General features: G+C 45.2%; 62 protein-coding genes and 4 tRNA genes (2 of these 66 only partly in view). 35 read left to right on the top strand and 31 right to left on the bottom strand.

From position 1 onward, the window contains the following. The 10 genes from phrB to OX890_RS16560 form a co-directional block, all read left to right on the top strand. On the top strand, positions 1-1453 hold the 3' portion of the coding sequence (gene phrB, locus OX890_RS16605; protein WP_126492462.1) for a deoxyribodipyrimidine photo-lyase. It extends 50 nt beyond the left edge of the window; 1453 of the gene's 1503 nt are visible here — the last part of the coding sequence; the start codon falls outside the window, past its left edge; it ends in the stop codon at positions 1451-1453. Positions 1454-1476: 23 nt separating this feature from the next. Beyond that, positions 1477-1923: a nuclear transport factor 2 family protein gene (locus OX890_RS16600; protein WP_126492461.1), complete on the top strand. Its 447-nt coding sequence runs from the start codon at positions 1477-1479 to the stop codon at positions 1921-1923. After that, positions 1923-2723 (top strand): SDR family NAD(P)-dependent oxidoreductase, encoded by an 801-nt coding sequence (locus OX890_RS16595; protein WP_126492460.1) that lies wholly within the window; start codon positions 1923-1925, stop codon positions 2721-2723. The genes OX890_RS16600 and OX890_RS16595 overlap by 1 nt, the downstream gene beginning before the upstream one ends. Next, positions 2720-3970, top strand: a complete 1251-nt coding sequence (locus OX890_RS16590; protein ID WP_115334179.1) for an NAD(P)/FAD-dependent oxidoreductase — start codon at positions 2720-2722, stop codon at positions 3968-3970. Before OX890_RS16595 ends, OX890_RS16590 begins: the two co-directional genes overlap by 4 nt. Continuing rightward, positions 3967-4791: a DUF1365 domain-containing protein gene (locus OX890_RS16585; protein ID WP_172599599.1), complete on the top strand. Its 825-nt coding sequence runs from the start codon at positions 3967-3969 to the stop codon at positions 4789-4791. The genes OX890_RS16590 and OX890_RS16585 overlap by 4 nt, the downstream gene beginning before the upstream one ends. Before the next feature lies 1 nt (position 4792). Beyond that, on the top strand, positions 4793-6079 hold the full coding sequence (locus OX890_RS16580; protein WP_012587152.1) for an SAM-dependent methyltransferase: 1287 nt from the start codon (positions 4793-4795) through the stop codon (positions 6077-6079). An 81-nt stretch (positions 6080-6160) separates the two neighbouring features. Continuing rightward, positions 6161-6742: a DUF2878 domain-containing protein gene (locus tag OX890_RS16575; protein WP_063884581.1), complete on the top strand. Its 582-nt coding sequence runs from the start codon at positions 6161-6163 to the stop codon at positions 6740-6742. 84 nt (positions 6743-6826) lie between these two features. Further along, on the top strand, positions 6827-7441 hold the full coding sequence (locus OX890_RS16570; protein ID WP_126492459.1) for a chalcone isomerase family protein: 615 nt from the start codon (positions 6827-6829) through the stop codon (positions 7439-7441). Further along, the gene (locus tag OX890_RS16565; protein WP_107402331.1) at positions 7429-7974 is read left to right on the top strand and encodes a DUF3833 domain-containing protein; all 546 of its coding nucleotides are present in this window, start codon (positions 7429-7431) and stop codon (positions 7972-7974) included. Before OX890_RS16570 ends, OX890_RS16565 begins: the two co-directional genes overlap by 13 nt. Before the next feature lie 311 nt (positions 7975-8285). Beyond that, positions 8286-8516 carry a hypothetical protein gene (locus OX890_RS16560; protein ID WP_126492458.1) on the top strand — a complete coding sequence of 77 codons (231 nt, stop codon included), beginning with the start codon at positions 8286-8288 and terminating at the stop codon, positions 8514-8516. 95 nt (positions 8517-8611) lie between these two features. On the opposite strand, the gene OX890_RS16555 is transcribed toward OX890_RS16560, so the two are convergent. Further along, complete coding sequence (locus OX890_RS16555; RefSeq protein ID WP_006082536.1) at positions 8612-8956, bottom strand: DUF3634 family protein; 345 nt, start codon at positions 8954-8956, stop codon at positions 8612-8614. A 153-nt stretch (positions 8957-9109) separates the two neighbouring features. Between OX890_RS16555 and OX890_RS16550 the strand changes: the two genes are divergently transcribed. Beyond that, positions 9110-9295 (top strand): hypothetical protein, encoded by a 186-nt coding sequence (locus OX890_RS16550; RefSeq protein ID WP_006082535.1) that lies wholly within the window; start codon positions 9110-9112, stop codon positions 9293-9295. 511 nt (positions 9296-9806) lie between these two features. Here OX890_RS16550 and OX890_RS16545 read toward each other — a convergent pair. From OX890_RS16545 to OX890_RS16530, 4 genes are all read right to left on the bottom strand, one after another. Further along, positions 9807-9882 (bottom strand) — tRNA-Thr (locus OX890_RS16545). Positions 9883-9889: 7 nt separating this feature from the next. Next, positions 9890-9965, bottom strand: a tRNA-Phe gene (locus OX890_RS16540). A gap of 532 nt (positions 9966-10497) precedes the next feature. Continuing rightward, positions 10498-10573: transfer RNA gene (locus OX890_RS16535), tRNA-Thr, on the bottom strand. 21 nt (positions 10574-10594) lie between these two features. After that, positions 10595-10670 (bottom strand) — tRNA-Phe (locus tag OX890_RS16530). A 389-nt stretch (positions 10671-11059) separates the two neighbouring features. Here OX890_RS16530 and OX890_RS16525 point away from each other — a divergent pair. Beyond that, on the top strand, positions 11060-11611 hold the full coding sequence (locus OX890_RS16525; protein WP_006082534.1) for a cytochrome b: 552 nt from the start codon (positions 11060-11062) through the stop codon (positions 11609-11611). 4 nt (positions 11612-11615) lie between these two features. Beyond that, positions 11616-12191: a YceI family protein gene (locus OX890_RS16520; RefSeq protein WP_268649597.1), complete on the top strand. Its 576-nt coding sequence runs from the start codon at positions 11616-11618 to the stop codon at positions 12189-12191. 88 nt (positions 12192-12279) lie between these two features. Here OX890_RS16520 and OX890_RS16515 read toward each other — a convergent pair whose 3' ends face one another. Together OX890_RS16515 and mutY are read right to left on the bottom strand one after the other, a co-directional pair. Next, the gene (locus OX890_RS16515) at positions 12280-12558 is read right to left on the bottom strand and encodes an oxidative damage protection protein (RefSeq protein WP_006082532.1); all 279 of its coding nucleotides are present in this window, start codon (positions 12556-12558) and stop codon (positions 12280-12282) included. A 2-nt stretch (positions 12559-12560) separates the two neighbouring features. Next, positions 12561-13652: an A/G-specific adenine glycosylase gene (gene mutY / locus OX890_RS16510; RefSeq protein WP_006085713.1), complete on the bottom strand. Its 1092-nt coding sequence runs from the start codon at positions 13650-13652 to the stop codon at positions 12561-12563. A gap of 199 nt (positions 13653-13851) precedes the next feature. Between mutY and trmB the strand changes: the two genes are divergently transcribed. The 5 genes from trmB to OX890_RS16485 all read left to right on the top strand — a co-directional run bounded on the left by trmB (position 13852) and on the right by OX890_RS16485 (position 18259). Further along, positions 13852-14568: a tRNA (guanosine(46)-N7)-methyltransferase TrmB gene (trmB, locus tag OX890_RS16505; RefSeq protein WP_011847376.1), complete on the top strand. Its 717-nt coding sequence runs from the start codon at positions 13852-13854 to the stop codon at positions 14566-14568. A 53-nt stretch (positions 14569-14621) separates the two neighbouring features. Then, the gene (locus tag OX890_RS16500; protein WP_006082529.1) at positions 14622-14948 is read left to right on the top strand and encodes a YggL family protein; all 327 of its coding nucleotides are present in this window, start codon (positions 14622-14624) and stop codon (positions 14946-14948) included. Then, the gene (glsB, locus tag OX890_RS16495) at positions 14948-15862 is read left to right on the top strand and encodes a glutaminase B (protein ID WP_268649596.1); all 915 of its coding nucleotides are present in this window, start codon (positions 14948-14950) and stop codon (positions 15860-15862) included. The genes OX890_RS16500 and glsB overlap by 1 nt, the downstream gene beginning before the upstream one ends. A gap of 182 nt (positions 15863-16044) precedes the next feature. Next, positions 16045-16866, top strand: coding sequence for a YggN family protein (locus tag OX890_RS16490; RefSeq protein ID WP_006085710.1), 822 nt, complete (start codon positions 16045-16047; stop codon positions 16864-16866). Between the two features lie 451 nt (positions 16867-17317). Further along, positions 17318-18259 carry a LysR family transcriptional regulator gene (locus tag OX890_RS16485; protein ID WP_006082526.1) on the top strand — a complete coding sequence of 314 codons (942 nt, stop codon included), beginning with the start codon at positions 17318-17320 and terminating at the stop codon, positions 18257-18259. Positions 18260-19033: 774 nt separating this feature from the next. On the opposite strand, the gene dxs is transcribed toward OX890_RS16485, so the two are convergent. The 3 genes from dxs to xseB are packed head-to-tail and all read right to left on the bottom strand — an operon-like array spanning position 19034 to position 22047. Further along, entirely contained in the window at positions 19034-20902 is a 1869-nt protein-coding gene (gene dxs, locus OX890_RS16480; protein WP_126492454.1) for a 1-deoxy-D-xylulose-5-phosphate synthase, read from the bottom strand. Positions 20903-20923: 21 nt separating this feature from the next. Beyond that, positions 20924-21805 carry a (2E,6E)-farnesyl diphosphate synthase gene (ispA, locus tag OX890_RS16475; RefSeq protein WP_006080883.1) on the bottom strand — a complete coding sequence of 294 codons (882 nt, stop codon included), beginning with the start codon at positions 21803-21805 and terminating at the stop codon, positions 20924-20926. Positions 21806-21807: 2 nt separating this feature from the next. Further along, positions 21808-22047 (bottom strand): exodeoxyribonuclease VII small subunit, encoded by a 240-nt coding sequence (gene xseB / locus OX890_RS16470; RefSeq protein WP_006080884.1) that lies wholly within the window; start codon positions 22045-22047, stop codon positions 21808-21810. Positions 22048-22362: 315 nt separating this feature from the next. On the opposite strand from xseB, the gene pomA reads away from it, so the two are divergent. The 3 genes from pomA (at position 22363) to thiI (ending at position 26005) form a co-directional block, all read left to right on the top strand. After that, positions 22363-23130: a flagellar motor protein PomA gene (gene pomA / locus OX890_RS16465; protein ID WP_006080885.1), complete on the top strand. Its 768-nt coding sequence runs from the start codon at positions 22363-22365 to the stop codon at positions 23128-23130. Between the two features lie 3 nt (positions 23131-23133). Then, entirely contained in the window at positions 23134-24066 is a 933-nt protein-coding gene (locus OX890_RS16460; RefSeq protein ID WP_006080886.1) for a flagellar motor protein MotB, read from the top strand. Between the two features lie 484 nt (positions 24067-24550). Continuing rightward, on the top strand, positions 24551-26005 hold the full coding sequence (gene thiI / locus OX890_RS16455) for a tRNA uracil 4-sulfurtransferase ThiI (RefSeq protein ID WP_126492453.1): 1455 nt from the start codon (positions 24551-24553) through the stop codon (positions 26003-26005). Positions 26006-26195: 190 nt separating this feature from the next. On the opposite strand, the gene OX890_RS16450 is transcribed toward thiI, so the two are convergent. From OX890_RS16450 to OX890_RS16415, 8 genes are all read right to left on the bottom strand, one after another. After that, the gene (locus OX890_RS16450) at positions 26196-28046 is read right to left on the bottom strand and encodes a DUF885 domain-containing protein (RefSeq protein ID WP_268649595.1); all 1851 of its coding nucleotides are present in this window, start codon (positions 28044-28046) and stop codon (positions 26196-26198) included. A gap of 152 nt (positions 28047-28198) precedes the next feature. After that, the gene (gene hemW / locus OX890_RS16445) at positions 28199-29365 is read right to left on the bottom strand and encodes a radical SAM family heme chaperone HemW (protein WP_268649594.1); all 1167 of its coding nucleotides are present in this window, start codon (positions 29363-29365) and stop codon (positions 28199-28201) included. Beyond that, a complete protein-coding gene (gene rdgB, locus OX890_RS16440; protein ID WP_012089754.1) occupies positions 29365-29982 on the bottom strand; it encodes an RdgB/HAM1 family non-canonical purine NTP pyrophosphatase in 618 nt (205 codons plus the stop codon). The genes hemW and rdgB overlap by 1 nt, the downstream gene beginning before the upstream one ends. Before the next feature lie 139 nt (positions 29983-30121). Continuing rightward, on the bottom strand, positions 30122-30556 hold the full coding sequence (locus OX890_RS16435) for a DUF4426 domain-containing protein (RefSeq protein WP_006082522.1): 435 nt from the start codon (positions 30554-30556) through the stop codon (positions 30122-30124). Between the two features lie 131 nt (positions 30557-30687). Beyond that, a complete protein-coding gene (gene yggU, locus OX890_RS16430; RefSeq protein ID WP_012587167.1) occupies positions 30688-30987 on the bottom strand; it encodes a DUF167 family protein YggU in 300 nt (99 codons plus the stop codon). Continuing rightward, a complete protein-coding gene (locus tag OX890_RS16425; RefSeq protein WP_006082520.1) occupies positions 30987-31535 on the bottom strand; it encodes a YggT family protein in 549 nt (182 codons plus the stop codon). The genes yggU and OX890_RS16425 overlap by 1 nt, the downstream gene beginning before the upstream one ends. 48 nt (positions 31536-31583) lie before the next feature. Continuing rightward, positions 31584-32402: a pyrroline-5-carboxylate reductase gene (gene proC / locus OX890_RS16420; protein WP_006082519.1), complete on the bottom strand. Its 819-nt coding sequence runs from the start codon at positions 32400-32402 to the stop codon at positions 31584-31586. Between the two features lie 215 nt (positions 32403-32617). Beyond that, positions 32618-33316, bottom strand: coding sequence for a YggS family pyridoxal phosphate-dependent enzyme (locus OX890_RS16415; RefSeq protein ID WP_268649593.1), 699 nt, complete (start codon positions 33314-33316; stop codon positions 32618-32620). 35 nt (positions 33317-33351) lie between these two features. On the opposite strand from OX890_RS16415, the gene OX890_RS16410 reads away from it, so the two are divergent. The 4 genes from OX890_RS16410 (at position 33352) to hemH (ending at position 37284) form a co-directional block, all read left to right on the top strand. Further along, positions 33352-34389, top strand: a complete 1038-nt coding sequence (locus OX890_RS16410) for a type IV pilus twitching motility protein PilT (RefSeq protein ID WP_006082517.1) — start codon at positions 33352-33354, stop codon at positions 34387-34389. A gap of 9 nt (positions 34390-34398) precedes the next feature. Then, positions 34399-35511 carry a PilT/PilU family type 4a pilus ATPase gene (locus OX890_RS16405; RefSeq protein ID WP_106649931.1) on the top strand — a complete coding sequence of 371 codons (1113 nt, stop codon included), beginning with the start codon at positions 34399-34401 and terminating at the stop codon, positions 35509-35511. Between the two features lie 187 nt (positions 35512-35698). Further along, positions 35699-36238, top strand: a complete 540-nt coding sequence (locus OX890_RS16400; RefSeq protein ID WP_037392614.1) for a glutathione peroxidase — start codon at positions 35699-35701, stop codon at positions 36236-36238. 32 nt (positions 36239-36270) lie between these two features. Further along, positions 36271-37284, top strand: coding sequence for a ferrochelatase (hemH, locus tag OX890_RS16395; RefSeq protein WP_268649592.1), 1014 nt, complete (start codon positions 36271-36273; stop codon positions 37282-37284). A gap of 85 nt (positions 37285-37369) precedes the next feature. Here hemH and ruvX read toward each other — a convergent pair whose 3' ends face one another. The 4 genes from ruvX to OX890_RS16375 all read right to left on the bottom strand — a co-directional run bounded on the left by ruvX (position 37370) and on the right by OX890_RS16375 (position 39280). After that, the gene (ruvX, locus tag OX890_RS16390) at positions 37370-37795 is read right to left on the bottom strand and encodes a Holliday junction resolvase RuvX (protein ID WP_006082513.1); all 426 of its coding nucleotides are present in this window, start codon (positions 37793-37795) and stop codon (positions 37370-37372) included. A 29-nt stretch (positions 37796-37824) separates the two neighbouring features. Further along, on the bottom strand, positions 37825-38388 hold the full coding sequence (locus OX890_RS16385; RefSeq protein ID WP_006082512.1) for a YqgE/AlgH family protein: 564 nt from the start codon (positions 38386-38388) through the stop codon (positions 37825-37827). A gap of 66 nt (positions 38389-38454) precedes the next feature. Continuing rightward, complete coding sequence (gene yciH, locus OX890_RS16380; RefSeq protein ID WP_219253466.1) at positions 38455-38784, bottom strand: stress response translation initiation inhibitor YciH; 330 nt, start codon at positions 38782-38784, stop codon at positions 38455-38457. Positions 38785-38962: 178 nt separating this feature from the next. Continuing rightward, positions 38963-39280, bottom strand: coding sequence for a hypothetical protein (locus OX890_RS16375; RefSeq protein ID WP_268649591.1), 318 nt, complete (start codon positions 39278-39280; stop codon positions 38963-38965). A 178-nt stretch (positions 39281-39458) separates the two neighbouring features. Here OX890_RS16375 and OX890_RS16370 point away from each other — a divergent pair, with 178 nt between their 5' ends. Both OX890_RS16370 and OX890_RS16365 read left to right on the top strand, forming a co-directional pair. Next, entirely contained in the window at positions 39459-40019 is a 561-nt protein-coding gene (locus OX890_RS16370; protein ID WP_006082509.1) for a DUF4136 domain-containing protein, read from the top strand. Between the two features lie 361 nt (positions 40020-40380). Then, entirely contained in the window at positions 40381-41022 is a 642-nt protein-coding gene (locus tag OX890_RS16365) for a trimeric intracellular cation channel family protein (protein ID WP_006082508.1), read from the top strand. Between the two features lie 75 nt (positions 41023-41097). On the opposite strand, the gene tpx is transcribed toward OX890_RS16365, so the two are convergent. The 3 genes from tpx to OX890_RS16350 form a co-directional block, all read right to left on the bottom strand. Then, a complete protein-coding gene (tpx, locus tag OX890_RS16360) occupies positions 41098-41691 on the bottom strand; it encodes a thiol peroxidase (protein WP_115334188.1) in 594 nt (197 codons plus the stop codon). A 123-nt stretch (positions 41692-41814) separates the two neighbouring features. Next, the gene (locus OX890_RS16355) at positions 41815-42642 is read right to left on the bottom strand and encodes a mechanosensitive ion channel family protein (RefSeq protein WP_006082505.1); all 828 of its coding nucleotides are present in this window, start codon (positions 42640-42642) and stop codon (positions 41815-41817) included. 32 nt (positions 42643-42674) lie between these two features. Beyond that, positions 42675-43265 carry an OmpA family protein gene (locus OX890_RS16350; protein WP_268649590.1) on the bottom strand — a complete coding sequence of 197 codons (591 nt, stop codon included), beginning with the start codon at positions 43263-43265 and terminating at the stop codon, positions 42675-42677. A 64-nt stretch (positions 43266-43329) separates the two neighbouring features. On the opposite strand from OX890_RS16350, the gene OX890_RS16345 reads away from it, so the two are divergent. The 3 genes from OX890_RS16345 to OX890_RS16335 all read left to right on the top strand — a co-directional run bounded on the left by OX890_RS16345 (position 43330) and on the right by OX890_RS16335 (position 46290). After that, positions 43330-43515: a hypothetical protein gene (locus tag OX890_RS16345; protein WP_259585090.1), complete on the top strand. Its 186-nt coding sequence runs from the start codon at positions 43330-43332 to the stop codon at positions 43513-43515. Positions 43516-43609: 94 nt separating this feature from the next. Beyond that, positions 43610-44623 carry a low-specificity L-threonine aldolase gene (ltaE, locus tag OX890_RS16340; RefSeq protein WP_268649589.1) on the top strand — a complete coding sequence of 338 codons (1014 nt, stop codon included), beginning with the start codon at positions 43610-43612 and terminating at the stop codon, positions 44621-44623. 191 nt (positions 44624-44814) lie between these two features. Continuing rightward, positions 44815-46290: an HDOD domain-containing protein gene (locus OX890_RS16335; protein WP_268649588.1), complete on the top strand. Its 1476-nt coding sequence runs from the start codon at positions 44815-44817 to the stop codon at positions 46288-46290. A 143-nt stretch (positions 46291-46433) separates the two neighbouring features. On the opposite strand, the gene OX890_RS16330 is transcribed toward OX890_RS16335, so the two are convergent. The 6 genes from OX890_RS16330 to OX890_RS16305 form a co-directional block, all read right to left on the bottom strand. Then, a complete protein-coding gene (locus OX890_RS16330) occupies positions 46434-47084 on the bottom strand; it encodes a nuclear transport factor 2 family protein (RefSeq protein ID WP_268649587.1) in 651 nt (216 codons plus the stop codon). Positions 47085-47108: 24 nt separating this feature from the next. Then, a complete protein-coding gene (locus OX890_RS16325; RefSeq protein ID WP_006082500.1) occupies positions 47109-47933 on the bottom strand; it encodes a zinc-dependent peptidase in 825 nt (274 codons plus the stop codon). 111 nt (positions 47934-48044) lie between these two features. Beyond that, positions 48045-49784, bottom strand: coding sequence for a GGDEF domain-containing protein (locus tag OX890_RS16320; RefSeq protein ID WP_126492438.1), 1740 nt, complete (start codon positions 49782-49784; stop codon positions 48045-48047). Next, a complete protein-coding gene (locus OX890_RS16315; protein WP_126492437.1) occupies positions 49771-51174 on the bottom strand; it encodes an ABC transporter substrate-binding protein in 1404 nt (467 codons plus the stop codon). Before OX890_RS16315 ends, OX890_RS16320 begins: the two co-directional genes overlap by 14 nt. A gap of 249 nt (positions 51175-51423) precedes the next feature. After that, complete coding sequence (locus OX890_RS16310) at positions 51424-51891, bottom strand: CopG family transcriptional regulator (protein WP_126492436.1); 468 nt, start codon at positions 51889-51891, stop codon at positions 51424-51426. Further along, positions 51851-52693 carry an AAA family ATPase gene (locus OX890_RS16305; protein WP_126492435.1) on the bottom strand — a complete coding sequence of 281 codons (843 nt, stop codon included), beginning with the start codon at positions 52691-52693 and terminating at the stop codon, positions 51851-51853. The genes OX890_RS16310 and OX890_RS16305 overlap by 41 nt, the downstream gene beginning before the upstream one ends. A gap of 528 nt (positions 52694-53221) precedes the next feature. Between OX890_RS16305 and OX890_RS16300 the strand changes: the two genes are divergently transcribed. The 5 genes from OX890_RS16300 to OX890_RS16280 form a co-directional block, all read left to right on the top strand. Continuing rightward, positions 53222-53692, top strand: coding sequence for a GNAT family N-acetyltransferase (locus OX890_RS16300; RefSeq protein WP_268649586.1), 471 nt, complete (start codon positions 53222-53224; stop codon positions 53690-53692). Positions 53693-53853: 161 nt separating this feature from the next. Beyond that, positions 53854-54063 (top strand): DUF3820 family protein, encoded by a 210-nt coding sequence (locus OX890_RS16295; RefSeq protein ID WP_006082494.1) that lies wholly within the window; start codon positions 53854-53856, stop codon positions 54061-54063. Between the two features lie 126 nt (positions 54064-54189). After that, on the top strand, positions 54190-54492 hold the full coding sequence (locus OX890_RS16290) for a hypothetical protein (RefSeq protein ID WP_006082493.1): 303 nt from the start codon (positions 54190-54192) through the stop codon (positions 54490-54492). A gap of 172 nt (positions 54493-54664) precedes the next feature. Beyond that, entirely contained in the window at positions 54665-55186 is a 522-nt protein-coding gene (locus OX890_RS16285; protein WP_126492433.1) for a GNAT family N-acetyltransferase, read from the top strand. Positions 55187-55353: 167 nt separating this feature from the next. Continuing rightward, positions 55354-55393, top strand: partial view of a GNAT family N-acetyltransferase gene (locus OX890_RS16280; protein ID WP_006082491.1) — the start only. The gene runs 485 nt beyond the window's last position; the window shows 40 of its 525 coding nt (coding positions 1-40); the start codon lies at positions 55354-55356; the stop codon falls past the right edge of the window.

Below are 55393 nucleotides of genomic sequence, written 5' to 3'. Positions count from 1 at the left end.
GCAGGGCAATAATGCACTGATGTGGTTTCGCCAAGATTTACGTCTTGCCGATAATCAAGCGCTAAGTGCAGCCTGTGATTGGGCGCGGGAGAATGGCGTGGCACTTAAGGCGATTTATATCGCTACGCCAACCCAGTGGCAACGCCATGATGTGGCGCCCATTCAGTTAGATTTTATCGAACGTCACATTAATTTACTTGCCCAAGGGCTGGCGAGTTTGGGGATTGCATTCGAATTAATTCAGTTAGATACCTTTGCCGATGTGCCAGCGTTTATCAGTGATTACTGCCAGCAACAGGGGATTGGCCGTGTGTTTGCCGGCAGTGAGCCTGAGATTAACGAACAACAGCGCGACCAAGCCTGTATTCAGGCGGGCATCCCTCTAATGCTAACCGATGAGCATTGTTTGCTAAAGCCGGGCACAGTGCTGAATTTATCTGGCGACATGTACAAGGTTTTCACTCCTTTTAGCCGTAAGTGGCGAGAAATTGCCGCTCGCCATGCCATTTTGCCGCTTCCTGTTCCGGCGCCGCTTGGACCTGTGTTGGCCGAGCCAAAGCCGCTTTTGCTTCACCATGTCACTAAAGTGTCGAGTGAACTTTGGGCTGCGGGAGAAGGGCAGGCAAAGCGTTTGCTTTCTGCATTTATCCAACAGAAAGTGCAGGATTATAAGCAAGATAGGGATTTCCCTGCCATCGATGGTACCAGTTCAATTTCACCTTATCTGGCCATTGGCGTCATTAGCCCAAGACAATGCGTTGCCGCGTTGCTGCATGACTTCCCCGAGGTGATTGTCGACGATACTAGCCCAGCTCGTACTTGGTTAAATGAGCTTACCTGGCGTGAGTTTTATCGTCATTTGCTGGTGGCATTTCCTGACTTATCTAAAAATCATAATTTCAATCGACAAGCCGACCATGTGCAGTGGCGTAACAATCCGCAGGAGTTTGCCGCTTGGTGTGAAGGTCGTACTGGCTATCCGATTGTGGATGCGGCTATGCGCCAGCTCAATCAAACGGGTTGGATGCATAACCGTTTGCGTATGGTGGTGGCGAGTTTCCTGACTAAACATCTACTGATTGATTGGCGTTGGGGCGAGCGCTATTTTCGCCAAAAGCTCATCGATGGTGACTTGGCCGCGAATAATGGCGGCTGGCAGTGGTCCGCCGGTTGTGGCTGCGATGCCCAGCCTTATTTTCGCATTTTTAATCCTATGAGCCAGAGTGAAAAGTTTGATCCAGATGGCAGCTTCATCCGTAAGTACTTACCAGAGCTCGCATCTTGGGGAATTAAGCAATTACATCAACCCAGTACAGCGCAGACTCCGTCCTTGTTTGAACAGCCGTTATTCAACACTAAAACGGCTTATCCAAGTGCGATTGTCGAGCACAGTGCAGCAAGAGCAAGGGCGTTAACCGTACTAGGCGTATTGAAAAAGGCCGCGGCCCAATAAATAGGATCAGGAGCAATAACCAGATGACAAACCAAGCGACGACTGAGACTAATACGCTTGTTGATGATTTTATTCAGCTTTATCAAGCCTTGAATAAAGATAACTTGCACCTGTTGGGCCAAGTTTACGACGACAGTATTAGCTTTACCGATCCTATGCATCAAATCACAGGGCTAGAGTCGTTAACTCAGTACTTCGCGAAGTTATATAAGAATGTTATGCATATTCAGTTTGAGATCAAAGAAGTACAGCAGGATGCGAATCAAGCCGCGCTGTTTTGGCAGATGGAATATAGCCACCCTAAGTTGAATAAAGGCGAACTTATCCGTGTTGATGGCATGAGCCAACTTAAATTCAACGACAAGATTTATTTTCACAGGGATTACTTCGACTTAGGGCAAATGTTGTACGAGCATTTGCCTTGCATGGGCGGGCTTATCCGCTTGCTCAAAGACAGGGCGGCAAAATAATGAGCGCTGTTAAACCATTGAAAATTAATACCGTGCTGATTACAGGTGCAAGCTCAGGCATTGGGCTGCAACTGGCGCAGGATTATTTAGCCTTAGGTTGGCACGTCATTGCCTGTGGCCGCTCCCAAGAAAGATTAGATGCGTTAGCCTTGAATGAACTCGTCGGTGCCACCTTGTTAATTTTTGATATATCCCAGCGCGACCAAGTTCAACAAGCTGGCCAAGATTTAGCCGAGCTGTTGGCGAAAACCGATTGTCAGCTCGATTTGGTGGTTTTGAACGCAGGCAGTTGTGAGTATATAGACGATGCTAAGGCCTTCGATGATGTGTTATTCGAGCGCGTCGTCCATACCAATTTAATTGCGATGGGATATTGTCTCGGGGCATTTTTACCTTTAATGCCAAGGGGTTCACGTATTGGCTTAATGAGTTCCAGCGCTATTTATTTACCTTTCCCTCGCGCGCAAGCCTACGGCGCCTCTAAAGCTGGCGTGCAGTATCTCGCTTCGAGTCTCTCGCTTGATCTTGCTAAGAATGACATAGGTGTGAGCTTGATTTGCCCTGGTTTTGTGGCGACGCCACTGACCGCAAAAAATGATTTTTCCATGCCAATGCAAGTGAGTGTGCAAACCGCTTCTAAGGCAATCCGCAATGGGCTTAAAGGTGGCAAGCGCGAGATCCATTTTCCGCGACGCTTTACTTATCTATTGAAATTGATGTCGTTTTTACCTGCCTTTGTGTGGCAAAAAATGATTGCAAACGATACTCAAGCCAAGCCGCTTAAGGACAAGAGTTTATGAAAAATATCGCCATCGTCGGCACCGGCATTTCTGGATTAACCTGCGGCCATCTATTAAGCGAGTCGCACAAGGTCACAGTGTTTGAAGCCAATGACTATATCGGCGGCCACACGGCGACAGTCGATGTGGAGCACCAAGGCCAAACCTACGCTATAGACACAGGTTTTATCGTTTTTAATGACAGAACCTATCCACGATTTGAACGTTTATTGGCTCGCCTGAATGTCACCATATTACCGACTGAGATGAGTTTCAGCGTCCATAATGCGCTGACAGGGCTTGAATATAACGGCCACAATTTAGGGAGTTTGTTTGCCCAAAAGCGTAACCTGCTGAATCCGCGCTTTTGGGCCTTTTTAAAAGAAATTCTACGCTTCAATAAAGGCTGTAAGGCACTCTATCAACAGGATATTTACCCTGAAGGCAACTTAGGTGATTATTTAGACAGTGAAAACTTTTCGCGCTTTTTTGCCGAGCACTATATTTTGCCCATGGGCGCGGCAATTTGGTCTTCGAGCATAGAAGATATGCGTGCGTTTTCGTTGAAGTTTTTTATTCGCTTCTTCCAACACCATGGTTTATTAAATGTCAGTGATAGGCCCCAGTGGTATGTGCTAAAGGGCGGCTCGCGGAGCTATATTCCTGATCTTATTGCGCCATTTAAAGACAATATTCGCCTTAACTCTCCTGTGACAGGTATTGAACGTCATGGCAATGGGGTGAAGTTGCAGGTCCACGGTGAATGGTTGGAATTCGATGAGGTGATTTTAGCCTGTCATAGCGACCAAGCACTGCGGATGTTAAACGATCCCACGCCAACAGAACGCGCCATTTTAGGCGATCTCAGCTACCAGAATAACGATGTGGTGCTGCACATGGATACGCGTATCCTGCCTAAGCGAAAAGCGGCCTGGGCGAGTTGGAACTATCGATTAGATGGCAATCTAAAACGCCCTGCGTCAGTAACTTACAACATGAACATACTGCAACAGTTACCAGCCAATGCACCGACGTTTTGTGTCACTTTGAATCAGTCAGAGTTGATTGATGAGGCGAAAGTGATACGCCGCTTCAATTATGCCCACCCAGTGTTTAACGAAGCCAGCCTTAAGGCCCAGGGCCGCCGTGAGGAAATATCCGGTCAAAATCATACCCATTTTGCTGGAGCCTATTGGCACAATGGTTTCCATGAGGATGGCGTTCGCAGTGCACTGGATGTGTGCGCCCATTTTGGTGTCAGCCTATGACAGATGTAAATGTCACAAGCTTAAATATGACAGAGCTCAATAGCGGCATTTATTACGGCACAGTATCTCACAGCCGTTTTACGCCTATTAAACATAGCTTTAGTTATGCAATGGCGCTGCTGGCGATTGACTTAGATGAAGTCGACAAGATCAGTGCCATGGGGCGAATTTTTGCCAGCCAGCGCCGCGCTTTACTGAGATTTAATCCTAAAGACTATTTAACGTCTTTTACGACTAAATCCAATGATAACAGCGAAGTGGCCGTAGCCGATCCGAGCGCCGCGGCGCTTAAGAGTCGAGTATTGGCTCAAGTAGCGGAGTTAGGTGCTGATAAGCTGTGCGACAGAGTTCTGTTTGTGGGGCAGATCCGTCATTTTGGCGTGTATTTTAGCCCAGTAAATTTCTATTTTTGTTATCAAGATCAAACGCCTTTATACATGTTGGCCGAGGTGAGTAACACGCCTTGGGATCAACGCCATTGCTATTTAGTGGATGTAGCTGCGCCCAAACCTTCTGACAAAGTGTTTCATGTTTCCCCTTTTATGACCCTCGATATGCGTTATCTCTGGCATGTGGCTGCGCCGAGTGAAGACTTAAATATTGGTATTGAAAACAAGTCGATGCAAGGGAATGGTAAAAAACTGTTTAATGCCAATCTAATGATGAAACGCCAACCGATCACGGCGGCTAATTTACGGACGCTTTTATTTCGCTTTCCTTTTATGACTCTCAAGATCTTCTTCGGGATTTATTGGCAAGCGCTGAAACTCTTTTTCAAACGTGTGCCCTTTGTGCCGCATCCAGCTCAGATGGAGAAATAACATGGAAAATACTGCTTCGCAAACCTCAGTCGCCACAGGGAAACTGCCCGACAGTATTGCGCGTAAAGTCTTGCTCAAGGCGCTGGAAAGTCTGCCCCATGGTTGCTTGACCTTAGTTGAGGGCGATAAGAGTTATCGTTTTGGTGAGAGTCATACCGATTTACATGCCACGCTGGTGGTTAAACACCCCAGTTTTTATCGTCAAATAATGCTTTCAGGCTCCATTGGTGCAGGTGAAGGTTATATTCAAGGCCATTGGACGAGCCCAGATCTCACCAAAGTCGTGCAACTGTTTGCCCGCAATTTAGCCTTGCTCGATAGGATTGAAGCTAAGTTTTCTTGGTTAACCGGCACGATAAACCGTGTTAAGCATGTGCTGAATCGTAACTCGCAGGAAGGCTCGAAGCGCAACATTCTGGCCCACTACGATTTGGGAAATGCTATGTACGAGCAGTTCCTCGACCGTGAAATGTTGTACTCGAGTGCGCTTTATCCCCATGAGGAAGCCAGTTTGCAGGAAGCCCAGCTGTTTAAGCTGATGACTATCTGCGAGCGCCTCGATTTACAGCCAGGTCAAACCTTGCTTGAGATTGGTACTGGCTGGGGCGCACTGGCTATTTATGCGGCCAAGCACTATGGCGTGCACGTGACAACGACGACGATTTCAGATGCGCAATACGCCTATGCCAAAGCGCGCGTTGAAAGCGAAGGCCTGAGCGATAAAGTGACTCTGCTGACCGAGGATTATCGCAATCTGACGGGGGAATACGACAGGGTTGTTTCTATTGAAATGATTGAAGCGGTAGGGCATGAATATTTACCGGGTTTCTTTAAAAAGCTGGAATCACTGTTAAAGCCCCATGGGCGTATGCTGCTTCAGGCGATAACGATTGCCGATCAACGTTACGACAGCTATCGCAAAAGTGTGGATTTTATTCAGCGCTATATTTTCCCCGGTGGCTGCTTACCTTCTGTCAGTCAAATGGTCGGTCATATTGCCAAACAGACGGATATGGTGGTCTGGTCGCTCAATGATATGGGGCTCGATTACGCTAAAACGCTGAGGCATTGGCATGAGAATTTTGATCATGCTGTGGGTGAAATCCAAACCTTAGGTTATGGCGAAGACTTTATCCGCATGTGGAAATTCTACCTAAGTTATTGTGAAGGTGGATTTTTAGAACGCACCACAAGCACAGTGCATTTAGTTGCCGTACGTCCGGACTATCGCGTTCTAGGCAATAGTCAGCTTAGCCAAGCTGTTCCTGCAGCAATCCGGCTAGATTAGCCGTTGAGAGTAGTTCGTTTAGGTGCATCCGTTTAAATGAAATTGTCGCTGTAGTTGTAGCAAGATAAAAGTGAGGCAAAGATGAAGTCAATGTTAGCTAACTCTCGGCATCTGCCTAAACATCAGGGTTTTATTCTCTATAACGCCTTGAGTTTTCAGGCTGTGTGGTGGTCTAGTGTGCTTTGGCTTAACTTGTCACTGCTGCTAACTATACCTTTATTATTGCTTCACTTTATCCTGTTGTCCTCGTCGGGTAAGGGCCAATATCGCCAAGTGGATTTACGATTAATGCTCAAGGTTGCCGCCCTAGGGATCGGCATTGACACTGTGCTGTCGGTTTTAGGCCTGTTTGAGTTTGCTGCCTTCCCTTGGTGGCTTGGCTGTTTATGGCTGCACTTTGGCTTGAGTTTGAATCATAGCTTAGCGTTTATGCGACCCTTACCGCTGATATTGCAGGCGTTACTCGGAGGAATATTTGGCACGTTAAGCTATGTCGCGGGCGCGCAGTTTAATGCGGTGACTTTGCCCTACGGCAATGTCATTTCTGCTGTGGTGTTATTTTTTGTTTGGCTAGTCTTGCTGCCATTTTTAATCCAACTTGCTAATCCCTATGGATTTAATCGAAGCACTAAGGCTCGCTCTTTTACTGTGTTTGGGCGTTAATTATTGAAATCTAGGAATTGAGTCCGGTTAAGTCATTTTTAGTCAATACCTGTTGTAAGACATCATGCAGTCAAAGGGGATCCTATGTCGTCAGTTCGTAATCGCAGCTCAAATCTTGGTTTTTCATTTTTGAATTCAAGCTGCTTAAGTTTATTGGCGCTCAGTTTATTGGCCGCACCTCTAAAAGCATTAGAGGCGAAAACGCCAGATTTTGAAAACATTACTATCGAGCTGAATGATGCCGCCGATGTGACGCAGACTTTTCAGGAAGTAGGGCGCGGAGAAATGGATTGGCTGTGGTTTAGTTTGTATAAGGCGAGACTGCTGACGGTAAATGGCCGTTATCAACAGGGGCAATATCCTCTGCTGCTAGATATTGAATATTATCGAGATATAGAGTCAGAGGATTTACTCGAAGCGACAAAGGATCAATGGCAGCATCTAGCGTTTGCCGAAAATGATATCCAGCGTTGGTTGAGTTTATTAACCGCCACTTGGCCCGATGTGAAGCAGGGCGACCATTTAAGTTTTAAGGTTATGGATGGGCAAACAAGCCAGTTTTTCTTTAATCATCAACCACTCGACATTATCCACGATGCTAATTTTGCCGAGGCATTTTTAGCGATTTGGTTATCGAAAGACACTAGCCGTCCGAGTTTGCGGGCGCAATTACTCGGAGAAAAACCATGCGATTGTTAATACGACTTATCGGTCAAAAGTTATTGCTAGGCCTAATAATGATAGGTCTGCTATCGAGTTGCTCATCGGTGGAAGTGACGGATTATAAAGATACTCATCCTACACTGGTGTTGGAATCATTCTTTAATGGACCATTAAAAGCGTCTGGAATAGTGCATGATTTTAGTGGCAAAGTGATCCGCAAATTCAATGTCACTATGGAAGCCAGTTGGCAGGGAAACGAGGGCGTCATCAATGAATGGTTTGTTTATGATGATGGCGAAACTCAAACTCGTGTGTGGCGCATTAAAGCGCTAGGGGAAGGGCGATACTCGGGAACTGCAGGTGACATTATCGGCACCGCCGATGGTCAATCCAGTGGTAGCGCGCTACGTTGGAAATACGATATGTTATTACCCGTGGATGGCGATGAATACCAAGTTCATTTCGACGATTGGATGTTCTTAGTGAATGACAATACCATTATAAATCAGAGCGATATTATTAAGTTTGGCATCACAGTCGCTCAGGTGACTTTAGTGATCCAAAAATAACATGAGCCAATTTTTGCCTAGGTTGGCTTAGCTTGGCTTAATTACATTTATCTCAGTTTGTCTTGGATTAACTAGGCCTATTATGGCTTACATGTTTATTAAGGCTTAAATGTTGATTAAGACTTAACTTGAGTTAAACAGTATAGCTTGGCTAATAATCACCTTTTGTCTGCACTAAAGTATTTAGCTCAAACCAAAGTGGCAGCTAGGCATTTTTTGCTAGTGGCATAAAGTGATAAATATGAGAGTCATATTGGTGTAACTCATTGTTTATTATTTTAATTATTCCGAGTTTAAGTTGGTATAGATAAATGATTAAAAAACACTTAGTTCTATGGGGGGCCTTGTTGAGTTTGTCGTTAACGGCTTGTTCATCTTTTGACGTTAAGTTTGAGGATCATTCTGAGAAACAAGCTGACCCTCATCAACCTGCCAGCGACCCTATGGTGCAAGATAATGAACGTCGTATTCGAGATGCGAGGGCAGATGGTCGTTTAGAATCCGATTTTTTAAAACCTAGGTACCCGGTTAAGTTTAAATAAGCAAAGTGCTTTAGGGACTCGCTGCAACCTCAATACTTAACCTTCAACAAGCATTGAGGGTTAAGTATTGAGGTTGCTAGGGGAAAGGCGAAGAACTAGCCTGCTTGACGACTGTTATCTATCGACTTTTTGTCATAATATTCAAACGGAAACAGATTACGGATCCTTTGCTTCACATTGTCACTCACGTTGGCAGAAATATGTAAGCGTACATCTCCAGATTTTTCAGCCCTAACAGTACACGTTAGTTTTTCTGCTTTAGCAATGTGGCGGCATTCCCGCTCGAACCGTTCGGGGATTTTGCCTTTATGTTGAGTCATGCGGCCATCTTTAAAATGCATTTCAAAAATAGTCAGACCTTTCTTGCCACCAAATATCAGTTTGTAAACGAGAAATATACCAATAGCGACAAAAATGAGTTTGAAAATATCGGCTGTCATAACGCCTCCTATCTTATGTTTATAGGTCAAAGATACTCCTGAGTGATTTGTTTTAACAGTGCGCTAACACGCAATTTTGAATTGGCAATAAAATCATTCCCGCCTAGACTTAACTGGCTAAGGAAAAGTAACCCCTCAGTTAAGGAAAACGCCATGTACTTATCAAATGCAGATCGTTGGTCATTATTGTGTAAGAAGCAAATCGATGTTATCGAAAAACTTTCTGCGCAATTCCCCGAGAGAAAAGCACATCTTAGTGAGCTCACTCAAGGGTGGCGCCATGTTCAACATCAAGTTCAAGCCGGTGATAGGCCTATGCCACTCGAGCTAATTAAATAAGCGCGAGCTGCTTGAACTGATAGTTTGTATAAGAGCCCAAAGTCACTCAATGAGTGGCTTTTTTTATGCGGCGAATATTTACGCTCTGTTTACGCAATTTATCGAGTACTTGGGTAAGGCGGGGTTCGCTAGTAAGTTCTTTTCAGGATAAGCAACAAACAAACTGCTGGTGTTGACGTGAGTTAGTTGCGATTGACTACAAATTTCAGATACAAAAAAACCACTCATTGAGTGGCTTCGTTGTTTATATGGTGCCGGCACCAAGAGTCGAACTCGGGGCCTACTGGAATTATCGAGAGTAAGTCAGTTGCACTTTGCTTTGAACTAATTCAAATTTCAGATACAAAAAAACCACTCATTGAGTGGCTTCGTTGTTTATATGGTGCCGGCACTATGAGTCGAACTCGGGGCCTACTGGAATTATCGAGAGTAAGTCAGTTGCACTTTGCTTTAAACTAACGCAAATTTTAGATACAAAAAAACCACTCATTGAGTGGCTTCGTTGTTTATATGGTGCCGGCACCAAGAGTCGAACTCGGGACCTACTGATTACAAGTCAGTTGCTCTACCAACTGAGCTATGCCGGCTAAATAGTGGTGCCCGAACCCGGAATCGAACCAGGGACACGAGGATTTTCAATCCTCTGCTCTACCGACTGAGCTATTCGGGCAACTAACTAAGCGTTAGTTAACTACTTCAAACTAAGTCGTAAAGACCTTGTTCGTTCGAAGTGCGCGTATAATATAGTGCTCGCTTTGGCTGTGCAAGCCCTTTTTAAATGACTGATTAACTATTAAGCAAAAATCGAACATTTATTTGACTCTTCCACTTTACTCATATTGAGTCGCTGAAAGTTTCAGCATTTTAGTGACGATAGCATTGCCTTTAGACTGATAAGGTTAACTTCAGTGCTCGTTTAATCTGTGTTTTAAGAAAGAAAATTAACGCTTAAGGCATTTTATGTATGCGAAGGGGGAGGGATATCGTCTAATGGCGAAGTTTAGTGAGTGTTAGGTACTTTTATCGACGGCAGATTTTGGTAGATAAGTTTGTCCGCAACTATGATTTTGAACTGGCATGAATTGAACGACCAAAAGTCTATCTCAAAACCTACTGGAATTATCGAGAGTAAGTCAGTTTCACTTAGCACTTCAAATTTCAAATACAAAAAAGCCACTCATTGAGTGGCTTCGTTGTTTATATGGTGCCGGCACCAAGAGTCGAACTCGGGACCTACTGATTACAAGTCAGTTGCTCTACCAACTGAGCTATGCCGGCTAAACTTATACTGCAAAATAATGGTGCCCGAACCCGGAATCGAACCAGGGACACGAGGATTTTCAATCCTCTGCTCTACCGACTGAGCTATTCGGGCAACTAAACTAAGCGTTAGTTGACTACTTTGAACTCGCTAGCTGAGCCGTCTCGTTCGAAGTGCGGCTATATTAGCTAGTGAGTTTCACCTCTGCAAGTGCTTTTTCCTAATTAATAACTCGTTCGGCGGTTTAATGTGCATCTTGGCTGTTTTTTATCTCTTATTCTGTGAATTCAGGTCAATTTCATTCGTTGACTGTATTTTTCAAGTCAGGGGGATGCTGATGTTTACTATAGATTTGTGCTCATAAATCCTAATTTTCGGCTTACTTTCTAAAATTTAGAAAGATATGAGCGATTTTTACTGATTTTAGTTTTTAAAATTAGACTTATGATAATGAATATTATTTCATGGATGGCATGAAGAAAACGCGAATACGGAGTCGCAGTATGTTTCGAAATAGTAAGTTGGCTTATGGGATAACCGCAATTGTGACTCATTGGCTGAGTGCGATCGTCGTCATTGGGTTGTTTGCGGTAGGTGTGTGGATGGTGGAGTTAACCTACTACAGCGCGTGGTACAAGACAGCGCCACATCTACATAAGAGCGTCGGGATTTTACTCTTGGCAGTGACGTTATTCCGTCTGTTGTGGCGCTTAGTGAATCCTAAGCCCGTACCAGAGGCGAATCATAAGCCTTGGGAGAGGCTGGCTGCTCATATTGCGCATTTAGCTATTTATGTATTGCTGCTGGTGATCATGTGTGCCGGCATTCTTATTTCAACGGCAGAAGGCCGTGGAATTATGGTGTTTGACTGGTTTGAACTACCAGGATTTGGACCTTTTTTTGAAAACCAAGCTGATATAGCAGGCGATATCCACCAATACGCAGCTTATAGCTTAATCGCACTCGTGGTAATCCACGCTGCAGGTGCGTTAAAGCATCACTTTATCGATAAAGACGCAACTTTACTCAAAATGATTAAATTTAATCGAGGATAATACAATGAAAAAGCAACTGTTAAGCGCACTGATTGGTGCATATCTATTGGCTCCGATGGCGGCTTCAGCGGCGGACTATGTCATTGACCGTGAAGGAGCACATGCCTCTATTACTTTCAAAGTGAGTCACTTAGGTTATAGCTATGTCGTTGGTCGCTTTAATGATTTTAGCGGTGACTTTAGCTATGACGCGGCTAAACCCACTGCGGCTAAAGTGAATGTGAAAGTAAATACGCTTAGTGTGGATTCAAACCACGCCGAGCGTGACAAGCATATTCGTAGCGCCGATTTCCTAAACACGAGTAAGTTTGCGCAAGCGACGTTTACCTCAACCACAGTTGAAGATAAAGGTAATGGCGACTTAGTGATTAACGGCAACTTAACCTTAAATGGTGTCACTAAGCCATTAGCGATCAATGCCCATGCAGTGGGCGAAGGTCAAGATCCTTGGGGTGGCTACCGTGCAGGTTTTACGGGCACAACCACGTTTGCGATGAAAGATTTCGGTATCAAAATGGATTTAGGCCTAGCATCAAGCCATGTTGAGTTAGATCTTGTGGTTGAAGGCGTGCGTAAGTAACGCTCAGTTATTCTTCACGAGATGAATAAACAAAAAAGCGCCGAAAGGCGCTTTTTTGTAAGCTTTATCGTTAAGTGAACGACAAAAATTAATCTTGGTCTTTTTCAGGCACAAAACCTTCAATTTCTACTTCTTTACCTTCAAAGAGGAAAGAGGTCATTTGTTCTTCAAGAAACTTACGATCATCAACATTCATCATGTTGAGTTTCTTTTCGTTAATCAGCATGGTTTGCTTTTTTTGCCATAGGCCCCAAGCTTCTTTGCTGATGTTATCAAAAATGCGCTTACCTAAATCACCTGGATACAGTTGAAAGTCTAGGCCGTCGGCTTCTTTATTTAAATATACGCAATTGACTGTACGCGCCATGATTATTCCTTACTGACTGCGGATTGAACGAGTGATCCCAAATTGGCTAGCACGCGCTCGGTGGCGGCGGCGAGTCCCACTTTGGAAGGATGACTTATGTTATACCAGAGAGACTGGTTTTGTTCCATGACAGCGCCCACGCTCTCTTTATTGCCGTGGGTGTTATCTAAATTAAGCATCATGGGCTGAATATCTAAATGGAAGTGGCTAAACGTGTGCCTAAAGCCAGTTAGCCATTCGAGTGGCTGCGCAGCAAACCCTTGCTCTTCGAGGTGGGTTTCAAGTGCGGCTTGGGTGGCAAACTCAGGGAAACACCAAAGTCCGCCCCAAATTCCCGCTGGCGGACGTTTAGCTAAAAACACTTGGTTGTCTTGCATTAGCACTAACATCCACGCCGCTTTGGTCGGTATGGTTTTTTTAGGCTTCTTGCCGGGGAAATCGGTTTGTCTGCCAATCAGCTGAGCTTTGCAATCAATCGCCACAGGGCAAGCGGCGCAGTTAGGTTTACTACGAGTGCAAATACTGGCGCCGATATCCATCATGGCTTGATTATATTTCTGAATATCTTGCTGCGGCGTATACGTATCAGTTAGCTGCCAAAGTTGCGCTTCGACCGTTTTTTGCCCTGGCCAACCTGCTATAGCGCCGTGTCTTGCTAACACCCGTTTTACGTTACCGTCGAGGATCGGGTGATGCTGGCCAAGAGACAGTGACAATACCGCGCCTGCTGTCGAGCGACCAATGCCAGGCAGAGCAAGAACTTGCTCAAAATCCGTTGGAAATAATCCCTGATAATCGTCGCGGATCATCTTGGCTGCTTTATGCAGATTACGCGCCCTAGCGTAATACCCAAGGCCAGTCCAATGATGCAACACCTCATCATCTGGCGCGTTAGCAAGTGCTAACACATCGGGAAAGCGCGCCATAAATTTAAGGTAATAGGGAATAACAGTCGCAACCTGAGTTTGTTGCAGCATGATTTCAGAAACCCATACGCTATATGGGGTTTTATCTTGCTGCCAAGGGAGGGTTTTACGACCGTGATTGTCGTACCAAGAGACGATACGTGTAGCGAAGGAGGCTGTAGATTTCATCGGCGCAGTGTAGCGGCAGTTATCTTCTTAGACAAGCTCAAAGACAAGTGGATAAGGGCTAAAAAGCCGAAAATCACTGCTAAATTCGCACTCTCAAATAATCTTGGTATACTTTCGCCCCATTAGTGCTTGCACTGTATGTTGAACTTTGGATAATGCCCTTCTTTTATGATGGTGCTGTCCACTAGACGAGGCAAAAATGAGCGAAGTCACTACCGCTGAATTTAATGAAGAAGGCAAGTATCTGCGTAAGATCAGAAGCTTTGTCCTAAGAGAAGGTCGCTTAACTAAAGGCCAAGCCCAAGCTATTGAAAGCCAGTGGCCAACAATGGGCTTAGATTACAGCCCAACGCCATTGGTACTGAGCGACGTTTTTGGCCGTGAAGCCGATACTGTGCTGGAAATTGGCTTTGGCATGGGCGCCTCTTTAGTGCAAATGGCTAAAGACGCACCAGAGCAAAATTTTATTGGTATTGAAGTGCATAAACCGGGTGTCGGTTCTTGCTTAAGCGATGCCGCCATCGCGGGTGTGACTAATTTACGTGTGTATCATCATGATGCCATGGAAGTATTAGAACATGCGATTGCCGACGGTTCATTGGCCCGAGTGCAATTGTTTTTCCCCGATCCTTGGCATAAGAAACGTCATCATAAGCGTCGTATCGTACAAGCTGAATTTGCTGAACTGATCCGCCGCAAGCTAAAAATTGGCGGCGTGTTCCATATGGCAACCGATTGGGAAGAATACAGCGAGCACATGTTGGAAGTGATGCAAGCGGCTCCTGGTTATCAAAACCAGTCGAGTGATGGCACTGTGGTACCACGTCCTGATCATCGCCCACTGACAAAGTTTGAAGCCCGCGGCCATAGATTGGGTCACGGTGTATGGGATCTGATGTTTGAGCGTATCGCTTAATCTAGATATTTCAATTGATTAATTAGTTTTTTAACACAACGGGGAAAGTCACTATGGCAACTAATCGTAGCCGTCGTTTACGTAAGAAAATGCGCGTTGATGAATTCCAAGAGTTAGGTTTTGATATGGCTTGGACTTTTGATGCATCTGTATCAGAAGCCGATATCGATGCAACAGTGGATAAATTCATCGATGAAGTGATCGAAACCCGTAAGTTAGGTTTCCATGGCGGCGGTCACATCGAATGGGAAGGCATTATCGCAACCCAAACGATCGGCAAATGTACCGAAGAAGATATTGCTGCCGTTAAGGCATTCTGGGCGAACCAAAAAGTTTCTCAGGTTGAAGTTAGCGAACTGTACGACATTTGGTGGGGTTAATGCCCGAGTTGGCATTACTTGAGAAAGTGGTCGAGAAAGTTCGACCCTTGCTCGGCCAAGGAAAGGTTGCAGATTACATCCCCGCACTGGCCAGCGTTGATGCTGGCAAATTAGGCATTGCCGTCACAACCGTTGATGGTGAAACCTTAGGTGCGGGCGATTACCTTGAGCCGTTTTCGATTCAAAGTATCTCCAAAGTTTTCAGCTTAACCTTAGCGTTAACTTTATATGAAGAAGCCGAAATTTGGAGCCGAGTTGGCAAAGAACCTTCGGGCCATTCATTCAACTCTTTAGTACAAGTCGAGTTAGAACGTGGCAAGCCGCGCAACCCATTTATCAATGCTGGTGCGTTAGTGATTGCTGACTTATTGCAGAGTCGCTTAGGTGCACCTAAACACAGAATGCTCGAGTTAGTCAGGCAACTAAGCCAAAACGATAAAGTCAGTTTCGACAAACAAGTGGCCGACTCAGAATATCAGCATAGTGCGCGCAATGCGGCGATTGCTTATTTGATGAAGTCGTTTGGTAATTTTCAAGGCGATGTCGATACTGTGCTGCGCACGTATTTTCATTATTGCGCCTTGAAGATGAATTGTGCTGACTTGTCGAAAGCCATGTTGTACTTGGCTAATCGCGGCAAAAGTATCACGGGGACTGAGCTTATCTCTCAGGTGCAAACTCGGCAGCTTAATGCCCTGTTGGCGACCTCGGGCCTATACGATGGTGCAGGTGAGTTTGCCTATCGTGTTGGTATGCCAGGTAAAAGTGGCGTCGGTGGTGGCATCATTGCCGTTATTCCTGGGGAACTGTCGATTTGTGTTTGGTCGCCAGAACTCGATGGCAATGGCAATTCGCTTGCTGGCACTGCCATGCTTGAGCATTTAAGCCAACGCCTTGGTCGTTCCATTTTCTAGCTTTACCTCTCGTTTTTATTAGCACTATCAGACTAAAAGTTAGCGAATTTCGCTAATGACCTTTTAGTGCTAACTTTCCTAAATTCAACATAATCATATTGTTATAAAGTTGGCACGTCTCCTGCTAAAAGCTATTCAGTAGTTTAGGTTTATCGAATTATTCAGATTAAAGGACGAACAACATGAAATTAAATAAGCTATTAACTGGATTTGCCTTATCCGGCGTGATTTTAGGGACATCTGGCCTACAGTTGGTGCAAGCGCAAACAGAGCCTAAAGTCGATGAACGTTGTGAAGTCTCTTTAAATTATGACGTTATGGTTGAGCCTAAAAAATTAGTCATGAGTGAGAAGGGCACCGAAAAGTATCGCATCGAAGTCGATAAGTTATTTGTTGAAGGCAAACAAGTAAACTTAACCGATAAGCAAAGAAAGTTAGTAACTCAATACGCCGATGAAGTGTCGACGCAAGTGCCTGAAGTGATTGAAGTCGTGAACGAGGCCGTCGCATTAGCGTCCCAAGCAGTGAGCATGGCGTTAACCCCTTTAATGGGCGATGCGGCCGGTGCTAAATTCGATGAAATGATGGCAGGTGTCCAAAAGCGCGTTGATTCAGTGGCCTACCGTCATGGCGATAGCTTCTATCTCGGTGCGACGGAAGACTCAATACAGAACACCTTTAACGACGAATTCGAGCAGGAAATGGAGCAAATTGTTCAGAACTCAGTGGGCACCATTATGATGACCATAGGTGGCCAAATCATGTCGGGTGACGGTGATAGTTTTGAAGCCAAGATGGATGCCTTCTCCAAAAAAATGGACAACTTAGGCCAAGATATTGAGCAACAAATTGAGAGTCAATCTAAGGGACTGGAAGCTAAAGCTGACCGTTTGTGCGACCGATTTGAAAATCTGTTAGTGCTTGAAAATCAATTACGCCAAGAGGTACCAGAACTCGCGCCTTATGCGTTGACACAAAACTCAACCAAGGAACTGCGTGAATAGTTCTTATTAATCGTCCTTGTTAATAGTTTTTGTGAATAGCCCTGAGTTTTAACTGCAATAACTTCTATCTCCTTGTGCATGAGTCAAATTTGAATGCTACGCCCCTAGTCAATTTATTGCCTAGGGGCTTTTTTATTGGCTAATGTTTAGTCGTGGCAAAACCCTTATGGCCAAGTCGATGTGGCTTGTAGGCTAGGCTTGCAGCGATTTAGTTCGGAATGTTACAGTCTAGAGACGAATATTTGGTATACTCTTAAAATATAATTAAAAGCTGGCATATCAGTCAGATATAACACCCTACTTTAGTGGACTTTTTCGGTCTAAATCTCTGCGTTATATCACTTTAATGCGAGATATCAATGCTATGGTTATTTTTAAGCGATGATTACGCTAACCACTGCTACTCACCGAAAGTTAATATCATTGTCGTAAACAGCTTAAGGCGACTTCCATGTTAGAACTGTTAGAACCTATTGCGATTTTTACTCATGTGGCCAGAGCAGGTAGTTTTAGTGCCGCCGCAAGAAGGCTTGGGATCTCTAAGTCTAAGGTCAGTACACAAGTCGCCGATCTTGAACATAGACTTGGTGTTCAATTAATCCAACGTACCACCCGCAGCTTAAGCCTGACTGAAGCTGGGCATTTGCTGTATCTGCAAGGTGAAGAATTGCTGCGTGACGCTGAACAAGCGATAGCCAGCGTGCATAACTTAAATGATGCAACTCGCGGCGTGCTCAAGGTGGGGATTTCCCAATCCTTTGGGGTGATGCATATCATTCCTGCACTGCCATCCTTTATGGCAAAACATCCTGAGCTTGAGCTACAAGTGAGCTTACTGGACCATAAAGTAGATGTAGTGAGTGAAGGCTTAGATTTACTGTTAACTATGTCGGAGCAATTACCGCTTGGGATGGTTGCTAGACCTTTGATGAAGTGCCAATTCCTGTTAGTTGCTTCTCCTGGCTACATTGCTCAACATGGCGAGCCAACTCGACCTGAGCAGTTAGTTGACCACAATTGTTTGGTCTATCAAGGCGAGTGGCACGAGCACAGCATGTGGCAATTTAAGAAGGGTGATGATTACTGTGAAATTGGCGTATCGGGCAATTTCAGGGTAGATAACGCGCCAGCATTAAAATCTGCTGCAATCAGTGGTCTTGGGGTTGTGTATCTTGCAAGTTATCTGATGGAAGATGAAATTGCCAAGGGAACATTAGTGCCTTTACTGAAGGATTGGCAATTGACCCACCATCTGCCATTGCAGGCGGTTTATCCCCGTCGTAAGCACTTAGCACCTAAGGTCAGTTCTTTTATCGAGTTCATCAAAGATCACATAGGAACGCCGCCGTATTGGGATGCGCCCTATGTCGAATTATTCAGTAAACGTCAGTAAAATAGGAAACATTGTTCTCAAAACCAGTTCTATGTGATTTCAAATTAACCAAGTACTTTTATGGCTATTTAAAATCAATACTTTAGATTGAGTTGATGAGTACATTTGCTGATGATTTTTTAGGGTGTTCTAAAGCACTTTTTTATAACATCCTTGAACTCTGTTCTTAATTGAATACAATGGTAACAGTTGATTCGGAATGACCTGAGTCCTATACTTTTATTGGAAATGACCCCTTTCAATTTTTGTGTACAGGTCGGCATTAATGCAGTTTTGGATCACAGCCAACAGAAGTTTGAGAACTAAAACAATGTTGGCTCTTTAAACCATCATCCTAGTTTTTGGTTTACCTCAGCCTTATCGCTGAGGTAATTTTTTATTGATGGTTTGTGCAGCCTTGGGCACAAGTTTTGTCTCCCTGTACCCTAAAGTCGCAACTGTGTGTTAAGTGATGTGAAGGCGAGTGCTAAAGCATAAATTAATACAACAAATATAGTGACCCACAGAGAGAAGGGTTCTGTTATCTAACAGGATAATGGTACCAATAAAAAAGCCACTTTCGAGTGGCTTTTTTATTGGGCGTGACCGTGACTATATGCAGAATCTATATTGTTAAGACTGTGCGCTTTTTTACCGAGATAAGCAGTTTTATGCTCAATATGATTGCGGGACTCATTGCGTATCAATAGGAAGACAATAAGCCACAACTGAACCTCACTAACGCGGAGTTTAATGTTATTGCAGTTATGGCTTTTTCTCAGGTTATTGCGCCATTTATTGCGCTAGATAAGCACTGATTTGCGCCAGTATACCTTCGGCATCCAGTTGCAAATCGTGGGTAACTTCCTCTGGCGAGCCATGTTTGATGAATTCATCTGGCAAACCAATTTGAAGCACGGCTTTAGGCATTCGCAGCTTTTGAAGCTGCTCAAGCACGCCAGCACCAGCGCCACCCATAATGGCGTTTTCTTCCACTGTGACGAGCACTTCGTGGGTTTGCGCCATCTCTTTGACCAAATCAACATCAAGTGGTTTCACAAAGCGCATATCAACAACCGTTGCATCTAAGCTTTCGGCTGCGGTTAATGCTGAGGCTAACAAGGTGCCAAAGTTGAGTATGGCAATGCGCTTGCCCACACGTTTGATCACGCCTTTACCAATCGGTAATGCCGTCATCGCTTCGACTTGCGTCGCTCCCGTGGCACAGCCCCTTGGATAACGCACTGCACTTGGGCCTGCATCATAGCAATAGCCAGTGTAGAGCATTTGACGACATTCATTTTCGTCCGACGGCGCCATGATCACCATGTTGGGGATGCAACGCATAAAGCTTAAATCGAATGCACCTTGGTGAGTTGGACCATCGGCACCGACAATACCGCCACGGTCAATAGCAAACAATACCGGTAATTGTTGCAGCGCCACATCATGAATTAGCTGATCGTAGGCGCGTTGCAGGAAGGTCGAGTAAATCGCCACCACAGGCTTAAAGCCTTCACAGGCAAAACCTGCTGATAGGGTGACAGCATGCTGCTCGGCAATCGCCGCATCGAAATATTGTTTCGGGAAACGCTGGGAAAACTCCACCATGCCAGAGCCTTCGCGCATCGCAGGCGTAATCGCTAATACTTTCTCATCTTGCTCGGCGATGTCGCATAGCCATTTACCAAAGACTTGAGAAAAGGTCGGCAAACCGGGTTTGGTGGCCGGCTTTTTAAACAGCGACGGGTCAAACTTAGGCACCGCATGCCAACCGATAGGATCTTTTTCTGCAGGTTCATAACCACGACCTTTCTTCGTCATGATGTGCAGCACCTGTGGACCTTTAAGATTGCGCATATTGCGCATGGTCTCGACCAGAGCATCAACATCGTGGCCGTCGATAGGACCGATATAGTTGAAACCTAACTCTTCAAATAGGGTGCCAGGAACGACCATGCCTTTGAGGTGTTCCTCAGTGCGTTTGGCCATTTCTTTGATGACGGGCATGCCTTTCAACACTTTCTTGCCGCCTTCGCGCAGCGTAGTGTAGAAACGGCCTGACATCAGTTGTGCTAAATGGTTATTGAGGGCGCCGACATTTTCAGAGATCGACATTTCGTTGTCGTTCAACACCACGAGCATGTCATTGTGCAAGTCGCCAGCGTGGTTCATGGCTTCAAACACCATGCCGCCTGTCATAGCGCCATCGCCGATCACGGCAACGACTTTACGACCCGCTTGCTCTTTTTCTGCGGCAATCGCCATCGCCAGTGCGGCGCTGATAGACGTACCTGAATGCCCAACGCTGAAAGTATCGTATTCACTTTCTTCACGCCATGGGAAAGGATGCAAACCATCTTTTTGTCTAATGGTGTGCATCTTGTCACGACGACCCGTAAGAATTTTATGGGGATAAGCCTGATGGCCCACATCCCAAATCAGCCGATCAAAAGGGGTGTTGTAGACATAGTGCAGCGCAACAGTGAGTTCCACTGTGCCGAGCCCAGAGGCAAAATGTCCGCTGGATATGCCAACAGACTTAAGAAGGAACTCGCGCAGTTCATCGGCTACTTGTGGTAAAAGTGCCTGAGGAAGCTGGCGGAGTTCATTGGGGGTGTTGGCCTGTGCCAACACGGGAAACTGAGAAATGTCCAAACTCATAGCGAGATACTTCGACTCTTATTATATTCTTCGCTCAATGATATAGCGGGCGAAGTCTGCAATTAACTGGCTATTGTATGGCAATTTAGCCAGCGCTGATAGTGCCTCTTGGATCAGTTGTTTGGCGGTGTCTTGTGCACCTTGTAGTCCAAGTAGTTGTGGAAACGTACTCTTATTCGATTCAGTATCAGAGCCTTGCGGCTTACCGAGTTCTTCGGTGGTGGCTACGATGTCGAGGATATCGTCTTGTACTTGGAAGGCGAGTCCGACCGCACGGGCAAAATCCATCATAGCAGCATACTGATCTTTTGGCGCGTTCGCGGCGATTAACGCTAACTCAACAGCGCAGCTGATAAGGGCGCCCGTTTTCATATTATGTAACTGAGTTAATGCTTTAAGATCAATATGTTTATCTGTTGAGGCTAAGTCTATCGCTTGGCCGCCACACATGCCACGATAACCTGAGGCTTTTGCCAATACTCTGACCATAGCGATATGTTGCTCGCTGCTGATCCCAGGTACCGCTTCGGTGACAATTTCAAAGGCTAAGGTCTGCAGTGCATCCCCAGCTAAAATGGCGGTCGCTTCATCAAACGCGATATGCACTGTGGGCTGACCACGGCGCAGCTCATCATCATCCATGGCGGGTAAATCGTCGTGGATCAATGAATAAGCATGGATACATTCAATGGCTGCGGCGCAAGCATCTAATTTTTCGAGCTCGACCCCAAACATGCGTCCGACACTGTATACAAGGAAAGGTCGAATGCGTTTGCCACCCAATAAGGCGCCGTAAGTCATGGCAGCTTTTAATTGGGGAGCGGTATCTTCAAGCGTACTAAAACGCTGTTTTAATTGATTATCAACCCGTTGTTGAAATTCTTGAATGGCACTGACTAACACGCTTATTCGCCCTCAACGGCATAGGGGGATAGGGGCGCATTTTCATCTTGTTTCAGTAAAATGGCCACTTTTTGTTGGGCTTGTTCGAGTTTTGCTTGGCTATTTCGAACCAGATTGATGCCACGTTCAAATTGTTTTAACGCGTCATCGAGGGAGATATCGCCTTGTTCTAGATCGGCAACAATGCGCTCGAGTTCGCCAAGGGATTCTTCAAAACTGAGATTTTCGGGTTTCTTCGCCACGTTTATGCTTCCTTTGATTTAGCGGACACAAGGTATATCAGGGCGGCTTTAGGGTCAAATTCAGACTAAAGATATTTGCTCAATAGCACGCTTTGTTACTGAAATTTTTTCAGAAAATATAAATTGTCGCTAAACTTGCTTAGTGTGTGTCCGATAACTGACAATAGTATCATCATTTGTATGGTAATTTTTAACTGGATAGACAAGGCTCGCATGTGTGTCGGTGGGATTATCTTACTCAGTGGAACAACTGAGTGTTATTGCTTACTTAGGGTAAGTATTATGTCGTTTATTACGAATAATTGAGGAGCCGTTGTGGATTTAGCAACAGTAATTGGAATTGTGGGTGCCTTTGGTTTTATCCTCGGGGCAATGGCCACCAGCGGCGGTTTAATGATTTTCGTTGATGTACCCTCGATTCTTATTGTTTTCGGTGGGTCCTTCTTCGTGGTGATGATGAAGTTCACTCTTAAACAGTTTTTTGGCGCGGTAAAAATTGCCGCTAAAGCGTTTATTTTTAAGATTGATAAGCCAGAAGATTTGATTGAACAGTCCGTGACTATGGCTGATGCCGCCCGTAAAGGCGGTTTTTTAGCCTTAGAAGAAGCGCAGATTACTAACAGCTTTATGCAAAAAGCCGTCGACATGCTTGTTGATGGTCACGATGGTGAAGTGGTGCGCGCGGCCTTAGAGAAGGATATTGCGCTGACCGAAGAGCGCCATCGTACAGGGATCGGCATTTTTAGAGCGTTTGGTGACGTAGGTCCGGCAATGGGCATGATTGGTACGCTGGTGGGTCTTGTGGCCATGCTGTCAAACATGTCAGATCCTAAATCCATCGGCCCCTCGATGGCGGTGGCCTTGTTAACAACCTTATATGGCGCTATGGTCGCTAACATGGTTTGTCTTCCTATCGCGGATAAGTTAACGCTTAGGATGGGTGAAGAAATGCTGAACCGTAATTTGATTATGGATGCGGTATTGGCGATTCAAGACGGACAAAACCCACGGGTGATTGAAGGCTTCTTGAAAAATTATCTGGCTGAGAAAAATCGCAAAATAGATACAACGGACGGAGAGTAGCCCATGGCTAAGGCTAAGTGCAACTGTCCACCGGCCGGAGCACCGATGTGGTTGGCGACCTTTGCTGACTTGATGTCGCTGTTGATGTGTTTCTTCGTGTTGTTATTGTCATTTTCCGAAATGGATGTAATGAAGTTTAAGCAGATCGCGGGCTCAATGAAGTATGCCTTTGGTGTGCAAAATAAGGTGGAAGTCAAAGATATCCCGAAGGGGACGTCTGTGATTGCCTTAGAATTTAGACCAGGACGTCCCGATCCCACGCCGATTGAAATCATCAACCAGCAAACCAATGAAATGACGGAACCTGTATTGGATTACCAAGCGGGTGAAGACGACAGTGCTGGCGGCGTTCAGCAGCAAAGTGGTTCTCAGCGTGGTGGTGAAGCCACTGCAACGGCGCAGGAAGTGGCCGATGCGGTTAAAGCCGAAGCGGCAGCGGCGCAGGATAAGATCAATCAAGAAGTGAAGAAGATGGCGCAGGAGCTCAATAAAGAGATCACCGATGGTGCGATTGAAATTGAGTCCTTAGGTCAGCAGATTATTATCCGTATCCGTGAGAAGGGCGCATTTGCCTCTGGTTCGGGCTTCCTTCAACCACGATTTAAGCCTGTGGTGCGCTCTGTTGGCGAACTGCTAAAAGATGTGCCGGGGATTATTACGGTATCGGGTTACACGGATGATATGCAAATCAGCGATGAGCTTTATAGCTCTAACTGGGATTTATCCAGTAAACGCGCTGTGGCTGTGGCCCACGAGTTAGTGCAAGTTAAAGGTTTTGATTCTAAACGGATGAAAGTGGTGGGCATGGCGTCTAATAACCCAATAGTGCCAAACGATTCACCGGAGAATCGTGCCCGTAACCGCAGGGTGGAAATTGCCATTGAGCAAGGTAAAGCGAAGGAATCTGATGAAATTCAGGTTGGTAATTCGCCTTAGGTAGCTTGGTACTCACTGGATCTAAAGCCGCAATCCTGTTGCGGCTTTTTTACTGGGCTAAGGTGGACTTTTCCCTTTTTTACTAACGCTTTATGCATCAAAGCGCTGTGGTTGATTTGAATCCATTTGGGCTTTATACCAATCGCAGAGAGTGTGTTATCCCTAAGCTTCCTTCAAGCTTACCTCCACGACGTATCTCAAATAATTCATCTCAAATAACTCATTTCAAACAGAGCAATTTAAACTGAGCGAATAGGCTTTAGTGACATAATTCCAACCAAATTCGCTTAAAAATCCCGTCGTGACTTAATCACTAATACGCCATTAATACGCCATTAATACGGCATTAATCCGCCATAAATGTGGCTTGTGTGGCTGTTTGCGATGCGCGCTGAAACTCGCATTTTTAGGTCGCTTGGGTATATAATCCCCCGATTATTCTTTTAACCAATTTTGCTGTTTTAAAATTGCCCGCGGAAATCCCATGAAGTTTATTGTAAAGCTGTACCCAGAAATCATGATGAAGAGCAAACCCGTAAGGATGCGCTTCACCAAAATGCTCGAAACCAACATACGTAATGTGCTCAAAAAAGTCGACGAAGACGCTAAAGTTCAACGTCAGTGGGACCGCATTATGGTAATGGTGCCAAAGGATAAGCCTGAATTGGCCCAAGCCTTCGGTGAGCGTCTGGCGTGTATTCCTGGCATTGCCCACGTAGTGCAAGTGGATGAGTACAGCTTTGAATCTGTGGACGATATTTATCAGCAAGTCTTGCCTGTTTACCGTGACCAACTCGCGGGTAAAACCTTCTGCGTGCGAGTGAAGCGCACTGGCGATCACGATTTTAATTCTATCGAAGTGGAGCGTTACGTCGGCGGCGGCTTAAATCAGTTTACCGATGCTTTAGGTGTGCGTTTAAAGAATCCCGATATTACCGTTAACCTTGAAATTGAACGCGATAATCTTTACATGGTCACTAAGCGTATTGAAGGCTTAGGTGGTTTCCCGATGGCGACACAGGAAGATGTGTTGTCTTTGATTTCAGGTGGTTTTGACTCCGGTGTGTCTAGCTATCAATTTATCAAAAAGGGCGCGCGTACCCATTACTGCTTCTTTAATCTGGGCGGTGTGCAGCATGAAATTGGCGTGAAGCAAGTGGCTTATCATTTGTGGAAAACCTACGGCGAATCCCACAAGGTGAAGTTTATCTCTGTGCCTTTTGAGCCTGTTGTTGCTGAGATTTTAGAGCGTATCGATAACGGTCAAATGGGCGTTGTGCTCAAGCGTATGATGATGCGCACTGCGGCGCGTATTGCCGACCGTATGGGCATTCAAGCCTTAGTAACCGGTGAAAGTTTAGGCCAAGTATCGAGCCAAACGCTGACCAACTTAAACGTGATTGACCGCTGTACTGAGCTGCTGATTTTACGTCCGCTGATTGCCATGGATAAACAAGACATTATCAACGAGAGCCGTAAAATCGGCACCGAAGATTTTGCCAAATCTATGCCTGAATATTGCGGCGTGATTTCGCAAAAGCCAACAGTTAAAGCGGTATTAGCGAAAGTTGAAGCGGAAGAGAAGAAGTTCTCTGAAGATTTGATCGATCAAATTATCGCCCAGTCTGTCACTATTGATATCAGGGAGATCGCAGAACAGATGGATACTCGGATTACTGAGACTGAAACGGTCGCCAGTATTGATACCAACCAAGTGGTCATTGATATTCGCGCCCCTGAAGAAGAGGAAAGCAAACCGTTGCAAATTGAAGGTATTGAGATTAAACGTATCCCATTCTTCAAGTTAGCGACTCAATTTGCCGATCTCGATAAGCAAAAAACCTATTTGCTGTATTGTGAGCGTGGGGTGATGAGTAAATTGCAGGCATTGTATTTAATCGAGCAAGGCTACACTAACGTCAAAGTGTATCGCCCATAAATCCATGCAAACTTGCACACTGACATGTCTTGTCAGTGGGATGTGCCCATAGAGATTGCATACAAAAAAGCCGCATATCAATGCGGCTTTTTCTTTTGGCCGCTAAAGGCTTTCATCTATGTCGCTTTAGTCGTGAAGCAGGTTAACAATGCTTCACGACTCAGCATTAAGGCTTTAAAACATTAGGGTATTAGGCCTTCTTCTTACTGGCTATCCAGAAATCGACTTGTTGCTCTAGCACATCCAGTGGCAATGCGCCGTTAGCAAGTACTAGCGTATGGAAGTCGCGGATATCAAATTGACTGCCAAGCTGTTGTTCTGCTTTATGTCTGAGTTCCAGCAGCTTAATCATGCCCACTTTATAGGCTGTCGCTTGCGATGGCATGACGATATGGCGTTCAACCATTTTCACCGCATCCGATTTAGCATTGGGCGTATTATCCACGTAATAGGCAATGCCTTGCTCGCGGGTCCACTTTTTAGCGTGGATACCAGTATCAACGACTAAGCGACATGCACGCCATAACTCCATTGCTAGACGACCAAAGTCAGAATAGGGATCGGCGTAGAGTCCCATTTCTTTCGGGAAAGATTCGCTATATAAACCCCAGCCCTCGATATACGCGGTATAGCCACCAAACTTGCGGAACTTAGGAATATTTTGCAGCTCTTGGGAAATGGCGATCTGCATGTGATGACCCGGAATACCTTCGTGGTAGGCCAGCGCCTCCATTTGGTATTTCGGCATGGCTTTCATGTCATATAGATTTGCATAGTAGCTACCGGGACGCGAACCATCCGGCGCAGGTTGCTCATAGAAGGCTTTGCCTGCGGATTTTTCTCTAAAGGCTTCAACCTGTTTCACTATCATGGCGGCCTTAGGTTTTACTTTAAACACTTCATCTAAGCGCGATTTCATATTGTCGATGAGCTTAGTCGCCTCAGCTAAATAGGCGGCTTTGCCTTCGGCGGTATTGGGGTAGTAGAACTGGGGAGCGTCACGCATGAAGCTAAAGAATTGCTGTAAATCGCCTTTAAAATTGACCTTCTTCATAATGGCGCGCATTTCGTTATGAATACGTTCCACCTCAGAAAGGCCTAAGTCATGGATTTGATCGGCGGTCATATTTGTCGTGGTAGTACGGGCCAAGGCATTATTGTAAAAGGCGGCGCCGTTAGGGAGCTTCCACGCACCATCACGGTCGTCAGCTTTGGTTGCTAAGGTTTTGATGTAACTGATGAGCTTGTTATAGGCGGGCTCGACTTGAGTCACTAGTGCTTGCTCAGCCTGTTTAAGCAGTGCTTGCTTTTCCGTTTCTTGAATCGCTAATGCGTTCACTTTACGGCGAAAATCTGCGAGTAGCGCGCTGTCGTCGCCCTTATCAAAAGGCGCACCTTTGATGATGTTTTGGCTGTCTGAAATGACATAAGCGAATACGAACTTAGGCGCGATAATGCCTTTATCTGCGCGAACGGCTAATACTGTCTGTAATTGACTTAAGCGTTTTGGCACGCCATTTAAGCGGCTGATATAGGCCTTGGCATCGCTGACATCTGTGATTTGATGTTGGTTAATTAAGAAGGAGGCTATCATAGAGTGGCCGCCATACATCTGATTCACAGGGTAATTATGGTAGCGCCATTGGTCATCTTCGATGTCATTTTGCAGATTTTGCTTCAGTAACGTAAGGCTAAGATGCGTTTGTGGATCGAGTTTGGCCGCATCAATCAGATTGACCTGCGCCAGTTGTTTTTTCGTGCGTGCTAGGGCTTTATCATCGGCGGCATCACCCAGTTCATCCCATTTATCATAGTCTTGCTTGATCCCCATATAGGTTTGCGAAATGGGGTTCGCCATGATGTTTTCCATGAAGAGGGTTTCGAACAACGCATTGGCTTTGTCTGACTCGGTTTGCACCACTGCATTCATAGGTTCGCTTGCACTGTGTAAGGCTGGCGAAGTTGATGCTGCATATGCGGGAATGGTCAGTAGAGCTGAAAGGGTCAGTGCGACTAAGCTGATTTTAGTTTTTATTGGCATGATCAGGCTTCCTGGATTGAGTTGCATCAATTCTAAAGAAGCTGGACAAGAATGTATGGATATTAATGTTAGAAAATGTGTTAGCAGTAATAGTATTAAACTGCACTATTGACCACTAACACATTATTTATATAGCTATTTTAACGGCAGGCTTAGCAGAATTGTGTCAGTAAATCATTAACAAACATGTGACCTTTGCTGGTTAATTGCCAATGTTCAGTGGATTCTGTGAGTAAACCGCGTTGTTTGGCCTTTTCCATTCCTTCGGTCAATGTGTCTCTGTGTTGTCCGGTACGCAGTTCAAATTCTTGCTTAGGGATAGGTGTCATCAGGCGCAGGCGATTCATTAAATATTCAAGCGCGCGATCTTCCTCTGCCACATCAATCGATTCGAAGGTGTAGTTGCTGGCACTCAGATATCCCTTGGGATGTTTAATTTTTACCGTGCGTATAATGCGGTTTTCTTCTGGCAGCGTCACTTTACCGTGGGCGCCACAGCCTATACCTAGATAATCACCAAACTGCCAGTAGTTGAGATTGTGCCTACATTGGTAACCAGGTTTCGCATAGGCGGATATTTCGTATTGCTCATACCCTAATGCAGCCAGCTTTTGTTGACCTTGCTCATAGATATGCCAGAGCGCTTCGTCATCGGGCAGTTGCGGTGGTTTTGAGTGGAATAGGGTGTTGGGCTCAATTGTTAACTGGTACCAAGACAGGTGGGGTGGATTCAGCGCCGCTGCCGTGTCGATATCAGCCATGGCTTCAGCAAAACTTTGGTTGGGTAATCCATGCATTAAATCGAGGTTAAAACTCAAGTATCCCGCTTGGCTGGCTTTTTGAGCAGCGACTTGTGCCTCGTTTTGATCGTGAATACGTCCGAGTAAGTTGAGCTTATCCTTAGAAAAACTCTGCACACCGATAGATAAACGAGTGATACCGGCTGCGCGATAGGCACTAAAGTCATCGTGTTCTAAGGTGCCAGGGTTGGCTTCCATGGTGATTTCGATATTGTCACTAAAGGGGATTAGCGCATTGGCACCATCGAGTATGCGTTTGATTTGCAAAGCATCGAATAAGGATGGTGTGCCGCCACCGATAAAGATGGTATGAATTTGCCGCCCTTGGACGAGATGTAAGTCTTGGCGTAAGTCTTCCAATAGCGCATCAACATAGGCTTCTTGTGGCAGCTCACCATTTTGGCCATGGGAATTAAAGTCACAATAAGGACACTTTTGTACGCACCAAGGAATATGGATATACAGACTGAGTGGCGGCAGTTCGAGCTTCATCGCAGTAGTCACGGCAGTTGACGACATTATTGTGCATTCCCGCCAGTTAACACGCCTTGGGCTTGCATGGCGGCGATGAGTTGCACTAGGGCTTTACCACGATGGCTTAAGGCATTTTTCTCGTTGCTGCTGAGCTCCGCCGCGCTACATTGATAATTTTCAGGGATAAAAATCGGATCGTAACCATGGCCATTGTCGCCACGTTGGTTAAAGTCGATTTGGCCTTCCCATGCAGCTTGGCAAATAATTGGGGTTGGATCTTTGGCGTGGCGCATATACACCAGTACGCATTGGAATCTCGCACTGCGAGGTGCTGGCTGGTCTTTTATTGTCTCAAGTAGTTTCAATACGTTGTCTTGATCTTTGGCATTTTCGCCCGCGTAACGCGCTGAATAAATGCCGGGAGCGCCTTGGAGTAAATCCACTTCTAAACCTGAATCATCGGCAATGGCGGCAAGTCCGGTGATTTCGGCTGCATGTCTGGCTTTGATAATAGCATTTTCGACAAAAGTGGTGCCCGTTTCGGCCACTTCGCTGACATTAAATTGGCTCTGCGGCAGTACAGTGACACCGTAGCTGGCGAGCATTTGATCGAATTCGGCGAGTTTGCCTTTGTTGCCACTGGCGAGGACGATTTGTTGCATGGAACACCTATATCATTGGGGCGACTTATACTGCGGCAATGATACCCAAGCTGAGGGCTAAAGGACAGGAAAAGGGCGGGACGGTACAGACTTGTATCGTCCCAAAGTTACTGATGTCTTACGGCAATCTCAGCTTGGCTTATTCGACGTAGAATTTTTGCTTGAACTGCAAGTTGGTATTTAATTGATTACCATGCTTGATCGCGATATTGAAGTTGATCTCCTGATCATCGCGGTAAGGAACTTCGGCAATATAATAAATCGCATCACCTTCGCGGATCTCTTTGAAGGTTAAGTTGATTCGAGCATCTAATAAGTTATTGGCGACACCAGTAATTTCAACGGGTACTGCGGGTTTATTCGCTTCGCTGATATCTAACACCGCAATGTTGATAATACCTGTGTAGCTACTGCGTTGAATGCCATAGGATTTGGCTATGCTAGGCGTTAAAAATGTACTGCCAAGTGCCATGTAATGAATGTCAAAATTGCCGACAGTTTCTTTTTGCTCTGCGTTTGCAACACCACAAAGGCTAGCGGTGAGGGCTAATACAGCCAGAATATTACGGAACATGATGGGATACCTCATATTAGGGAATGTTTGAGTATAGGTCGCTGTGACTATTGTTTATGTTTATCTGTTTATCGATAAATTAACCGCATTCAAAGAAATTTGTTGGTTTTCAGCCTTTCAATAGCATTAGCTCAGCTAGTTTGTCCCATCAGCTCAGTAATGACGCTTGGGATGATCTTGGGGTCAATCACGCGGATTTGCTTATGCCGACCAAGTTCACCTTTCATTATATGAATGTCGCTCTTGGGCACTTTAAAGGTCTTTGCTAAGTACTTGCTTAAATGGGCATTGGCCTTGCCATCAATAGGCGGCGCAGTGATGGCTACTTTTAGCTCATCACCGTGCAGTCCTACAATTTGATCTCGGCTGGCCTTAGGCTGAATGTAGAGATTAAGCAGCAAGTCACCTTGCTGCAAAGTCACTGCACTCATTAGATCACAGCCCAATAAGGGATATATTGGGCAAGTAACATATTGAGGAAATTCATACCAATAATCACCAACATTACCGATAAATCTAAACCACCAATTGGCGGTATGATACGGCGGATTGGGGCTAATACGGGTTCAGTTAACTGACCCATGACCATCACAATGGGGTTATAGCCTTGGTTAAACCAGCTCAATATTGCGCGTATCAACAGCATCCAAAACAGCAAGACCCCTGCTTTTTTGATCACAGATACGACGGCAAACATCAAAAACAGCAGTATGTCTATGCCACCGCCCGCGATAAGGCTGATCAGCAGTACTTTGACCATCACGACCAGCAACGCGAGGACGAATGATGCGGTATCAAACCGTCCTAAGGAAGGCAGAATACGGCGCATTGGCGCGATGAGCGGGTGAGTCGCTTTGACAATAAATTGGCTAAAAGGATTGTAAAAATCCGCCCTTGCCAGTTGCAGCCAAATCCGCAAAATCACCACCATCAAATATAAGTCGAATAGTGTGGTGATTAAAAAGGTAAATGCATTCATCGAGATTTCTACCTATTAAAGTCCGATATAAAAACGCGTTAGTGGAAATTAAAATGTCTTAGCCATTTCTTCTGCACGTTTAATGCAGTTTTCCATGGCTTTTTTTACTAAACCACGCATATCCGCAGCTTCAAATGTCGCCAGCGCCTGTGCGGTGGTACCGCCCTTTGAGGTGACATTCTCCCTTAGATTACCTAAGGTCAGTTGTGGATTTTGCTTTGCCATCATAGCAGCGCCGAGCGCGGCTTGCTGCACTAAAGTTCTGGCTTTGTCTTCATCCATTCCCATTTCTTTGCCTGCATCTATCATAGACTCCATTAGCAAAAAGAAATAAGCCGGTGAACTGCCCGATAGTGCAATCACTTGATCTAATTCTGACTCTTCATTAACCCACACAATTTCGCCGCCGCTGGACATCAAACGATCGCAAATGGCTTTTTGCTCGGTAGAAATAGCCTGAGGCGCATAGAGGCCAGTCATCCCCACACTAATCTGCATCGGTGTATTGGGCATAGCGCGGATAAGCTTAATATCCTGCGCCAGATAATCGGTATAACGCTTTGCTTTAATGCCTGCAGCAATAGTGATGACTAACTTTTGCGACATGTCGACAGTTTGTAATGCTTCACACACTTGCTGCATCAATTGCGGTTTTACCGACAGCACTATGACATCGGCAGCTTGCGCTGCGGCTAAATTGTCTTGAGAAACCAAAATCCCTAAATCGGCTTTTAGTGCGTCGAGTTTACCTTGGCTAGGATTGGTCGCTTGGATGAGTTGAGCAGGATAGCCGCTATGAACTAGGCCACTGATGATGCTGCGCGTCATGTTGCCGGCACCGATAAAGCAGATTTTCTGTTGATCCATTTGATTCTCTTCAGTGTGTTAACCGTTAATTTGTAACAGACTCACCTTAAATCAAGATGATAAAACGGTTAGTCATTTGAATGTCAGAGCCAGATTAGTTGACTCTCGCTAATTGAACTTAAATGTCGTGATCTTTAATACAGTATTTGGGCATAAAGCGCTAAAAACAAGGTCAAGCCCACACACTGACCTCGAACTTCATGCCTCGAGTGAGTTTACGCAGTGTAATTGCGCTCACCAAAAATGGCACTGCCAATGCGCACCATAGTTGAACCACTGCTAATCGCTGCATCTAGGTCATTACTCATCCCCATGGAAAGCGTGTCTACATTGGGGTAATGTGATTTAAGTTCTTGAAATAGATTGTTTAACATAGAAAACTCTTTAAGCTGTAACTCAGTATCTGCAGTAGCCGTTGGGATTGCCATTAGGCCTCTCAGTGCGAGATTAGGTAACTGAGCGATCAGTTCGGCCAGTGGCAGCATTTGCGCCGCATCTATGCCAGATTTTGTGTCTTCAGCACTGATATTAATTTGAATGCAGACGTTTAATGGCGCTAATTCAGCTGGACGTTGATCATTGAGACGTTGGGCAATTTTGTCGCGCGAGACTGTGTGCATCCAATCGAAATGCTGGGCGACTATGTTGGTTTTGTTGGATTGGAGTGGCCCGATAAAGTGCCATTCAATGTCCGGAAAATCCCCCTTGAGTGCGGTAATTTTCTCCGCACCTTCTTGGACATAGTTTTCGCCAAAGCAACGCTGACCGGCTTGATAGGCTGCTATAATGTCTTCAATAGGTTTGGTCTTGCTGACGGCAAGTAAGCGAATACTGCTAGGTTGGCGTGCACATTTTTGCGCCGCTTGTGCGATCCTGCACTGGGCGATTGCGAGTCTGTCTGCTATTGTTGTCATGATGTAATTATCTAGTTGCAAGGATATCCCAAACGATGGAAATCACTGAGTTATTGGCATTTAGTGTAAAACACAAAGCCTCGGATCTACACCTTTCTGCAGGGATATCTCCCATGATCCGTGTCGACGGTGAAGTGAGAAAGATTAACTTGCCCGCGCTCGATCACCAAGGCGTACACAGCCTAGTGTACGACATAATGAATGATAAGCAGCGCAAGGACTACGAAGAACATTTAGAAATCGATTTCTCGTTCGAAGTCCCTAATCTTGCACGCTTTCGTGTTAACGCATTCAATCAATCCCGTGGTGCTGCGGCCGTATTTCGTACCATTCCTAGCGACATCTTGTCACTTGAGCAATTAGGTGCGCCGGAGATTTTTAAAAAAATCGCCAGTTTCCCTCGGGGATTAGTCCTAGTGACTGGGCCAACAGGTTCGGGTAAGAGTACCACACTTGCCGCTATGGTGGATTACGTTAACGAAAATCGACACGATCACATCTTAACCATTGAAGATCCTATCGAATTCGTACACCAAAACAAGCAATGTTTGATTAACCAGCGTGAAGTTCACCGCCATACCCACAGCTTTAATGCGGCGCTTAGAAGCGCGCTGCGTGAAGATCCGGACGTGATTTTAGTTGGTGAGATGCGTGACCTTGAAACCATTCGTTTGGCGATGACCGCCGCAGAAACAGGCCACTTAGTGTTTGGTACCTTGCATACCACCTCCGCCGCGAAAACCATTGACCGTGTGGTCGACGTATTCCCCGCCGGTGAAAAAGACATGGTGCGCACTATGTTGTCGGAATCGCTGCAAGCGGTTATTTCGCAAACCTTGATTAAAAAGGTAGGCGGAGGCCGTGTCGCCGCCCATGAAATCATGATGGGCACTCCCGCTATTCGTAACCTTATTCGTGAAGACAAAGTGGCGCAGATGTATTCGGCGATTCAAACCGGTATGGCCCACGGAATGCAGACCTTAGAGCAATGTTTACAGAACTTAGTCAATCGCGGTCTTATCACCCGTGAAGATGCAATGGCGAAGAGTTCGAATAAACAAGCGACATTTTAAGGATTTATGATGGATGTTCTTCCGTTTTTAAAAGTGATCGTTGAGCGCAAAGCCTCCGACTTGTTTATCACAGCTGGCTTTCCGCCAAGTGCCAAGATTGACGGTGAATTGCGTCCCTTGGCCGAAAGTGCCTTTACTCCGGCACAATCACTGGATTTCGTTGAATCCTTAATGACCGAAGCGCAGAAACAAGAGTTTCACTCGAGCCGTGAGTGTAACTTTGCTTTTGCGGCAAAGGATTTAGGTCGCTTTCGGGTAAGCGCCTTCTGGCAGCGTGAATCGCCTGGCTGCGTGATGCGCCGTATTGAGACTAAAATCCCTGATGTCGATGATTTAAAATTGCCGCCTATTCTGAAAGATCTGGTGATGAGTAAACGTGGTCTCATCATTATGGTGGGCGGAACGGGAACGGGTAAGTCAACGTCCTTAGCGGCCTTGGTAGGCTATCGCAATGCCCATGCCCGTGGTCATATTTTAACTATCGAAGATCCCGTCGAATTTGTTCACGACCACAGAAAAAGTATTATCACCCAACGTGAAGTCGGCATAGATACTGAGTCTTTTGATGCGGCGCTAAAAAGCTCCCTTCGCCAAGCCCCCGATGTGATCTTGATTGGTGAAATTCGTACCCAAGAGACGATGGAGTTCGCCCTGTCGTTTGCAGAAACAGGCCACCTCTGTATGGCAACCTTGCATGCCAACAACGCCAACCAAGCATTAGACCGCATTATGCACCTCGTGCCTGAGAGTAAACATCAGCAGTTATTGTTTGATTTGTCATTGAATTTGCGCGGTATTGTGGCGCAGCAATTGATCCCAAAAGTCGATGGCACTGGGCGCCGCGCCGCGATTGAAGTCTTGATTAACACCCCAAGGGTGGCGAGTTTAATTGCGAAGAATGAGCTGCATTTACTCAAAGAAACCATGGCAAAATCCAACGAGCAGGGCATGCAGACTTTCGATCAAGCCTTGCTCAAACTTTATGTCGATGGCGAGATTAGTTACGCCGATGCGCTGCACCATGCTGATTCACCGAACGATTTACGTTTGATGATTAAATTGCAGAATAAAGAATCCACGGGCTCAGGCTTTATGGAAGGTGTCACCTTAGACATGGACTAACGCGAGAGTCAGGTTCTAGGTTAAGCAGCTCTTTATGGGCTGCTTTTTGTTGGTGTCGTTAGATTTTCGTTCAGCTCAATCGGTTTTACTTCATCGCTATGCGGTCGTTAACGATAGCTTTTATTTTTTAATTCAATATGATCTTTACCTAGTACGTTTGCGTAATGTACCGGTAAAGGAGAAAGCAATGAAAAAATTACCTATGATATTCGCTATGACAGCGAGCTTGATGAGTGTTGGCGCTATGGCGGCCACTTGTCCCGAGTATTTGAACCTTGAAGTACGAAAATTACATTCTGAAGAGACAGTTAATCTGTGTGAATTGACTCAGGGAAAGCCAGTGTTGATTGTTAACACTGCAAGTAACTGTGGTTATACCCCGCAGTTTAAAGCGCTCGAAGCATTGCATGAAAACTATAAAGACAAAGGCTTAGTGGTTATTGGTTTCCCATCGGATGATTTTTTCCAAGAAGAAAATGATGAGAAAGACACGGCTAAGGTGTGTTACATCAATTACGGTGTCACTTTCACTATGCTGTCGACTTCGGCTGTGCGTGGCAGTGACGCCAATAGCGTATTTAAATACTTAGCCGAGAAAACCGGTGCGCCTAAGTGGAATTTCTACAAGTATGTCGTTAGCGGCGATGGCGCGGTTGTGCAACAGTTCAATTCTAAAGTGAAGCCAGATAGCGAAGAGCTTAAGCAAGCAATAGAATCTGTACTTTAATTTTATAAGTATTTATTAATTAAGAGGCTGTTTTGGCTAAATTTTCAGGCTTATCCAAAGAAGTTGGACACGGACAGCGCGGCAAAGTGGGCGTGCTGTTATTAAATTTAGGTACGCCAGATGCACCCACAGCATCGGCTGTTAGGCGTTATCTTGCTGAGTTCTTAGCAGATCCCCGCGTAGTCGAAATCCCTAAATTAGTGTGGATGATGATTTTACACGGGATCATTTTGCGGGTACGCCCTGCAAAATCGGCGGCGTTATACCAGAAGGTATGGACAGCGGCCGGCTCACCGTTAATGGACATTAGTTTGCGTCAAACGGCGAAGTTAGCGGATAAACTTAACGCCGATAACCATGATGTTTCTGTCCATTTAGCAATGCGTTATGGCAGTCCATCGGTTGCCAGTACATTGCAAACCATGCATCAAAATGGCATTGATAAAATCGTGGTGTTACCTCTGTATCCCCAATATGCGGCGCCCACTACGGGTTCTGCTTTTGATGCGATTGCGGCTGAGTTGTCTAAGTGGCGCTATATTCCATCGTTGCATTTTATTAATACTTATCATGATAACGCTGATTTTATTAACGCGTTAGCGAGTTCGATCACGGCTGATTTTAAAGCAAATGGTAAACCGCAAAAATTGGTGTTGTCTTACCATGGTATGCCTGAGCGTAATTTGCATTTAGGCGATCCGTATTATTGCTTCTGCATGAAAACGACTCGACTGGTTACCGAAAAGCTTGGGTTAGGTAAAGATGAGTTTGTGATGACATTTCAATCGCGTTTTGGTAAAGCCAAATGGCTACAACCTTATACCGATGCGACTTTGAAAGCGTTGCCGCAACAAGGCGTGCGTGATATCGCTATCGTTTGCCCCGCTTTTAGCGCCGATTGTTTAGAAACGCTGGAAGAAATTGTTAGTGAGAATGGTCATCTCTTTGCCGAGGCGGGTGGTGAGAAGTTCCGCTACATTGCAGCACTAAACGATGATGATGCGCACATTACTATGATGGCCAACTTAGTGAAGCCACATTTTTGATCCGGTAATTTATCGGGTTAAACATCAAACTGAAAAGGATAAGGCAACTTATCCTTTTTCTTTATATATGGTTTTTATTGTGGCATTACTTGCTGAAGTTATTTTCGAAGTAGCTTTCAATAATCAGTACGGCAGACACAGCATCGACTTGGCCTTTGGTGAGCGCCTTGAATCCACCTAACTCGAATAATCTTGCCTTAGCATCGGTAGTGGTTAATCGCTCATCTTGTGTGGCTATTTTGACTTTGAACTTAGCATTGATACGGTTCGCAAATTTACGCGCCCTGTGGGTCATATCTTGCTCAGTGCCATCCATGTTTAAGGGCAGACCAACAACCACTAGGTCGGGTTGCCACTCTTTGATTAAATCGCCTATCTGATCCCAGTTGGGGATCCCATCGACGGCTTTGATTGACAATAATGGCGTGGCGCTAGCGGTGATTTCTTGGCCTATAGCCACACCAATACTTTTAGTGCCAAAATCAAAGCCTAATACGGTTTTCGAATTCATAGTGTGCTGACTTATATTAAGAAATAGGCTTAAGCGTGACCCGCTTGAGCTGAAACCTGCCAAGCATCAAATCCAAGAGCTCGGCTGGCCTGTGGCCAACGGTCTTCGTGTTTAATGTCAAACAAGAGTGCATTGGTTGCTGGAATCGTTAGCCAAGAATTATCGGCAAGCTCTTGTTCGAGCTGATCTTTGCTCCATCCAGCATATCCTAAGGCGACGAGGAATTTCTCTGGCGATCTGTTGCTTCCTATCGCGGTTAACACATCGCGTGAGGTAGTTAGCATTAAACCACAACCCAGATCTGTGCTGTTGGCCCAATAGGGCTGAGAGGTATGCAGTACAAAGCCACGATCTTGGGAAACGGGTCCGCCCATCATGACATTGGCATTGAACGCTAAATCGGTGGAGACTTGCTCAGCTGGCAAATCCATTTGTTCTAATAGCGAATTAACTTCGATACCGAGCGGTTTATTGATCACCAGTCCCATGGCGCCTTTGGCATCATGTTCACAGATATAGATGACTGAGCGTTCAAAAAACGTATCGTGCAGTGAAGGCATGGCAATTAAGAAATGGTTCTGCAAACTCTCCATTTAACTACTCCGTTCGATGTGGCTAAGTTGATCTAGCATGCTGCTATATTGCTAAGTCGGGCGAGATTAACCGCCAGCTAATTTAACTTTGTAGTTCTGCTTCTCAAGCAATAGCTTTAATTGCTCGCGGTTATCTGTTTGGACCTCAATAGTGAAATCTTTAACCGTGCCACCACAACCACATTGTTTTTTAAGGGTCTGAGCCATTGCTTTTAACGCGGTTTCATCGAGACCTAGGCCTGAGATAATCGAAACGCCTTTGCCTTTGCGGCCCTTACTGTCTCTATGGATCCTGACTATACCGTCGGATTCAGGAATCACTTTAGTGACGGGCTCTGCATTAATACGGCCTTTGTCGGTGCTGTACACTAAGGATACATTAGGATCTGCTTTCATAGATTTCATTCATTGGTGTTAAAAGATGACTTATACCCGTTGAGTTTATCAAATTTGCAGGGGTTCTGGGAGGTAAAAAAAGACCACTTGAGGATTATCCTTAAGTGGTCTGAACAAAATGCTAACTCTTTGCAGGGAAGTAAGCATATTTTTGAAAAAGGGAGCGTTATCAGCCGTTTTAATTCATGCGCATAAAGACCATGACGATCAGCGCTACTGCAGTCAGTAAGGCGCTGGGCATAATAAATTTATGCAGCTTAGGTAACGCAATTAAGCAGGCGGTAGTCACAAAGCCGAATGCGGCGACTGTCGCATAATTAGTGCCATTCGCGACGGCATCTATGACCAACCAGCCAAGTACAATAAGAGGTAAAATCAGTAAGCTGACAGGCAAATGGCGCTTTATTTTTGCGTTATTTACCTCGAGTGAGATTTTTTCTGGCGCAAGGATAAAAATGGCTGATGCAACCAAAAACGCGCTAATAAACCAATACATTTCATTACTCTCTCAACCTCAATTGATAATCATTATCATCTTTGATTTTGCTGAAGTCAAGCTGAATGAGATGCTGCTTTTTAATCAATTGAGTTGTAGATCAGATGATTGCTCTGTAAGCTAAATTCATATCTCTGATACTTGTCTTTGTTCGGTTTGAACATCTGAGGAAATTAAGATGAAAAATATTTTTGTAGCTTTAGCCGTGCTGGCATTAAGTGCCTGTAGCTCGATGAAGTCTGGTTGGGACTATGATCCTAGCGCCAATTTTACCCAATATAAAACCTATGCTTGGGTTGCTCAGAAAGCCGATTCTGCCGGATATCATCTTGATGGCTTGATGGATCAAAGAGTAAGAGAAGCGGTTAATAGCCAGTTAGCGAGTAAAGGCATGACATTAGTCGATGCGAAAGACGCTGATGTATTAGTTAACTACCTGACCAAAGTCGACAAGAAAATCAATGTTGATACCTTCAATAGTAATTTTGGCTACAACCCATACTATGGTCCAGGATGGGGTTGGGGCGGCAATATGCAGACCCAAACTACAGTGAGAGAATATGAAGTTGGTACGCTGATTATTGATTTAGTTGATAATAAAACGACTAAGCTTATCTGGCGTGGTTCTGTTGCCGATACCATTCGCGACAAAAATACCCCAGAAGAAAGAGTACAGATCATCAATCAAGCGGTGGGCAGTGTGATGGCAAATTATCCCCCTAAGCCTGACACTAAGTAGTTCTGACTCAGTTTGAATGAAAATTAAGCGGCCTGAGGGCCGCTTTTTTGTGGCTGATTTTTATGCGTTTTGCCCATTCGATTAGATGATCTGCAGTTATTTATCATCTGATTGAATTTACGTTATTAATACTTATTAAAAATTTTAGTTATCTAAATAGACGTGAGAAGTAGTTTTACGCATAACTGGCTATTTTGTTTGCAATTTATACAGTGCTATTTTGTGGTTGTAGGTGATGGCAATCTATTATTGATGAAATGATGAATTAATTTTTCTAATGATGAATTCAAAATAAAATCATTATAGAACTGAGGGTTTCTCAGGCAGAATCTGTTTCTTTACCTTGTTGGTAGTAGCAAAGATGCATGAGACGCAGATTATTGGATTACTTTGGCTGATTGGTATCATTGCCGAGGCTATGACGGGCGCTCTGGCGGCGGGTCGCAAGCAGATGGATTTGTTTGGTGTAGTGATCATTGGCTGCGCAACGGCGATTGGTGGCGGCACACTAAGGGACATGATGCTCGGCAATTATCCTTTAATTTGGGTTGAGCACGTGAATTACCTTATTGCGATTGCATTCGCTTCTTTACTCACTGTCGCTATCGCCCCTGTGATGCGTTATTTGTCTAAGTTATTTTTGGCTATCGATGCTTTAGGGTTAGCTGTGTTCTCTATCGTGGGCGCGCAGAAGACCTTAATGTTGGGATTTAGCCCAACGATTGCCGTGGTGATGGGATTGGTGACGGGCGTTTTTGGTGGCGTTATCCGCGATATCCTGTGTAATCAAGTGCCTTTGATTTTTAAGAAAGAACTCTACGCGGTGATTTCACTACTGACGGCAGGCTTGTATATCGTCCTAAAAGCCTATCAATTAACCGAGTGGATTAATCTGGTTATTTGTCTGAGCGTTGGTTTTAGCCTGCGGATGTTAGCGCTGCGCTATCATTGGTCTATGCCGACCTTTGATTATCAGGCCAATGGCGATCAGCACACACATTAGATCATAAAAAAATCGTAGATATACAATTGTAAAACAACAGGGCAGCTAAGGCTGCCCTGTTTTTTTAGCAGTAAATTACTGCTGGGCTTGAATGTTTTTCAGCGCTTCAAGTGCGGCATCATAGTTAGGATGCTCGGTGATATTCGGAACTAACTCTTGGTATTGGAGTTTTCCTTCGGCATCTATGATGAAAATAGCCCTCGCCAGCAAACCGTAATCTTGAATCAACAAGCCATATTTTTCACCAAAATCACGCCAGACAGAATCGGATAGTACTTTGATTTTATCTACGTTTTCTACTTTGCAGAAACGTTTCTGTGCGAAGGGTAAATCGGCACTGATGGTTAGCATGACCACGTCATCGGAAAAATGGCCTACTTCGCTGTTGAAACGTTTAGTTTGTAGTGCACACACGCCCGTATCTAAGCTTGGTACGGCACTTATCAGCACGGTTTTACCCTTAAAGTCGCTTAGCATGACAGGCGCAAAATGATCATCAACCACTTTGAACCCTGGCGCCATTTGCGACAGCTTAGGTAACTTGCCTTCCAAGGTGACGGTTTTTTCACCCATAAGAACCTGGTTTTTCTCACTGGCAAGCACATTGGGGCTCATCAGCACTAAGCCATAAATACAGCTGGCGGCTAAAAATGAAACGTATTTTTGCATTGGATTTCCTCGCACATGAATATCTGTGCCTTCGCTAATATCTGTCCTTTAAGGTACGCTAAAATGTTATGCAGAACCATAAAAAAAGGCCGGCAATTGCCGACCTTGGTTATTCATTTAGGGTTATTTGCTGAGTGGCAATTCTTTGACATGAATATCCATTTGTGGGAATGGAATACCGATATCTGCTGCATCTAATGCATTTTTGATTTGCTCAAGCAGTTGGAAACGAGCCGTCCAATAATCAGCCGTTTTTACCCAAGGGCGAACCACGAAATTAATTGAAGAGTTCGCTAATTCAGCCAGTCCAACTGTATATGATGGATCTTTTAACACATATTGGTTGTTGTCTAAAATCTCAGTTAAGATTTTCTTCGTGAGTGCGATATCGGCAGAATAAGATACGCCAATCACTAAATCGATACGGCGAGTATCCATTGCCGAATAGTTAGTGATAGTGCCATTCATGATGGATGAATTAGGCGCCACAATAACCTTGTTATCGGGTGTGCGAAGTTTGGTTGAGAATATAGTGATTTCATCAACAGTACCGGCAATGCCAGCGGCTTCAATATAGTCACCAACGCGGCAAGGGCGGAATAACACCATTAACACGCCAGATGCGAAGTTAGACAGAGAACCCTGTAGCGCTAAACCCACCGCTAAACCAGCGGCACCGATAACGGCGACCAATGATGCGGTTTGTACGCCAATTTGGCCTAAGGTGGCAATCACTGCGAAAACAAACACAATTGCCCAAGCGAGGTTTGCGACAAATGAAACAACTGTCGGATCAACTTTACGGCTGTTAAGTAATTTACGAACCAGCTTTTGCGCTACGCCGGCAAAGTATTTACCAACAAAGAAAATGATAATGGCAAATAAAACTTTTAAGCCATAAGTCACAATCAGATCCGGTGCTTGCTTTAATAAACCTTCAAGGTTTTCCATTGAATAACTCCCTAAATATACGCTAACTAAAACTATTTATTATTGACGATAAATTGTACTCGTCGATTTAAACTGCGCCCTTCGCTAGAACGGTTGTCCGCTACAGGTTCTGATATACCTTTACCCATTACGGTAAAGCGATTTGGATTAAAGCCATAATCTTCAACCAAAATACGTTTCACATTTTGAGCGCGCTGAAGTGACAGCTGATAATTAAACTCAGGCGTGCCAACGATATCTGTGTGGCCCACTAAGGTTAGTGCGACATCATTCGCTGCTAAATATGCTTTCACTAAGGCTAAAGTTTTCCATTGCGAAAAGTCAACTTCGGCAATGGCAAATTCAAAATACACCACAGCGGTAGAAATATTATGACAATCTGCGCTGAACTCAGCATTGGGGTTACTCGTACTACAATCTGCTGATGCAGTCGCTTTCACCTCGACCTCTTCAACACAGCCATTGGCCATTACTTGCGTGTCTGGCGCTGTGTTAGGGCAGGCATCTTTGATGTCAGGCACGCCATCTTGGTCAGTATCAGACCAAGCGAATACCTGCGATGTCAGGCTTAAACTTAATAGTAAAAGTACCAGCTGAATCCATCGAGATTGGGAGTTTTTCACTACAAATCACCTATTGAACGATAAGTACTAGTCAAAATTACTAAAGTGATCGCATGGTTGTAGCATGACCATCTTAGTGCGGCATTCTATCGACTTAGGCGCATTTCGCCAAGTGAAACGCGTTCACGCGTCAACTCATCGACAGGCATATATCGGCAATATCTTGAGTATATTTATGTTTTTATTAGTTGAAGCCAATATTCAGATCATCACTTCGCCCCTGTATTCACGTTTGGAGTCAGTAAAATGATGAATAAGCATGATGATAAACTATACAAAATAAGCCTTTGGCGCTAGAGTCTTGAGCCCATTAAGCGCCAACCAAACCTTAAGTTGAGGACGAGATGATAGATTTACGCAGTGATACTGTTACCCAGCCAACAGCAGCGATGCGATTAGCCATGTCCAGAGCCGAAGTAGGTGACGATGTTTACGGTGATGATCCCACGGTAAATAGTCTGCAGGATATGGCCGCAGAGATGTTTGGCTTTGAAAGCGCATTATTTACCTGTTCGGGTACGCAGGCGAATTTATTGGCTTTGATGGCCCACTGTGAGCGTGGTGATGAGTATTTGTGTGGTCAGCAGGCCCATAATTATAAATTTGAGGGTGGCGGTGCAGCTGTCTTAGGCAGCATTCAACCTCAACCTTTGTTGAATCAAGTCGATGGCACCATTGCCTTGGCCGATATTGAAGCCGCCATTAAGCCTGACGATATCCACTTTGCCCGCACGCGTTTGCTCAGTTTAGAGAATACGATTGGCGGTAAAGTGATCCCGCAAAGCTATTTAGCGGACGCGCAGGCTCTGGCCTTTAATCGCGGATTAAAAATCCATCTCGACGGCGCGCGAGTTGCTAATGCGGCTGTGGCGCAGAATATCGCGATAAGTAAGATTACGGCGCATTTTGATTCTGTGTCGATTTGTCTGTCCAAAGGGTTATGCGCGCCAGTTGGCTCATTACTCTTAGGTGACGAGCGTTTGATTAAGAAGGCGATACGCTGGCGTAAAATGCTCGGTGGCGGCATGCGTCAAGCTGGGATACTTGCTGCTGCGGGTAAGCTTGCTTTAACTGAGCAAGTGCAACGACTGAGTGAAGATCATGACAACGCGGCGTATTTGGCTCACCAGTTGGCCGAGTTGAGTGAGTTCGACGTCGATTTAACCGCAGTACAAACCAATATGCTATTTGCCAAATTAGCGCCTCAGGTTGATGCGGATTTATTGGCGAAACACTGTCGAGCTGAAGGCATTCTAATAAGCCCTGGGCGCACGATTCGGCTTGTGACTCACAAAGATGTGAGCCGTCAGGACATAGATAAAGTGTTGCGGGTTATGAAGCAGTACTTCACTGCCTAAACGCAGCTTGTTTTAAAACCTCTAAATGCCCGAGCTTTGCCTCGGGCATTTTTATTTGCGGGTATAACTTGATGTTGAATTATTGAGCAATTAACTGTTGATTGGTGAAAACAAGCCTTAGACTACGGGCGAAATATTTGTGCTTATCTATACTCAAAACAATAAGGTTTTATTGCTAAGGTAAATTTGGGTTGAAGCCTAATAACAATACTAATAAAGGGGTCGATTATTGGACAAATCGGATCAGTGAATTAGAAATGCCCGCACTGTGTTCGACTGTTAAATCGCTAGAAAAGCTCGCCAAGGATGACGTTTCCTCTCTCGCATTACTTGGGCGTAGCGTGATGCACGATAACGCCTTAACCTCTCGTATTCTTCGAGTCGCCAATAGTGCTATTTATCATAAGGGGAGTAGTCAGATCTCCACCGTTAGCCGCGCCGCCATAGTGCTGGGTTTCGATGCAGTGCGAAATATCTGTATTACAGCTAAGTTACTCTCAAGCTTGTTGGAGAGTAAAAATCTCGCGCCCAATGTCTATCAAAGGTTAATTAAGTTGATGGCTAAAGCATTTCAAGCGGCCATGATGGCGCGGATGATGTTGAGTCATCATGACGAGGAGATGCAGGAGGAAGCCTTTATTGCCTCTTTGTTGTATCACATCGGCGAGAGCGCTTTTTGGAGTATTGGGGGCGAATTTACCGAAGAATTAGATTTAACGCTCTGCCAATGTGAAACGCCCGCCGAAGAGAGAAGTGCTACCCGCGAAGCCCTTGGTGCTTCTTTTTTGCAGCTCACCCAGAGTATTGCCCGTAATTGGGGATTGGGGGAGTTGTTGATCCAAGCATTGAATTATCCAGAGGATCAGCGGCCAGATATTCGGGCTATTTTTCTTGCCGATAAGCTCTGCGACATTTTATCGCAACCCGTTCTCGATAAGCTCGAGTTAGCGAAACGTATGACTCAAGCGGCGAGTTTTACTGGGCTAGAAGAGAAAGAGTTTTTGGTACGAATGCAGCGCTGCGCGAATGCGACCCATAAGTTGGCAGAAGTGTACGGTGCTAAAGTGTTACTCGATTACTTGCCCGATCCTAAACGTATTGTCGCCGCTGAACCCGACCTACCTCCCATTCCGTTAGATATGCCAGTCTATCAAGTTAACTTGAATATTCAGTTAGCTAAGTTGCGTGAATTGACAGGTTTTGCCATTAATAAAGCAGATTTCAATCAGATAATGCAGACGGTTCTTGAAGGTATTCTTGAGGGCGTGGGTGTTGACCGCTGCGGTGTTTTGTTGTTATCGCCAAGCCGTAAACAGCTCCAGCCTAGGGTGATATTGGGCCGTGATGCCGATGCGATAAAACAAGAGTTTATTATCGATTTGAGTGACAAACGTGGGCTATTTCATCAAGCGATGGAGCATAAGGCGCCACTTTGGGTGGACGATCCCAGCTCTAAAAAATGGCAGGAGCAGTGCAAGGAGTTGCAAGCGCGGCACGTGTCACGGCAGGGCTTTTTACTGGCGCCTTTGTTGGTTGATAGCAAAGTGATCGGGTTTTATTATGCGGATCGAGGCCCTTCACAAAGGGCATTTGAAGAAGTGGATTTTCAAAGTTTTATCCACTTCTCCCAACTGGCGAATGTGTGTTTTACCGTGTCCTTGAGATAGCGTTCGCTGTTAACTGTTTTATCTTAACGCTGGTTTTTTGAAACCGTACTCTTTGAAACAGTACAATTTGAAACAGCGATGTTATCGAAATCGCACTTTTATAAATTGCACGCTTTCGAAACTGTATTCTGGGGAGTACGGCATTACTGCTTGTTTGCGGCTTTGATCTCGGTGGTGATCTGTTTCGCTATCTCATTGGGGATTGGGAAACTTAAGTGGTATTGCGCAATTTTCCAGTTGCCATCGGTTTTGATCAAAGTACCGGTTCCTCGGCTGACGCCATAGGCGGGGCTATTTAATAACTCGTCGAACAATATGACGTCGCCATGTTGGATTAAATGCCGCTCCGTTAAATCATAGCGCCAACCTTTTGTCGGGCGGGAGTAATGTTCAAACTCCGCCATTCCCCAACGCTCTTTTGCATCCGTGCCAATAAATATGCCGTCTTTACGGTACAGGGCAAAATACTTATCCCAATCGGCATCGCTTGAATATTGGTTGAGTAAATCCAACACCTGGGCTGCCGCTTGTTGATCAGGATTCGAAGTCGTTGCAGCGCCTTGGACTTGAGTGTCTTGTGTTTGAGCGCTTTGTGTTGGCGAGTCCTGTGCCTGTGCGCTTACATTAAGTCCGCCAAGCATTAAAGCACTGAGCAGTAACCCCAAGCTAGCGCGATTAACACAAGTGGCACGACTGGCATTAGTAGCACGACTGACATTAGTCGCGCGACTCATAATAGCGGCGCGATTAACAGTGGTGCCTTTAACTGCGAATGCATGAGTGTCTTTGAGCATTTAGTGTGCCTCTACTTTTATAGGTTAATGCCAGTTTATCGGATCGAGTTGATAAAAGCGGCTCAGTTCCCGATACAAGTCTGGGTGTTGTTGGTAGAAATCCTCTGGCTTTTCAAAAAAAACTTCAGTAATAACGGCAAAAAATTCAGCGGGATTCGTCGCACCATAGTAATTAAATAATGAGGGCGTGCCAAAGTTCGCGCTGTGCTGTAATTGGGTGAAAGCCTTGCTTAGCACTTCTGACCAAGTGCTGTAATCGGCAAAATGTTGCAGTATCGGCGCGCCATTGGCTTGGCCGTCTTCTTGATCGAGCTGATGGGCAAACTCGTGGATCACGACATTATTGCCATCGTGGGGATCTGCGGCGCCGTCTAAGGTATTTTTCCACGAGAGCACCACTTTGCCGTATTCCCAAGATTCGCCCGCCAGCACATTGCGCTGTTCCCACACGATACCGCTCGTGTCTCTATGTTGATTATTAACGATAAAGGCATCGGGATAGACCAAAATTTGTTTCAGTTTGGGGTAAAAGTCTGTTTTTCGATTGAGCAGCAGGAGGCACGCCTGTGCTGCGATAGTGACTCTCACTTCATCGGTGATCTCGAAATCATCGCAGCCAACAAACTCCTTTTCATCGATGAAGATTTGGATAAGCCGTTTGAGCTGTAGCTGTAAATCTGTCGGTAACGCATGGAAGTAAGGCAGTCTTTTTTTGAGAATGCTGCGCCATTCTTTTGGAAAGGGTTTGGCTGTGACTCGGCGGCGGTGCAAGGTTTTGCGCCAACGACTTGAAAGTAGCCAAGCGATTGCCCCGACTCCGAGGATAAGCGTGATAACAATGGCGAGCATACTTTCCCTGACCTGATCCTGATTAACTTAGTATTAGCTAATGGGGGTGAAGAGGACTTAACTCAATCCTTTGCTGAAAAAAGAAACGTTTCTGCCGTCGCGATTGGCGCCTTAGGAATAGCGAATGGGTTGGCCGAGGAGGGCTTCGGTGCGGTTACGCCCCGTCAGTTTGGCATGATAGAGGGCTTCATCGGCGCGATTAATTAAACTATTGGCATCTAGCTGTTGCGGTAGTTGCCAGCAAGTAATCCCCGCGCTGATGGTAAGTATGCCCGCATGGGGAGAGTCTTCATGGGGAATTTCTAGGCTGATGATTTTCTCCCGTAATAGTTCGGCAAATTGATAGACCTCCTCGAGATGACTCGATGGCAGCACTATCATAAACTCCTCACCGCCATAGCGGGCGAGCATGTCAGTTGGGCGTTTTAAGATGGATTTAGCGGCGTTAACAATGTTTTTCAGACATTGATCGCCGGCGACATGGCCGTACCTGTCGTTAAATTGTTTAAAATTATCAATATCAAACAGAATGATGCCAAGGGGCATATTGTGATCCCTTGCATACTCGAGTTCTTTTTGGAGTTGTATATCTAAATAACGGCGGTTGTAGCAGCCCGTTAGTCCGTCGGTTTCCGCCATTCCTTTAACCTGGGCCGCATAGCTTTTTAATGTTTCTAAAGAGTTCACCATTTGCTGCAGTTCTAGGTTGTCAGTGACCGGCATGTGGGTGTCGAGCTTTTCATTGGCGATAGCGTTCATGGCATCTCGCGTCGCCATCACAGGTTTGATAATGCCCTTAGTGATAAAGTGCCAGCTGGTGAGCCAGATGAAGAAGCAATACAGAATACCACTACAGAAAATCAATATGATAAATGCGGTGCTGTCGCTTTTAAGTTCGCCGCCCGTTTGTTGGATTTCATTCTCGACTTGGTTGACCAGATTTTGGGTATAGGTCGCGACAATTTGCGCGGCATCGGCTTGGTACTCTAAATGCGCATTGGCGATATGCGTGCTTTTAATGGCCTTGCGGGACAGTTCAAACAGGTTATCTTCACCGACCATGGTCTGCTTTATTTGCGATAACAAATTGAAATATAAACTGGTATCCCCGCTAACGCCCTCGAGAATCGCCTCCATATTTAACAGCAGCCGCATCGCTTCTCTTTGGGTGCGGTTAAGTTCAACCAGATTGTCGATAATTTTTACCTGAGATAGGCGGGTAAATAAGTGTTCCCCCAAATGACTAAATTGAGACAATTGCTGGTTGGTATTGATATTCATCGCAATCTTGTCAAAATTTTTCAGCTTAAGCTGACGCTCTGAATCGGCATTGATGCTGTGAAATTGGGTCTGCATTTCATCGGTAAATCCCGATGCCATTGAGGTTAAATTGGCTTGAATATTTGTTGCTTGTAAATTGGCTTGTAGGGCGGAATCGGTTAACTCGGCAAGTAATGGCAGCTGTTGTAAATAGTAAAGTTGGATATCTAATGCGTGATTCAATTCTTGCTTACTGACAGTAGAGGTTTCAATCAAGGCCAGTAATCGGGAGTCATTAATTAATAGTTCCCACTGCGCGGAGAGCTCACTCAATAGGCGAAGTCTTTGCTGTTCATTATCATAATGATTTAAGCGCGCTGTGATGATTTGCAGTTTTTCACTGTTTTTTGCCAGTTGCAGCGCAGTGGTGACTTTAACAACATCCACTCCCACCAAATGCTCAATTTCTGATTTCAGTTGCTGTGACAGCAGTATGGCGACGACACCATTAAACAGCGCCATGCCCACTATAATATAGAAGGCTAAGGTTATTTTTTGTTTTAGGCTTTTCAGCGGTTTAATGCTTGTCATTGGTTTTCTTGTCAATCGCAGGTACCTCTCCATAGGTATTTTGGAGGTGTTTTATCTCTGCACTTAGTTTAATAAAAATATCTTCGCTGTCAGCGGGCCTGCGGCTAGCGCGATAACAAGCATGGCTGAGTTCAGGGTAAATCTGTCCCATGGCTGTACTGGTAAAATGCCCAAGTTCTAACACCTTAGTTGACCAAAACATATTCGCGATATGGCTTGCTTCGAATGCCCCCGCTATGGTCCTTAATGATTCACTTTTAAATTCGTTGGCGGTCACAACATCCATACGACAGGGATTACCGCCGCCCAAAGCATAAGCGTGTTGCGCCTCATAGGTGCCCATATATTTGATGAGCCAATAGGCCGCTTGGGGATTTTTGCTGTCATAACTCACGGCAAAAGCATAGGCGCCGTTATAGGGATAACCGCCGGGTACTTGACTCACAGCAAGGCGTGCGCCGGGAATATTTTGCTCAACTTTGAAGGATTTATGCCACAAATTATTGTAAGCGAAAGGCCACATTGCCGCTTGCCCTGTGGCGATTGCATTGGCAGCCTCATTGAAGGCAAATTGCTCGTTGGCAGGCACGGCATAGGGCATTAATTCGCGATAAAGCTTGGCGGCTTTGATGGCCTCATGGTTGATAGTCGGCACTTCAAAATGACTGATCTGTTTTTGGTCGTTATAAATTGGCTGCATCCAAGCGCCACCTAAGCTCCAGATCATGCTGGAAAATTCATCGTTAATATGTGGCTTATCACCCGACATTAGCGCCAAGCCATAAAAGTCGTGGGTTAACATTTTATCCGCCAACATAGTGCCCGCTTTACGGGTGAAAAACTGGGCTTGATCCCGTAACTCGGTTAAGGTTTTTGCTGGTGCGAGCGGGTAACCGAACTGGCTCTGAAAGCGTGTTTTTTCGGTTTTATTGTCGAAGAGATCGGCTCGGTAATGATTACCCATCACATAGTTATTGTAGGGAATAGCATGGATTTCTCCATGGTAGGATAAGATGTTCAGTAGCGATGGGTAATAGGGTTCTAGGTATTTCTCCATGGCCTTTTCACCATCGGGGTCGTAGAGTTTTGCGAGTTCGACTAAGGGCACAGTGTAGCCATTGGCGGCCCATTCTTTTGCCCAGCCAGCTTCCATCGTTAGCAAGTCGTATTTGCCCGAACCTTGGAGTAAATCTTGGGTCTGTAAGTTAAACATAGTGTCTAGCTCAGTGCTGATCACTTGCACCTTGACGCCAGTTTTTTCGGTAAATTTAGGCAACATTTCTTGGGTTAAATAGTCGGTCCAAAATCCCTTTTCTGCGACTAAGGTGATGGGCGTTTTGTTCGTGAGCGGCGGGATTTGTGCCAATGAAAACTCTGCATAGCAGGGCATCAGAAACGCAGCGCTTAAACAAAGGCAAATAAGTCGGATCGGCTTTAACAAAAAATACACCTTAAGGTTGCGTATTAACCCTGAATAAATATTACTTATTCAGCATTCTGTACATTTAAGGATAGGTGGGATCAGAACTTATGCCGCGATTTTATTGTGGTTTTTATCTTGGTGCTTGTTCTTAAGTAAAAAAGCCGATAACCCGAGCTTAGCTGAGTTACCGGAAAAGGGTGGGAGTATTGCGAAGCGTTAACGGTTTTGGAGCTGTTGTTCTCGTAATTGCCTCAGGGCAATGGGCAGTTCGTAATGTTGTTCAATCAAGAATCGGAGCAGTTTCGATTTGGAGAGCGTGCTTTCTTCCGACAAGGTGGCGAGCTGGCTAATAGCCGCTTCGCTGAGTGAAAAGGTTGCCTTGCGATAGTGAGCTGTGGCCTCTACTTTTGCTGGCGATAAGACTTCAGTCCCTAAGCTCTGCTTGTGCAAGAGCAGCACATTGGAATGACTTAGCCCGATGTCGGTCGTTATGTTAGCTACCTTTGAGTCAGCGGTGTTAGCGTTTGTTGCATCCGCTTCAAAAGCGAAATGACTGCTTTTTGTCTTATTTAGGCTTTGTCCCATGGCATATAAGTTTGCTGCCTCAATAAATTCATCTAACGAAAGCGACTGTTGTATGCTGCTAGATGGCATAGCGTTTTTCTTGAGGTCGCTGAGTCCCATTTTGCCCCCTTTGTTGAGTGGTAAGGTGGGTGGGTTGAGTTTGATGGAGCAAACCATTATTGAGCAAACCATTATTTGTCAAACCATTGTGCATCTGACCCTTACCAGCACTCTGAGCGAGCAGTGCAGGATGTAGGCGGTCTTCTAAATTGGCGGCGCAATCAACTTGGAACAGTTCACAGGCGATAGTGCGGATTTCGTCGGCGGCCTTTCCGCTAGGGTCGATTTCAATCACTGACAGCCCTGACTCTTCGCTGTCATCATACACATTCCTGCAGTAGGTTATTGCATCAAGGACATTGATATCATAGGTTTTACAGACTTCTTTGGCTTCTAAAATTCGGTTAGCTTGATTAGGTAAATTTGGGCATTGGGTGATCACAAATGAAGCCCGTAACTTAGGGTTTATCATTTTACAGGTCGCGACGATATCATCCATATGGCAAACGGTTTTCAAATCGCGGCGCTTAGGTCTTAAGGGCATTAAAATGTAAGCGGCGACTGACATGGTTGCTCGCAGCGCTAGGTTGTCTTGACCACCACAGTCGACTATGACCACATCATAATGTTGTTCAAGACTGAGCAAGTCATTACGGATCTTGCCGTAAAGCTGCACACAATTAATGCTGGCCAGTTTGGGATTGTTATTTCTCGCTTGGATCCAATCTGATGTGGTGCGCTGGGGATCGCAGTCCACCATGATGACCGAGGCATTGCATTCTGTGGTTAGAAAAACTGCTATGTTTTGGGCTAAGCAACTTTTACCGCTGCCGCCTTTTTCTCCGCCGATTAACACTATCATGACGCATTCCTTAATTCTTTTGATGACCCTTGGGCAGCGAGTTGATGAGTTTGGAGCCACACCGCATTTATGCTCGAAATCGAATGTAAACCTTATGTTAATCTCGGTCAATTGGCTGATTTTTGACGGTTTTTGATTAAATTGTCGCACATCTTTTTCTGTCAGTATCTGGTCAGGCGCCGTTAATTTGACAAGCAACAGGTGAGGAGCAATGTATTAATGTGATTTTTTATCTTATTGGTTTTAAATGGTATTATTTATTTTATATCTACTTGCAGGCTTGTTTGTTGTAATCAATGGCTATGCACAGGATGTGAATTCTGGTTTTTTATCTCTCTATCGGTATAAATGTTAATTTTATATTGCTAAATGTTATTAACAAATCTGTGTAAAGAATCGGCTTCTCAGTCGAAAGTGGTCTTGTTTGGCGCGGTGCTTGTCATCAAACTGCCAAATGCTGGCTTTATCATCTCTATAGACTGCCGTCTAAATCGCTTGAAATTTCAACCATGAGAGAAGGGACGCCAAATGGATATCAAAACTATTATGCCTATTAAGTTTGAACTCGTTGAAACCGCACCGTTATTCCATGAACTCCTCAATTTGCGTAGCACTGTGGGCCGCCCTTCTATCGGCGTTGAGCTTGCGGATGTACTGGCACTGTTTTGGGTCTCTATCCGATTGAGTGACAATGCTGAAATGGAGCATGCTGGCGCGGGAGTCGCTAAGTCTAATCTGTTAGCAACGGCGTGTGTTTACGGCAATAAGCCTGGGCATTTGGCCATTGAAGATTTTATCGTGTTGCCTGAATACCAATCCTATGGACTGGCGAAGATCATGCTTGAGCGAGTGATGGACTTTGTCGATGGACACGCAAGTTCTGGGACTTGTATCAGTATTACCGCCCATGGCGAGTCTGAGCGTTTATGCAGTGAATATGGTTTTCAATATGCGCCATGCGCTAACTTAGGGCCAAATCTATTAAAGATTGTCGCTTAGGGTTCTGCGTGGAGCATTTTGTGCGTCGATGATGCTAACTTGGCCTTTGAGTTTCGGGTCACTTTTGTGTGCGTTTTTGTATAAGCTAACGGCGACTTTGATTGGCTTATGTTGTAGCATCCGTGGGATTATCGGGACGAACCTGCACGAGATAACAATCTATGGATCAGCAACTACTCATCGACGCTGTAAATCAAAAAATGCCCTTTGGTAAGTACGCTGGACGTAAGTTACTCGAATTACCCGAACCTTATTTGGTGTGGTTCCATAAGCAAGGTTTCCCTCAGGGAAAACTCGGTGAGCAATTAGCCCTAATGTACGAAATCAAGCTTAATGGTTTAGAAGGCATGCTAAAACCGCTGTTGAAATGAAGTTCCCGTATTTGAAGAAAAATACTGCTTTTGCGATAAGTGTTGTATTTCGTGATAGAGATTAGCGATTTATTGTTTTTAGCGTGCTTTAATGCAGCATATTAGCAAAACAAAAGGAACGCAGGCATGATGGCAAAATGGGTAAAATTAGCGGCGGTAGCGACTTTAGCGTTAGGCATGTCAAGTGCTTGGGCTCAGGGTGTCACCCACGAAGGTACTGTTGTTGATACAATGAACGGTGGTGGTTACACCTACGTACAGATTAAAGAAGCTGACACCACTTTTTGGGCTGCAGGTCCTCAAACTGAAGTTAGTAAAGGCGATAAAGTGGCTGTGGTTGAGCAAATGTGGATGAACGAATTCACTAGCAAAACCTTAAACCGCACCTTTGATAAACTGTTATTTGTCGGTCAAATCGATAAGAAGTAACAGTGACGAGTGCGCTAACCTGTGCGCCTCTTTAATCCAACGGCTTCGATATCCTCGAGGCCGTTTTTGTTTTTAGCCTTTAATGCCGCAAAATCTGAGTCTATCTCGATTAAGCGAAACGCGGCAAAATAGCACTATTGCTAGCGGTTATTACTCAACAGAGAACACTTAAGTGACGGCGTTTGAACAGTTCGAGATCCAGCCTTATCAGTCATGTTATGCCCGAGAGGTGAGTGAGTTATTTCATCTTTGCGTGCATAACATCACCCATGCTCGTTATTCACAGGCGCAACTTGCAGCTTGGTCTGCGGCGCCAAGATCGGCTAAACATTGGGACTTGCGCTTAAACCGCTCGAAGGCGTGGGTAGTATTAGTCAAAGATGCAGCGACAGCTTCTTTAATTTGCTGCGGTTTTATCAATGTCGAAACCCATTTTGCCCACCAAGGTTATGTAGATAGCTTATATATCCATCCAGATTATCAAGCTAAGGGATTGGGTGAGCGTGCTTATCTTGTATTAGAAGCGTGGGCTAAGGCGCAAGGCTATGCGCGCTTGAGTGTGGACGCCTCTTATCTCTCTAAAGGGTTATTTACCCGTATGGGATTCATTCAAATACAGCGCAGTTATCAGCAAAAACTTGGGCAAGTGATCCCGGGCTTCTATATGGAGAAGAATATGGAGAAGAATATTTAACGTTAGCTTACTAGGGTTTCAACCAAAAAGTGATGTAAGGTATTCCACAGTAAAACATTAGCTTAACGCCGTTGAGTGACACTATTTAAGTTAAATCAGTACTATTTAACTTAAATTAGAATACGGTTAATCTTAAGCGATTAACAATTCAAGATGGAGGGCAGAGAATGAAGATCCGACTATTTACGCCATCGGATGTCTCGCAGC

The organism is Shewanella sp. DAU305 (assembly GCF_026802235.1).
In the GTDB taxonomy this organism is placed as follows: Bacteria; Pseudomonadota; Gammaproteobacteria; order Enterobacterales; family Shewanellaceae; genus Shewanella; species Shewanella baltica.
The sequence above is the reverse complement of the archived record's forward strand: the minus strand, read 5'-3'. Positions and strand labels throughout refer to the sequence as shown.

Bases quoted from the DNA above. Each gene is read 5' to 3' on its own strand.
- glsB (WP_268649596.1), top strand. From the start codon at position 14,948: ATGCCCGAGTTGGCATTACTTGAGAAAGTGGTCGAGAAAGTTCGACCC.
- yggU (WP_012587167.1), bottom strand. From the start codon at position 30,987: ATGAGTGCAGTGACTTTGCAGCAAGGTGACTTGCTGCTTAATCTCTAC.
- OX890_RS16575 (WP_063884581.1), top strand. From the start codon at position 6,161: ATGAAGTCAATGTTAGCTAACTCTCGGCATCTGCCTAAACATCAGGGT.
- hemW (WP_268649594.1), bottom strand. From the start codon at position 29,365: ATGTCGTCAACTGCCGTGACTACTGCGATGAAGCTCGAACTGCCGCCA.
- tpx (WP_115334188.1), bottom strand. From the start codon at position 41,691: ATGCAAAAATACGTTTCATTTTTAGCCGCCAGCTGTATTTATGGCTTA.
- trmB (WP_011847376.1), top strand. From the start codon at position 13,852: ATGAGCGAAGTCACTACCGCTGAATTTAATGAAGAAGGCAAGTATCTG.
- OX890_RS16550 (WP_006082535.1), top strand. From the start codon at position 9,110: ATGTACTTATCAAATGCAGATCGTTGGTCATTATTGTGTAAGAAGCAA.
- OX890_RS16500 (WP_006082529.1), top strand. From the start codon at position 14,622: ATGGCAACTAATCGTAGCCGTCGTTTACGTAAGAAAATGCGCGTTGAT.
- OX890_RS16415 (WP_268649593.1), bottom strand. From the start codon at position 33,316: ATGACAACAATAGCAGACAGACTCGCAATCGCCCAGTGCAGGATCGCA.
- OX890_RS16330 (WP_268649587.1), bottom strand. From the start codon at position 47,084: ATGCTCAAAGACACTCATGCATTCGCAGTTAAAGGCACCACTGTTAAT.
- ruvX (WP_006082513.1), bottom strand. From the start codon at position 37,795: ATGAATTCGAAAACCGTATTAGGCTTTGATTTTGGCACTAAAAGTATT.
- OX890_RS16310 (WP_126492436.1), bottom strand. From the start codon at position 51,891: ATGGGACTCAGCGACCTCAAGAAAAACGCTATGCCATCTAGCAGCATA.
- OX890_RS16370 (WP_006082509.1), top strand. From the start codon at position 39,459: ATGAAAAATATTTTTGTAGCTTTAGCCGTGCTGGCATTAAGTGCCTGT.
- OX890_RS16405 (WP_106649931.1), top strand. From the start codon at position 34,399: ATGGATGTTCTTCCGTTTTTAAAAGTGATCGTTGAGCGCAAAGCCTCC.
- OX890_RS16595 (WP_126492460.1), top strand. From the start codon at position 1,923: ATGAGCGCTGTTAAACCATTGAAAATTAATACCGTGCTGATTACAGGT.
- ltaE (WP_268649589.1), top strand. From the start codon at position 43,610: ATGATAGATTTACGCAGTGATACTGTTACCCAGCCAACAGCAGCGATG.
- OX890_RS16525 (WP_006082534.1), top strand. From the start codon at position 11,060: ATGTTTCGAAATAGTAAGTTGGCTTATGGGATAACCGCAATTGTGACT.
- rdgB (WP_012089754.1), bottom strand. From the start codon at position 29,982: ATGCAACAAATCGTCCTCGCCAGTGGCAACAAAGGCAAACTCGCCGAA.
- OX890_RS16570 (WP_126492459.1), top strand. From the start codon at position 6,827: ATGTCGTCAGTTCGTAATCGCAGCTCAAATCTTGGTTTTTCATTTTTG.
- OX890_RS16410 (WP_006082517.1), top strand. From the start codon at position 33,352: ATGGAAATCACTGAGTTATTGGCATTTAGTGTAAAACACAAAGCCTCG.
- OX890_RS16485 (WP_006082526.1), top strand. From the start codon at position 17,318: ATGTTAGAACTGTTAGAACCTATTGCGATTTTTACTCATGTGGCCAGA.
- OX890_RS16460 (WP_006080886.1), top strand. From the start codon at position 23,134: ATGGCTAAGGCTAAGTGCAACTGTCCACCGGCCGGAGCACCGATGTGG.
- OX890_RS16435 (WP_006082522.1), bottom strand. From the start codon at position 30,556: ATGTTCCGTAATATTCTGGCTGTATTAGCCCTCACCGCTAGCCTTTGT.
- OX890_RS16555 (WP_006082536.1), bottom strand. From the start codon at position 8,956: ATGACAGCCGATATTTTCAAACTCATTTTTGTCGCTATTGGTATATTT.
- OX890_RS16345 (WP_259585090.1), top strand. From the start codon at position 43,330: ATGACCATCTTAGTGCGGCATTCTATCGACTTAGGCGCATTTCGCCAA.
- yciH (WP_219253466.1), bottom strand. From the start codon at position 38,784: ATGAAAGCAGATCCTAATGTATCCTTAGTGTACAGCACCGACAAAGGC.
- OX890_RS16515 (WP_006082532.1), bottom strand. From the start codon at position 12,558: ATGGCGCGTACAGTCAATTGCGTATATTTAAATAAAGAAGCCGACGGC.
- mutY (WP_006085713.1), bottom strand. From the start codon at position 13,652: ATGAAATCTACAGCCTCCTTCGCTACACGTATCGTCTCTTGGTACGAC.
- OX890_RS16290 (WP_006082493.1), top strand. From the start codon at position 54,190: ATGATGGCAAAATGGGTAAAATTAGCGGCGGTAGCGACTTTAGCGTTA.
- OX890_RS16365 (WP_006082508.1), top strand. From the start codon at position 40,381: ATGCATGAGACGCAGATTATTGGATTACTTTGGCTGATTGGTATCATT.
- OX890_RS16600 (WP_126492461.1), top strand. From the start codon at position 1,477: ATGACAAACCAAGCGACGACTGAGACTAATACGCTTGTTGATGATTTT.
- proC (WP_006082519.1), bottom strand. From the start codon at position 32,402: ATGGATCAACAGAAAATCTGCTTTATCGGTGCCGGCAACATGACGCGC.
- OX890_RS16295 (WP_006082494.1), top strand. From the start codon at position 53,854: ATGGATCAGCAACTACTCATCGACGCTGTAAATCAAAAAATGCCCTTT.
- OX890_RS16425 (WP_006082520.1), bottom strand. From the start codon at position 31,535: ATGAATGCATTTACCTTTTTAATCACCACACTATTCGACTTATATTTG.
- OX890_RS16300 (WP_268649586.1), top strand. From the start codon at position 53,222: ATGGATATCAAAACTATTATGCCTATTAAGTTTGAACTCGTTGAAACC.
- OX890_RS16565 (WP_107402331.1), top strand. From the start codon at position 7,429: ATGCGATTGTTAATACGACTTATCGGTCAAAAGTTATTGCTAGGCCTA.
- OX890_RS16585 (WP_172599599.1), top strand. From the start codon at position 3,967: ATGACAGATGTAAATGTCACAAGCTTAAATATGACAGAGCTCAATAGC.
- OX890_RS16400 (WP_037392614.1), top strand. From the start codon at position 35,699: ATGAAAAAATTACCTATGATATTCGCTATGACAGCGAGCTTGATGAGT.
- OX890_RS16375 (WP_268649591.1), bottom strand. From the start codon at position 39,280: ATGTATTGGTTTATTAGCGCGTTTTTGGTTGCATCAGCCATTTTTATC.
- OX890_RS16560 (WP_126492458.1), top strand. From the start codon at position 8,286: ATGATTAAAAAACACTTAGTTCTATGGGGGGCCTTGTTGAGTTTGTCG.
- OX890_RS16325 (WP_006082500.1), bottom strand. From the start codon at position 47,933: ATGCTCGCCATTGTTATCACGCTTATCCTCGGAGTCGGGGCAATCGCT.
- OX890_RS16580 (WP_012587152.1), top strand. From the start codon at position 4,793: ATGGAAAATACTGCTTCGCAAACCTCAGTCGCCACAGGGAAACTGCCC.
- OX890_RS16320 (WP_126492438.1), bottom strand. From the start codon at position 49,784: ATGACAAGCATTAAACCGCTGAAAAGCCTAAAACAAAAAATAACCTTA.
- OX890_RS16315 (WP_126492437.1), bottom strand. From the start codon at position 51,174: ATGCCCTGCTATGCAGAGTTTTCATTGGCACAAATCCCGCCGCTCACG.
- dxs (WP_126492454.1), bottom strand. From the start codon at position 20,902: ATGAGTTTGGACATTTCTCAGTTTCCCGTGTTGGCACAGGCCAACACC.
- OX890_RS16520 (WP_268649597.1), top strand. From the start codon at position 11,616: ATGAAAAAGCAACTGTTAAGCGCACTGATTGGTGCATATCTATTGGCT.
- OX890_RS16490 (WP_006085710.1), top strand. From the start codon at position 16,045: ATGAAATTAAATAAGCTATTAACTGGATTTGCCTTATCCGGCGTGATT.
- OX890_RS16385 (WP_006082512.1), bottom strand. From the start codon at position 38,388: ATGGAGAGTTTGCAGAACCATTTCTTAATTGCCATGCCTTCACTGCAC.
- OX890_RS16590 (WP_115334179.1), top strand. From the start codon at position 2,720: ATGAAAAATATCGCCATCGTCGGCACCGGCATTTCTGGATTAACCTGC.
- OX890_RS16305 (WP_126492435.1), bottom strand. From the start codon at position 52,693: ATGATAGTGTTAATCGGCGGAGAAAAAGGCGGCAGCGGTAAAAGTTGC.
- OX890_RS16355 (WP_006082505.1), bottom strand. From the start codon at position 42,642: ATGGAAAACCTTGAAGGTTTATTAAAGCAAGCACCGGATCTGATTGTG.
- thiI (WP_126492453.1), top strand. From the start codon at position 24,551: ATGAAGTTTATTGTAAAGCTGTACCCAGAAATCATGATGAAGAGCAAA.
- OX890_RS16450 (WP_268649595.1), bottom strand. From the start codon at position 28,046: ATGCCAATAAAAACTAAAATCAGCTTAGTCGCACTGACCCTTTCAGCT.